This is a genomic window from Flavobacterium sp. EDS, from assembly GCF_020991525.1.
In the GTDB taxonomy this organism is placed as follows: domain Bacteria; phylum Bacteroidota; class Bacteroidia; order Flavobacteriales; family Flavobacteriaceae; genus Flavobacterium.
The window spans coordinates 1-57,671 of the sequence record NZ_JAJMOZ010000018.1 but is presented as its reverse complement, the minus strand read 5'-3'; the positions used below and the strand labels follow the sequence as shown (position 1 = coordinate 57,671).

Genomic DNA, 57,671 nt, shown 5'->3' with positions numbered 1-57,671 from the left:
ACTGTCAATTTCCCATTTGCGCTCGTGAATACCTGGTTGCATTTTGGTCATGTCGTTCTTCCATTCGCTTACCTGATTAAAATCTTTGTAAAAAGCATTTGCATAAGGATCTAATAAAATACATTTTGTTTGGCGGTTGATTACTCCTTTAACCAATTCAGCTAGTTTTTTATCTTCCTTTATAAACGGGATATATGGCCAAATTTGTGCTGTACTATCTCTTAGCCACATCGCATCAATATCTCCTGTAATTACATAAGTATCTGGTTTACCATCGATGATTTCAAAATCAACAGTTGTATCTAATGTATTAGGAAAGCAATTCTCAAATAACCAAGCCAATTCTGGGTTTGCTATTTGTTTTTTGATTCTTACAATTGCTGCCTCAATTGCTTTACTTGTAAATTTTCTTTCGGCTAATGGTGGTCTTTTAGTAATAAAATCTTTTAGTGCAAAATTGAACGCATCCGATTGCATTCCGAAAACATCTGTTTGGAGTGCCAATAATCCTGCTGAAAAAATTCCTGTATTTTTTATAAATTTTCTACGTGATTGCATAGTATTATTTTGAAGTTGAATAAGAATATGGATAGGCACTTGCTGAAGTTCCTCTTTGTAAATTAGGTTTGCTGTTCATATCAAAATTTAATTCGCCACCTTTTAGTACGTCAAAATGATTGATATAATTTTTGGTATGAGTTGCATTATTCCATTTTAAATCCTGAACATATTTATTAGTTTCTGAATTATTTGGAGCGTTTATAATAAGCTGCTTTCCGTTTTCTAACTGTAATGTTACTTTTTTAAATAATGGTGCTCCCAGAACATATTCGTCTGTACCTGGGCAAACTGGATAGAATCCCATCGCAGAAAACACATACCAAGCCGATGTTTGTCCGTTATCCTCATCTCCACAATATCCATCTGGAGTTGGCTTGTACAAACGATTCATTACTTCACGAGACCAATATTGTGTTTTCCAAGGTTCCCCCGCATAATTATACAAATAAATCATGTGCTGAATGGGTTGGTTTCCATGTGCATATTGTCCCATATTCATGATTTGCATTTCGCGGATTTCATGAATAACTGCCCCATAATAACTATCGTCAAAAACTGGTGGAGTGGTGAATACGGCATCTAATTTAGCCGTGAATTTTTTCTCTCCACCCATTAAGTCTATTAAACCATTTATGTCATGAAAAACACTCCAGCTGTAATGCCATGCATTCCCTTCCGTAAATGCATCTCCCCATTTAAACGGATTGAAATTTTTCGGGAAACTTCCATCTTTATTTCTTCCGCTCATTAATCCGATGGATGGGTTATATAGATTCTTATAATTCATCATTCGTTTCTCGAACAAACTGATTTCTTTTTTGGGGCGGTTTAAGGCTTTCGCCAATTTCCAAATGGTAAAATCATCGTAGGCATATTCTAGTGTTCTAGCTGCATTTTCGTTAATCTTAACATCATAAGGTACATAGCCTAAAGTATTGTAATATCCTACTCCTTTTCTTCCTACTGCTTCAATCGGACCTTCGTTATTGGCTCCATGCAGTAAAGCTTCATATAATTTATTGATATCATATCCTCGTAATCCTTTGATATAAGCATCAGACACAACAGATGCCGAATTATTTCCAACCATTACATTTCTGAATCCTGGACTTGACCATTCAGGCAAAAATCCACCTTCTTTGTAATCGTTGATTAACCCCTCTTGCATTTCTTTGTTTATAGAAGGGTAAACTAAATTAAGTAATGGATATAAGGCACGGAATGTATCCCAAAAACCTGTTCCTGCATACATATATCCTGGTAATACTTTACCATTATAAGGGCTATAATGCACAATTTCTCCCTTGCCATCTATCTCGTATTGTTTCTGTGGAAAACAAACAGTACGGTATAAACAAGAATAAAACGTTTTTAACTGTTCGTCGCTACCTCCTTCTACTGTTAGTTTTCCTAAAATTTTGTTCCATTCATGTTTTGATTCGGCTACTGTTTCATCAAAAGTTGCTTTTCCTAACTCGCTCTTCAAATTCAGTTCTGCTTGTTCTATGCTAATAAATGATGATGATACTTTTACATTTACCTTCTCTCCTTTTTTAGTTTTAAAACCAACTATTGCGCCTACATGATTGTCTTTTAATTCTAGTTTGTCTTTTTCCAGAACTTTATCATGCCATGTATAATTTGTAGAAAACGGTTTATCGAATTGCAATACAAAATAGTTCTTAAAATTCTCTGGAACACCACCACTATTACGAGTTGTATAACCTATAATCTTATTCTCTGATGGAATTATTTTAATATAAGATCCTTTATCAAATGCGTCAATTACGATAGAAGATTGTTCATTTTCTGGAAATGTAATCTGAAAATGTGCTGCTCTTTCTGTTGCTGTAATTTCGGTCGTTACATCATAATCGGCTAGATATACACTATAGTAATAGGGCTTTGAAACCTCTGCTTTATGACTAAACCAACTTCCTCTTTCGTCTTCTGTAAAAGTTAGTTCCCCTGTTACTGGCATGATCGAAAATTGTCCATAATCATTCATCCAAGGCGAAGGCTGATGTGTTTGCTTGAATCCTCTTATCTTTTCGGCTGTATAAACATACGCCCATCCGTCACCCATTTTTCCGGTTTGTGGTGTCCAGAAATTCATTCCCCATGGTCGGCAAATTGCAGGATAGGTATTTCCGTTAGAAAGACTATGTAAAGATTGTGTTCCCATTAATGGATTTACATATTCTACTGGATCTAAGGTTTTAACTTGTGCATTTACAAAAATGCAACATTGTAATACTCCTAAAAAAATTAAACTCTTTATTTTCATATGATGTCTTGTTATCCTAACAGGTTTTTAAAACCTGTTAGGTATTTTATTCTTTATAAAATGTAAATCTCGATTGGCTAAGCTATGTCAAAGTTTTAAACCAAGACTGTAAGGAACTTTAGTTTTACGCAAAATAATCCCAAACTTGTCATTTCGACGAAGGAGAAATCTCCGTAAGTAACTCCGCAATGAAAGTCTAATCTTTGTCGAGCTTCTCGCGGAGATTTCTCCTTCGTCGAAATGACAAAAATGAGCAGACCAACTTTGGCAAAACCGCCTTAAACCTAAAATCATACCTAACAGTCCTGAAGCTTCAGGGTTAAAAACCTTTTAGAAAACTGAAAACTGTGACTGAAACCTGAAAACTTGTTAAAGCGGCCTATCTTCTTTTTTCACTCCAAAAGTCGTCGATGGTTTGCTTCCCATATACAGTTTTAATTCTCCTCCTTTTACTATCATATCATGTGTGATGTATGATTTTGTATATAGTTTTCCGTTGTACTCTGCTTTTTGGATATAGATGTTAGTTTTGCTATTATCTATTGCTTTTAATGTAAATGAAATTCCTTCTTTGTGATGAATTGTTGCTGTATTTACTAATGGACTTCCTAGAACATAAATTCCATTTGCTGGATTAACAGAATAAAAACCCATTGATGAAAATACGTACCAAGCCGACATTTGCCCTAAGTCCTCATTTCCGCATAATCCGTCTGGTTTTGTTGAGTAGAATTTATCATCAATTTCACGGATTAGCTTAGCCGTTTTCCATGGTTGCCCTGCGTATGCATACAAATATGGAATATGATGATTTGGCTCATTTCCTTGTGCATATTGTCCAATCAATCCACTAATATCTGGTGATATTTCTTCGCCTTCTACTTTGTCTGTTATCAGGAAAAGCGAATCTAACTTAGCTAAAAATTTATCTTCGCTACCGAATAATTCAATTAAACCATAAGGATCTTGTGGAACTAACCATGTGTATTGCCATGCATTTCCTTCTACGTAATCGTCTTTGCGATGTGCTGATGAAAGCGGATTAAATGGTGTTCTCCAATTTCCATTACTTAATTTTCCTCTCATAAATGTAGTTTCTTTATCGAAATAAAGCCTGTACAAATTGGCTCTTTTAGTGAAATAGTTATAATCATCTGTTTTACCCAATGACTTTGCCATTAGAGCTATACAATAATCATCTATAGCATATTCTAAAGCATTCCCTACTGATTCCAGTAATTTATCCGCAGGAATATATTCTAGTTTTTGAACATAATCCATTCCCTCACGCGTTTGCATCGCTGTTTTTTTGATGGCTTCATAAGCCAATGCCACATCATAGTCTCTATATCCTTTCATATAAGCATCAACAATAACTGCAATCGAGTGATTTCCGTTCATTGTATTAGTTTCATTCCCCATTAAATGCCAAACGGGTAATCTTCCTTGTTGCTCATAGATTGCCAAAAATGATTTAACGATATCATTAATTTTATCTGGATGCGTAATTGTATATAAAGGATGCAAAGCACGATACGTATCCCAAAGTGAGAAGGTAGTATAATTAGTAAAATTTGCTTTTTCGTATACTTTTTTGTCTGTCCCTCTATAATCTCCATTTACATCATTAAAAATTGATGGTGCAAACATGGTATGATACATTGCTGTATAAAAAACTTTCGTTGTTTTATCATCTGCTTTTATCTGTATCTTATTTAATTCCTTGTTCCATTTTGAAGTCGCTTCTTTTACTACTGCATTAAAATCCCAATTTGGAATCTCCGCTTTAATATTCGCGGAAGCGTTTTCATAACTCACTGGAGAAATTCCAACTTTTACTAAAACTTGCTTGTTTTTTAAAGTCTTAAAATCTAAAACAGCTTTCATTCTTACCGCTTCTCCTTCTTTTCCTGCAACAGCAGTTGTGTTGTCGTACAATGCCATATTAGTAATTGGCTCAGAGAATTCAATGGTAAAAAATATACGCTGATCGGTAGCCCAACCTGTAGAATATCTATATCCTACAAGGGTTGTTTCGTTTATCTTTTTTATGAATGTTTTTACTGGTTTATCCCATCCCACACCATCGGCAAGGTCTAATAAAACGTGATTATCTGTAGTGGTATTAAATGTATATTTATGAAAACCTACTCTTTCACTTGCTGTTAACTCTGCTTTAATTTTATATTTATCCAATAAAACACTGTAATACCCAGCTTTGCTTACTTCGTTTTTATGAGAGAAATAAGATCCATAACCAGTTACCATATCTTCTTTTGTTCCTTTGGTAAGAGGAACTTTTCCTGATACTGGCAACAAAAGAATATCGTTTAAATCCCCAATTCCTGTTCCACTTAAATGGGTGTGTGTGAATCCTAATATGGTATTACTTGCATAATTGTATCCACTGCACCAATCCCAACCTTCAAAAACATTTACTGGTCCTAATTGTACTGCTCCAAAAGGAACATTGGCACCCACAAATACATGTCCGTGACCTGCAGATCCTATTAATGGATCTACATATTTAGTGTAATCTATACTGCTTTGTTTTGCTTTCTTTTCCTGTGAAATCGCAGGATTGGCAAAAAATAGATTTAAAGCGATAATACCGCTAAAAGCTATTTTGTTATATTTTTTAAACATCTATTCTATTTTTTTATTTGAATTGTGTGAAATTTAACTGCAAAGTGCACAGTCCCGATAGCTATCGGGATACGCAGAGTTCGCAAAGTTTTTCCATTTGTTTCTTTTTTTACAATAAAATTTAACCGCAAAGTGCACAGTCCCGATAGCTATTGGGATACGCAGAGTTCGCAAAGTTTTTAGCCTTTAACATCTATTGAAGACGTACTGCGGTGCGTCTTTACAGAAAACCTTTGAACCTTTTTTATTCGCAACACAAGAAACCTTTGTCCCTTTGTCCCTCAAAACCTTAGTACCTTTTTTAGTACCTTTTTTAGTACCTTTTAAGAACATCATAAAGAGAATAAACCTTAACCTCTGGTTTTGTTATTTTCCCTTCGAATGTAATTGTTCTTTCTTCTCCTGCTTTTAAGTCTATATAATTATCACTCCATTTGCCTGTGTATCCTTTTATGGAAACATTTACATATTTTGCAAATTTTGAAGCTTTTAAAATCAGTTTATTTCCTTGTACTTTCCATGTGATTTGTGGATCTTCTAACTTTAAATCTATCGGACGTGTTAAATCAATTTCAGGTTTAATATCATCACGATAGGCTTCTTTCATGGCATACCAAGCTGCTTTTGGCTGACGGTCGTAATAATCAGTTACACTCCAACTTGCCACAGGCCAACAATCGTTAAGTTGCCAAACCAATGTTCCCATATTATAAGGTGCTTTAGAACGGTGAATTCCGATAATGTTCTTCAGCGAATAATATTGCAAACATTGTGTGAGGTATGTATAATCTTCGACATTCATTTTCTTTATTTTGGTCGAATCTATAAAATAACGATTTAAATAAGAATCTAATTTCATGAATCCTTTTCCAGCTTTTTGATGCGCTTGCAAAATATCGGAATATAAATATCGGTCTTCTGGCAACGTAAATCTTTCGATTGACGAATAATTTGGCATCGCCTGCATTCCGTATTCACTCACAAAACGTCCTGTTTTTTTCTGTACTGCTTCTACATCTTCTAATCCCCACCAAGTTCCCCAATAATGGCTATCTCCTTCAGTTATGCTTTTTTCTTTTGACCAATGAAATAATGGTGATGAACTAATATATGGTCTTTTATTATCGACTTCTTTTACCCATTTTGGGATACTATCCTGAAACAAGCGAACGTAATCTTTCCATAATCGTGTCGAATCTTGTTTGGACATATTCATACTTTTTTGCCATCCCCAATTTTTGAATGCTTCGTCGGCTTCGTTATTTCCGCACCATAACACAATACTCGGATGATGACGCAAGCGTTTTACCTGATACTGAACTTCTTTCTTTACATTGTCGAAAAAAGCGTCGTCTCCTGGTACCATTGTCCCTGCAAACATAAAATCTTGCCAAACATTAATTCCGTATTTATCACATAAGTCATAAAAATAATCATCTTCATAAACTCCTCCTCCCCAAATACGAAGCATATTCATATTGGCATCCTTTGCCATACCAACTACTTTTTCATATTCCTTTTTGGTCACTCTAGAAAGAAATGCATCCGAAGGAATATAATTAGCTCCTTTCATGTACACTGGCTTTCCATCTATTTTAAAGTAAAATGATTTCCCTAAACTATCTGGTTGTTGTACCAACTCTATCTTTCGATTGAGTACATACGGTTTCTCTGGCGTTTTTTTATCATACGCTTCTAAGCGTGGTGTTTTCACTATTCCGCAAGTAGTAAATTTAGGTCCCCAATCCCATCCAAAATGATATTGCGCTTTACGTACATAGGCACGAGGGTTATCTGGAATTACAAATGGTAAATCTTTTTTTGCAAGTGAATCGACTACATTTTGTGCTGATTTAAATACGATTACCAAGTCATTATTTCCTGGTTTAATTATCTTTTTTACATCAACTTTCCATTGGCGAAACATATTATCTGCCTTTAAAACCAATTGATTATTCAAATAAACTGTTGCATAAGTGTCTAATCCATCAAAAACCAGTTCTGAGTATTTTTTATTATAAGTTGCTGAACTTACCTGAAAAGTCGTTTTATACTCCCAATCTTTTTTTTCTATCCATTCTAGCTTTTTCTCATTGTCCCTATAAAATGGATCTGATATTAATTTGTTATTCAACAAATCAGTATGTATCTCTCCAGGAACTGTTGCTGGATACCACTTTGTAGTTTTGGTTTCGCGGTATTCCCAACCTTCTTTTATATCAATATTTTGAGCACGTACTGCAAATGAAAAATTTGCAAGACATATGCCGACAAACCAATAAAAGCTTTTTTTACATTTCATTTTTACTGTGTAATAAAATTATTATTTAGGTCTAATTTTTTTAGTCTTTTTGTAAAGATCAATAATTGCTAATCGTTGGCAGTAGGAGAAGGTTAATTCATTTAATAATTAATTCCTTCTCTTTTTTAGGTTTTTATATCCCAGAATAAGAGTAACTAACAAAAATATCTAGACATATTTCCTTTTTTACAGCTGCCAAACTTAAACTTGTTAACATCATCTTTACAACATATTGCAAGAGCAGTTTTTAATATTTTAAGAAATCTATTTATCCCATATAAAATCTATAACCAATGTCATTAGATTCTTTAGTTATATTAAAAGTAATTCCATTTTTTTCAGCAAAAGCAATTTCACTGTTTGCGAAAAAAAAGGTACTAAAAAACAATATATTAACCTCTTTATAACAACTGTTTTTTTTATATAATCAAAATAAAATCTTAAAAATAAGCCGGGAGGTACCCTCCTACCCGACTTATTTTAACTAACCTAACCAATATTAATTATTTATCCCACCAAATTCTGGTTGTCATTAAGTCTAACCCTTGGCGTTGTATTGCTTCTTTATAGTTGGCTCCATTTGTTATTAACTCAGTTTGATCGTATATTAATCTTCTTGGAATAATACCATTAGTATCACCTAAAGGATCATTGACTGGTACTAAAACTGGATATCCTGTTCTTCTCCACTCAGAAAAAGCTTCGAAACCATTAAATAATAAAACAATCCATTTTTGAGTTATAATCTGCTCTATTTTTTGAGCCTCTGTTCCTGTGGCTTTAAAAGGATGAGCTGCAATATATGTGTCATACTCTGCTGTTGTAACTGCTGGCACTTTGTCTCCAAAAATGGTTAAACCTTGCATTGCTCCTTTTACTCCATCTTCATAATGTTGTTGTGCTGTTCCTGAAACATTCCAACCTTTTACTGCTGCTTCTGCCAATAAAAATTCTACTTCGGCATAAGACATAATTAAAGTAGGTGCATCTAAACGCAATACGGTAGAAGTATTTGGGTCTGAAAAAAGTTTTTTGTCACCACCTGGGAATTCTTTTGCATCATTTGCAAGTCCTTGTTGATGAGCAGGATTATTATCTCCTGAAGCTTCTAATTTTGCATAAATTCTTAAACGTGGATCGTTTGTATTTTTCAATAAATCTATAAAAGTTTTACTGTATTTAACGTTAGCTTCTCCTCCATTTAGATCATTTCTAACCCAAGATGAAGTAATAGGGTTTGTCCTAACTCCTGCGGGACCTGAATCATGTTTTAGTACTGCACTATCGCTATTTGAATTAAAAACACCTTTAGCTACTGCTTTTTCTACAAATTCTTTTGATTTTGCCGGATCTACTTTAGACAAATGCATTGCCACTCTCAACATCAATGAATTCGCAAATTTTTTCCATTTTGCTACATCACTTTGGTAAAATAAATCAGCATTACCTACAAAAGCTTTATTGGCATCTAATGCAGTACCAGCCTCATCTAACTCTTTTAATAAATCATTGTAGATTGCTTGCTGTGTATCATATTTAGGTGCAAAAATGTTCCCATTATAACCTTTTCCTGCTTCAAAATATGGAATTTCTCCATAAGTATCTGTCAATTTCTGGAACATGAATACTTTCATGATTCTACATGCCTGAATCATATTTGAATTTTCTGGCGTATTTGGTAAAACTGATAACAACTGGAAAATTTGATTCAATCCCTTACCGTATGATTCTCCAAATAAAGAGCCTGAATACTCTGATACATAGATATATTTTGAACCTGGTCCTCCTAATGAGGCAAAGTGTTGCACTATTTGAGCTGCATATCCATTGTTTCCTCTTGTATTCGAATAATCTTGTCCATCGATATATATTTCGGCAAGCGTAAACATAGATTTAGGTGCAGGATCTGTTAAAGCATTTGGATTCTTATTTAATTCCTCGAATCCGTTATCACATGCTGTCAATGTCATTGCACTAACAATTGCGATACAAAATAGTTTTATATATTTATTTTTCATCTTACAATTTTTATTATTAGAATTTGACATTAAGAGTTAGTCCGTAGTTTCTAGTCAAAGGCATAGATGCTCTTTCAAGTCCTTGTGCATTGCTATTAGAATAATTTGATTCTGGGTCAATATTTGGTGTATTACTATAAATTGTCCATAAATTATGAGCAGAGAATGCTAAACTAATAGATTGAAATGGTGAATGTGCAAGATATGCTTTCGGAAAATTATAGCTTAAAGAAACAGCTCTTAGCTTAACAAAATCTGCATTATAAACAAAATTTGATGTTATATCACTATAACTTCTCCAGTAATCATAAGCCGAAACTTGCTGATTAACAGGACCTCCAGCAGGATCCTTACCCGTTACTGCAATTCCTCCCTCACGTCCATCAAGTGTATTATCTGATAATCCATATTCTGTTCCTTTTTGGTTTGTCGCTGAGTAAATATCTCCTCCAAATTTAGCATCTACAAAAACCGAAAGTGTCAAATTTTTATAAGTAAAATCATTTGAAAGTCCCATTGAAGTAGGGGCAACACCTTGTCCAGCTACAATTAAGTCTCCTCTCATGAATTTACCATCCGAACTTAATAGGATTTTTCCATTTTCATCTCTTAAATAATCGTATGCTTTAATTATTCCAAAAGGCTGTCCTTTTTCTAAAACCACAAAAGCGTTTGAATTTCTATCTCTTTCAAGTGTTTTTGTATTGATTTTATCAGATAGATTAAGTACTTCACTTTGATTATAAGCAAAATTATAACCTACATTCCAACTAAAATTTGGTGTTTTTATAGCTTTTACATTTACAGCAAACTCAACCCCTTGGTTTTGTATTTCTCCCACATTAATTTTGGTTGTTCTATAACCCGAAGCTTGAGAAATATCGGCATCAGAGATATCGTTAGTTGTTTTCTTACGGTAAAAAGTCAAATCTGTACTAACTCTATTATTGAAAAATGTATTTTCAAAACCAAATTCGATTGTACTTACATTATATGGTTTTAAATATTTATTTGGAACAGTTTCTCCATTAACTCCTAAAATTGGTTGCCCTTGTGAATCTGTTTGTCCATCTGGCGCAGTATATGTTAAAGCTAAAGCGTATGCGTCTGGTAATGCTCCCCCTACGTTACCCCAACCTGCTCGAATTTTACCGTAGGACATCCACTCAGGAAAATCAATAACTTCTGAATAAACAAAACTCGTACTCACAGACGGATAAAAAGTACTATTATCTTCAGGATTTAAAGTCGAAAACCAATCTTCACGACCAGTTACATTTAAGTATAAGAAATTTTTATAACCTAAATCAGCAGAATAAAAAAGAGAGTTTACTTCACTTTCTGAGTACAATTTCTCTGTTTTGTCTGGCATAGTATTTCCATAAAAATATTTAAACGGTACAATAAAGTTATTCCCTTTCATTTTAATACCGCTAAATCTGTTATGCTGACGGTTTGCCCCAACAAAAGCATCCAATGTAAGGTCTTTTGCTATATCACCTTTATATCCTAAATAACCAGATGCATTAACCTCTGAACGGGTTTCAACTCTGTTTTCATAAGATCCTCCTGGAAGATAGTTAATTCCTGTAGGCTCAATTTCAGTATATTCGTAATTAATATCATCTATACCGATCACCGCTTTAGCGTAAATTTTATCTGTAATATTATAATTTACTTTAGTAGAACCAATAAAACGTTTTCTAAGATCATTATTCAGATCTTCTTGCGTAGCAAAATAAGGATTGGTTTGATAGGTGTTAGCTCCAAAATAATCTGCTTCACCTCCATTTGCATCATATCCATTACTTAACCATCTAATATCTGTTGCTGGTGTTAAAAAAGTAATAGGGTAAGATGCGTTTCTAGGAGAATCATTCAAATAGGGTCTGTTGTGGCTTTTTTCAGCAATGTATTGCGCATTGGCCTCAATACTTATCTTTTCATTTACTCTTGAGTTCAAATTTAAAGCAACATTACTTCTTCTAAAGTTTGTTCCTGGCAAGATTGACTCATCTTTTGTATTTCCAAATGACAATCTGAAATTTGTATTTTCATTCCCTCCAGACACTGCTAAAGTATTGCTAAAAGAATATCCTGTTCTGTAAAAATTATCTGCGTTATCTTTACCGTATGCCTGATATGGTCGAGTTTTTCCATCAAGAGAAAGTGAAGGCGTACCATCATATTTATCTCCCCAAGCGTTATAATACTTATCTCTAAGCTGTTGTAAATTATTATATCTGGTAGGAATACCATTTAAAGGTTCTCCTGTTCCATATTGATCTTGCCATTTTAAAAGATTTACAGGAGTATTAAATGTAGAATTCGTACTAAAATCAACTCCTATTCCTTTACCAGCTTTACCTTTTTTAGTTGTGATCAAGATAACTCCATTTGATCCTCTATATCCATAAAGTGCCGATGCAGCACTCCCTTTTAATACAGACATAGATGCGATATCATCTGGATTGAATGAAGACATACCATCTCCTTTATCTGCTCCCCCCCACATATTAGCATTTCCTTGTTGGCTATTGTCAATAGGAATACCATCTACAACATACAAAGGCTGATTAAGTCCCGAAGCCGAAGTTGCTCCTCTAATTACTACACGACTTGATCCTGATGGTCCCGAAGTAGGTGCTGATACATTTACTCCTGCTATTTTTCCTTGAAGTGCGTTTCCTAGGTTGACTTCCTTAGTTTTTGTTAAATCATCTCCTTTGAGTTCTCCAACAGCATATCCTAAGCTTTTCTTCTGTTTTTTTACTCCAAATGAGGTAATCACAACATCTTTCAGCTCTTCTACACTTGAAGATAGTATTACTGTAATATTTTTTTCGCTTTCACCTACTTCTACTGATTGTGTAATAAATCCAATAGAAGATACTGTTAGACTAACCTTTCCTTCTGGAATAGTCATTGCAAAGCGCCCTTCAGAATCCGTTATAGAGCTAATGGATTTTCCTTTTACCTTAATGGTGGCAGAAACAATTCCTTTGTTATCTGCATCTGCTACTACGCCAGTTAGTGATCGGTTTTGTGCCACAGCCCCTAAACTGCTTAACATTACCATCGCTAACACTGCTAAAATTTGTTTCATAAGCGTTTGTTTTTGGTTTATTTGTTTTGATTTTTGTTTGACTTGTTTGTTTTTAAAATATTAATAAAAAATAGGAACTCAATTTAAATATGTCATCCGTAGTCCCTGAACCGTGAATGTCATTGATTAGCATCAATTTGATACTTATGTTATTTTGCTAAATCGATATAGTAAACAGATCAAAAAAATTTAACAATTCCTCTTTTTTGATAAATCAAAACCTACTAAAACGATTTAGTAAAAAGAGCAAAAAAAAACAAAGTTCCCTTAATTCTTTTTTTTTGAAAACGGTGTCATATTATACCGATTCTCTTATTATTAAATTTCCTTTTTTACGTATTCCTTCAATAACAAAAGGTTTAATCCCTGTCATTTGATCCATCAATAATTTTATTGCATTTTCGGCTATTTCTTTAATTGGCTGTGCAATAACTGATATGGTTGGAGTATGTAATCGAAAACTATCGTGATCATCAAAACTTATAACCGAAACATCTTCTGGAATCCTAAACTTCATACCTCTAAAAGCCTGAAGACCTGCTAATCCCATGTAATTCGCCAAAAATAATACGGCATCTATCTTTGGGTTCTTTGTAAAAAAACTAAATATATCAGCAATTTTATTTTCCTCGCTGCTATTGTAATCCATATGAAGAACAAGAGACTCATTATAAATACCTTCCTCTTTTAAGGCATCCCTATATCCATCTTCTCTCAACTTCATCTGGATCATTCCTGAATTAGTATTAACAACAGCAATATTTTTTCTTCCTTTATTTAATAGATATTTAGTTGCAGAATGAGAACCTTCGTAATTATCCATAACCACATGGCTCACTTTTTGACCTGGAAAATATCTATCGATTAATACTACTGGCTTTTGCAATTTTAAAAGCAGGTCGATACTTTTTTCAAGCTTTTCTGTTGGTGTTATAATAAAACCATCAACATTTGCTTGCAAAAGACTATGTATCAGTTCTTCAGAACGCTCATCATCTCCTCCTGTACTACAATAAAAAACTCTATAATCAATACTTTTAGCTTCATCTTCAATAACTCTGGCTAGATCTGCAAAGAACTGATTCGAAATATCTTCAACAATAAGTCCGATAGATCTAGTCTTTCCTGTTCTAAGACTCGTAGCAATCATACTTGGTCGATAATTAAGCTTATCTGCAACTTCTTGCACTTTCTTAATAACTGCAGGGCTAATACCCATTTTTTCGCCTTTATCATTAATAACAAAAGATACAGTAGATATAGACACTTGCGCCTCTGTGGCAATATCCTTAATTGTAATCTTTTTCATTTAGCGAGTTAATTTATTATTAAGCTGTTATTAATTATATCACAAATATATATAAAAATAGTTACTAAAACGATTTTGTAATTATTTTTTTAAACATATCATTATTTTACACGCACTTATCAGTATTTTAATCAACTATCACAAGCATTTACTGATTAATTAGTATTCAGTTACAGTTACAGTTCACCTCTTTAAAAACAATCTCACTCAGAACCTTAGAATCTTAGCACCTCAGAACCTTTGCCCCTTTGGACCTTTGTCTCTTTGAACCTCTAAATACTCACTTCCAAAATTGATGCTTCTCCATTTAATACATATCCATCTATAGCAGCAGGAATCAAAACCGTATCTCCTTTTTTGTATTGATAAATTACATTTTCATATCTAATTTCGAAAGCTCCTTCAACACACATATAGACTGTAAAAGTATCTTTATTTCTATTCACTTTAACGACTCCGCTTAACGGAATAAAATTTGTTGTAAAATAAGGACAATCTACAACTACATTAGATTCATTTACAATAGTTTCATATTTCTTATATGTATCAACTTTATTATAATTGATAGCATCTAATGCCAAATCAACATGTAGTTCTCTTTTATTTCCTTGAGCATCTACTCTATCAAAATCATATAATCGATAGGTAATATCCGAAGTTTGCTGAATTTCTGCAACAACCAATCCTGCGCCAATAGCATGAACTGTTCCTGTTTCTAAAAAGAACACATCACCTGCTTTAACCTTTACATCATCTAAAATAGATACTAATGTATTGTTCTTTAGATTTTCAACATACTCTTCTTTATTGGAATCTTCTTTAAATCCAACAATAATCCTTGCATCTGGATCTGCTTGCATTACATACCACATTTCGGTTTTACCAAATGAATTATGACGTTCTTTTGCCAACTGATCATTAGGATGTACTTGTATCGATAAATCTTCACGAGCATCTAGATATTTAAAAAGCAATGGGAATTGTTTTCCGAATCGGTTATAAACTCTTGTACCTAAAATTTCGTTTGGTAGTTTCTCTATTAATTCTGCTAATGATTTCCCTTTATGCTCTCCATTTGCAACAACACTTACATCTCCTTCTACAGTAGATAATTCCCAGCTCTCCCCTGTAATATTAGAAACGATAGGTTTGTTAAGAACTGTTTTTAATTTTTCGCCTCCCCAGATTCTCTCTTTCAAGATTGGTTCAAATTGCAAAGGGTACATTTTTATGCTCATTTTTATTTTTTTTAAAAAATTATTGTTTTTTTTGGGATTGTCTAAAAGGCAACGCAGATGGCACGGATTAAAACGGATTTTAAAGCAATACTTTGTTTTATATTTTTTTGTCACTAATTTCATGAATTGTCACGAATTATTTTTCATCTAACTTAAATCTGCTCAATCTGCCACCCGAGCGATAGCTAACAGACGAAGTAAATCTGCGTGATTTTTTTTGCCACAGATTAAAAAGGATTAAAATGATTTTAAAAAATCCGCTCAATCTGCCAAATCTGCGTGAAACTATTTTTCGCCACTAATCTCACAAATTGTCACTAACTAATTTTACATTTAACTTAAATCTGCGTGAAACAAAAATCTTTTTATCCCGATAGCTATCGGGAGTGGTTATACTTTTTCTCTCGCAGATTGAGCTGATTTACTAATCAGTTTTTATCAGCATTCCGCTTCTCTAACTGTGTTTATTTTATAGAAATAGCTACTCCACCACTAGGAGCTAATTTTTGTTTCAATTTAGTTTTGCTATTTACAGTTACTTTACGAATGTTATACGATTGCGGATTGGTTTTGTAATCTGCTGTTTTTCCGTCTTCATAAATCGTTGCTGTGTATGATTTCCCAACTGGCAGAAAACTAAAATCAATCATAGCAGTACGTGGCTTTTCATCAGTAATTCCGCCAACAAACCATTCTTGCTTTCCTTTTGTTTTTCTAGCAATTGTAATATAATCTCCGGGTTCGGCTTCTAGAATATAGGTTTCGTCCCAATCTAGAGCAACATCCTTAATAAACTGAAATGCATCTTTAAAACGCACATAATTTTCAGGTAAATCAGCTGCCATTTGCAACGGACTATACATGGTAACATACAATGCTAATTGTTTTACTAATGTTGTACTTAACTTGTTTTTTTTGGATCCGTACACCGATAAATCTCCTTGAAAAATTCCAGGCGTATAATCCATCGGACCACCCATTAGTCGAGTAAAAGGCAAGATTGTAGTATGATCAGGATGAATTCCTTCCATAGCTTCAAACTCAGTTCCTCGTGCTGATTCTTGTGCAAACCAGTTAGGATAAGTACGATGTAAACCTGTAGGTCGAACTGCCTCATGTGAATTTACCATGATTTTATGCTTTGCGGCTTCTTTAGCAACGTAAGTATAATGATTCACCATTTGTTGCCCATCATGATGTTCTCCTCTCGGAATAATTGGTCCAACATATCCTGTTTTAACCGCATTATAATTGTTATCGACCATAAAGTTTAATGCGTCATTTAATTGTCGTTCATATTCCGCAGTCGAAGAGGTAGTTTCATGATGCATAATAATTTTTACATTCTTTTTATTGGCATAGTTACTCAACTCTTTTACATCAAAATCAGGATATGCTTTTGAAAAACTATAAATGCGCTCTTTCTTAAAAGCAGTATTATCTTCCCAGCCTTCATTCCACCCTTCAACCAAAACGGCATCAAAACCATTTGCAGAAGCAAAATCTATATATTCTTTTACATGTTTTGTATTAGCACCATGCGTAGTATTAGATTTTAATTTAGAAAAATCGGTAGCTCCAATAACCACATCCTGATTATCCGAATATGCCCAAGTAGATCCTCCACCTGTAAAATATTCCCACCAAACTCCAACATATTTTACTGGTTTTATCCAAGAAGTATCTTCAAAATCACATGCTTCATTAAGATTCAATATCATTTTTGAAGCCAAGATATTTTTTGCATCATCACTTACAACAATCGTACGCCAAGGCGTAAAACTCCCTGTTTGTATATATCCTTTATTTCCTAAACCGTCTGGTACAAGATGCGAACTCAGCGAATACGTTTTATCATCGACATTAAGACACATTGCTGGATAATTTTTTAGAGCTGCTTCGTGAATATTAATATAAAGCCCTGCATCGGTCTTTATCATTAAAGGTGTTTGTGTTGCCAAATTCTTAATTGGTGCTTGTGAAGCTAGAGGAACATGTACAGCTTTATACACCAATGATTGCATTTCGGATATTTTAGAAGTCGTATAACTATATTCGTTTGTATCATAATCACCCGGAATCCAGAAAAGTTTATGATCACCTGTTAAATTAAATTCGGTTATTTCTTCCTGAATAATAAAATGACGCAGATTATCTTGTACAGGAAATTCATATCTAAAGCCTAAACCTTCATTAAACAAACGGAAATAAATTGCTATTTTTCTTTTACTTTTCTCTTGAATAAGCTCAGTTTTCAATTCATTATAATGATTATGTATTTCTTTTTGTTCTCCTAAAACTGGTTTCCAAATACTATTTTCAGACTGAAATTTGGTATCTGTAATCTGGAAACCTCTATTCAGCATAATATCCGACTTTATGATAAAACCTAATTTACTTTCCTTGATTACTTCTTTTTTCTTATAACTTAATGAGTAAATTGGCGTTCCTTCAGAATTCAAATGAAACTTTAAAGTCAAATTACCATTTGGCGATTTAAGTTCCTGAGCATTCGTAAATGAAGTTGAAACAAAAATAAAAAAGCAGATAAAAAATATATTTTTCATGATTTTAAGAAAGTTATATGAATTACTAAATCGATTTAGCAAACATAATAAAAAATATCTTACTTGCATACTTAATGCAAAAATTATGATTTATAAGTAGTATTATCCCACAATAAAGGAAGTCTATTCATGATATTAAACAATATTATGTTTTAATTCAATAAAACTTAAAGACAATGGTAAGTAAGAATTTATTACATCCAAAATCGATATAACTACCCGTAGTAGTATCTACCTTGGTAATGTATGTGTTTACCATCTTTGGTTTTAGCTGTTTTTTATTTGGAACTTAATCTGGTTCAAAAAAAGTTTTGTAACAATTACAATTTTCTGTTTTTACTAATTTTCTCTACTTCTTTTAAGGTAAGATTCAAAATAGCAGCTATTTCTTCGACTGTCATATTTTTATCTAATAGATTAGCTACAACTCTATTTTCAGTTTCAATTCTCAACGACTTTTCAGTTTGAGCAGTTTCTTTAAATTTATCAGCTGTTTCTTTAAATTTTTTATTTGTCTCTTTAAGCTTATCTGTTTTTTCCTTTATGGTTTTCTCCATTTCTTTTTTTATTTCCAGCACCTGTTTACGGATTCTTTCTTCAATTTGGTAGGTAGGAACATATTTTACACTTTTCTCTAATTCATCCATTAATCCTGTATCTAGAAAGCTCATATATCGCTCTGAACTAATAATAAGATGATCTAAAAGTTCTATATTCAAAATCTTGCCTACTTGTATCAATCTGTCTGTTACATCTTTATCGGCATCAGATGGTATCATTCTTCCACTCGGGTGGTTATGCACCGCTAGCACACTTGTTGCTCCTTTTAGCACAGCTACTCTATATACATTCATTGGCTCAACCTGTGTAGCTCTTACGCTGCCCATGCTCACTAATTCGATATACAAAATAGTGTTTGCCATATTAAGCCCTATCATCCAGAAATGTTCTTTCTCGCGGTCTATTTCATTTTCACGCAATAAAATACGCTGCATGATTCCATATAAATCACGAGCACCCCCTATTTCAATCTTATCCTTATCTGTTATCTTGACATTCATTTCTTTCACCCTTTTTAATTTAATAAGACATACAAACATAATAAATTTTTATTAGTCAATATCTATGTTTTTTAAATGTTTTGTAGTCTTTTTTTGATGATTATTTCTTTTTTGAATGTGTAACTCTAAATAATTTGCATACTTTTAATGCCATCAAATTCACTAAGTAAGTCAAAAGAATTAACGTTAATTAAATAAACAAAAATAAATATATTATTTCTTCTTTATCTAATCCCGATAGCTATCGTGATAAAATACCATATTATACTTAGGTTATTAATTAATTTTTTGTCACAATGTTATTTTTAAAATTGAGTAAATATATCAGAATAATAGTAATATATTTGAAACTAAGCTGTTTTTCACAAAAAACCTAAATTACTTACAAAAAAGAATAATAACCAATACCATGAAATATGAATAGTAGTCTATTTAAAGAAAAAACTAATTTAGAGTCTTCGGAATATAACAACTTATTTGGAGATCCTTTTTGGGGACAATCAGGTAGCCTAAAAGCAATTAAATTTTATCTTCAATTAAATGAAAGAGAAAAAGCCTTAATGTTAAAAGCCAATTATATAAAAATGATTGAAAAAGCTAGAGAAAGAAATTTTAACAAAGCGGCTGATTGCTTGCAATGGTGGCTAGATGGTACAGGTTCTACAAAAAACATAGATTTTCATTGGCTTAGAAGTAAAAGCGAAGTTATTGTAGCAGAAAACATAAATGTTGAACGTTTTGAAACTGATTATGATACTAAATTTATAAAGTTTCTTAATAAATTAAATATAGGAGATTCTAAACCATATACTAATCATTATGATAAACAGTTTACTGCTGGAATTTTTGGAGAACTATATTATATGTCTGGAACAAGTACAATAACTTCAACATGTAATTTTAATATTACAAAAAATAAAGATTATTTTACCTTATCTGGTACAATAATCCATACATGGTGGGACATATATGATTGGCACAAAGGGGCAGACGCTTATATCCCTGGGTTTGGTTCTATTAAGGATTCAGATGCTTTATTGGTAGAGAAATATTGTGGTGCAAGACCCTTTAGAATGGAAAGCAAATGGCAACAAACATTTAATAAAACCTTTCAATATACCTCTACAGGAAATTTAAATCTTAAATTAAAATAAGAAAAAATAAACACAAATATCATGAAATAAAGCTAGTTTGGGATTACCGAATAAAACAAACAAGCTAGAAAGGTTTAAATCACAAAGAGAAATGAACAGTATTAATGGAGAATATAAAAGAAGAGAAGAATTAGACAATAATATTGATGAGTTAGTAGTAATTTTACTGTATTTAGTAAAGAAATGTTTTAGTTTTATTATTCTTGTCTTTTTTATTTCTTGCGGAAGTCAAACAACTAAAAATGAAATTTTGAATGTTGGAAAAGAATTAACTACGAATGATTTATCAAAAACAGATTCCACTGAAAATATTGTATTTATTGGAAAAGGACTAAAGGGAAAAATAAATGAATTAAAAAAGCAAAACTCTAAATTTAAATTAGAAGTTAAAAATGGGGACTTAAATTATCCTTTTGGAGATTCCAAAGCCGAGAATGTTTTAGTATTAAATAATGGAACCGAAAAAATTAATGTGAGATTAAAATATAATCCAAATAAAAAGAAATTTGATATTTTAGGTTATACTTCTGAATAAAAAAAACTACTGCTACTACAATTGGAGAACCAAATGAAATACCCCCAGATTTTTATAAAAACATAGAAGAAACTTTAAAAGATTGTGGTATAGATTACATATTCAAAAATGGTGTAATATACGCTAAGTATAAGCAAAATAAATTATTATTAACCTAGAAAACAAATATTAAAAAGCTAGAAAAATCAATCCAAATAAAATGTTTATAAAAAAATTAACAACTACGATAGTCAAGAAAAAGTATCTTTGCTCTCGACTATGACAAAAAAGTTCTACATATTGCTACTCGTAACGCTTGGTTTCCTAATGGGACCAACGCTTACTTATGCGCATGGAACAAAAAAAGAAATGTCATGTTGTAAAAAAGAATCTACAACAAAAGACTGTTGTAAGAAAAAGCATTCCAATAAAAAACAACACAATTGCGAGAACAGCTGTTCAGGAAATTCTTGTGGCTCTACAACTGCTAACTGTGGTTTTTCACCAATGGCACTTTTTCAAACAGAAAACAATTCACTTTTTAGTTTTTCTGAAAGAAAACAAAATTACTATTATTCTGAAATCTTTATTTCTTCAGATTTCCGTTCTATCTGGCTTCCACCTAAAATAAGCTAGATTTATTTCCTGACAGCCATAAGTCTGTCTTATTCAAAAGTCTTTTTTAAGGCTTTAATCAAAAACATTTTTAATCCTATTCTATTTGCAGAAATAGCTGTATTTGCTATGTTTTCTGTTCTATTTTAGGGTTACTTCATCCAAAAAAAATACATACAATGAACTCAATAAAAAATTTATTGATGGTAATGACTCTATTACTATCAGTTACTTTCGCCAGCGCGCAAATAAAAAATAAGTCAACCGAAACTGTAAAAATTAGTGGTAACTGCAGCATGTGTAAAAAAGTTATCGAAACTGCAGCAAACGTTAATAAAGAAGCCAAAGTAAACTGGAATGAAAATACTAAAATGGCAACCATTACTTACGATAACAAGAAAACTAATCTTGATGCAATACTAAAACGTGTTGCTGATGCTGGATATGATAATGAAAAATTTACAGCTCCTAATTCTGTTTATGATGAACTACACGGATGTTGCCAATATGATAGAGAAGCAAGCCCTAAAAAAGCGCAATAGTCTTAATCAAAATCATTTAAACAAAATATCATGTTCAAAATAAAAAATATAATCACATTATTTGTCCTTGTTGCAACTGTTTCAGTAGCAAGTGCACAAATAAAAATAGGAGATTCTTTTCCAGATGTTCAGCTTCAAAACAATAAGAATGCTACCGTAAAATTAAATTCTTTTAAAGGAAAAACAGTTTTGGTAGACTTTTGGGCTTCATGGTGTGCTCCTTGTAGAGTGGCTAATAAAAAATTGGTAAAACTATATGACCAATACAAAGGTCAGAACTTTGAAATTGTTGGAATATCAATAGATATCGACAAAACAAAATGGTTAAAAGCCATCGAAAAAGATAAACTGAAGCACCAGCAATTAATAGACCCTAAAGGTTTTGATGCTAAAACGGCTGTAACTTTTGGAGTTGATGCCTTGCCATCTGCCTATCTTTTTGATGCATCAGGAAAACTGATTGCTATAAACCCAACTGAAGCGCAAATAATTGCACAAATCAAAAAAAACAAAAAATAAAATGAAAACCATAAATATAAAATTCATAGCTGTTACACTAGTACTATTATTAACTGGTGTAAAATCATATTCTCAAATCTCTAAAGCCGAAATAATGGCAACTGGATTAACTTGTTCTATGTGCTCTAATGCCATAAATAAACAATTAAAATCCTTTGCCGAAGTAGATAGCATTGCTACTGATTTGAATACAAATACATTTACTGTTTACTTCAAAAAAGACAATTCATTACAGCCTAAAGTACTAAGAAAAGCCGTTGAAAAAGCAGGTTTCTTTGTAGGTTCTCTAGTTTTAACAGCTAAGTTTCATACTGATAAAATCGAGGATAATACAACTCTAAAAGTTGATGATGCTACCTATAATTTTATCGACATTAAAAACCCTGTAGCTCATACTGAAGCAAAATACAGAGTTTTAGATAAAGGTTTTGTTACTCAAAAAGAATACAAAAAACTAGTTAAATCATATTCTAAGTATCCTGGTTACGCTACAGAAAATGAGGATGATTATTACTTAAAAGCACTATAAAAAATGAAATATCTATCAATAGTTTTCTTATTCCTTGTTTCATACAATATAGATGCACAAGAATTATTTGTAGTAACCGAACCTGCTAGTAACGCTCCTGCGGGTTCTATCGGGGTTCGTGTTGGACAATCTCTTATGGATAACAAACACGAAAGCGGTTCTATGTACAATTTAACGCCTGAAGTTACTTGGGGAATAAATAAAAATTTAATGGTTCGTACCTCTGCATTTCTTAGCAACCAAGAAAACGGATTGGGAGTTAAAGGTGGTGGATTTTACGCCAAATACCGATTCTTTTCTGTAGATGATTTACAGAGTCATTTTAGAATGGCTGCCTTTGGACGATACAGTTATAATAACTCATTCTTCAATCAGGAAGCTATAGACTTAGCCAATGGAAATTCTGGTTACGAAGCAGGTTTAGTCGCAACGCAGTTAATTCATAAAGTGGCATTAAGTTCCTCTGTAAGTTATGTGCGTGCGCTTAACAATCCTGATTATAGTTTTCCGGATGCCTTGGGTAAAAATGCTGTAAACTATACCTTTTCGGTAGGGAAATTAATGCATCCAAAAAAATATACAAGTTATAAGCAAACGAATATTAATGCTATGCTTGAATTTACAGGACAAACAATTACCGAAAACGGAAAATCATATCTAGATGTTGTTCCTTCTATTCAGTTCATTATTAATAGTCAGGCAAGAATTGACCTTGCTTACAAAAAAGAATTGTATAGCTCAATGCAACGTGCAGCATCTGATGGTGTTTTCTTAAAACTGGAGTACACTTTTTTTAATGTAACGAAATAGTTTAAGCTGTAGATAATTTTTTTTTCACGCAGATTAAAAAAGATCTAAGCTGATACAGGTAGACTTATTTATAATCTAAATTAAATCTATAAGATCTGCGTGAAACAAAAAAAAGTATTAGAAAAAGAATAAAATAGAGATCTCTTTATAGTTGTGTAAAAGGTCGTTTTACTCATAAAAATCAGATCTCATTCCAAGCCTAACAGGTTTCTAAAACTTGTTAGGTTTATTTCTATAAAAGTCTAATTACCATCAGAACAAAACCTTCTGATTAAACGTATCACATTTACATCAAAATTAACATCCATCTGATAATTAAATTTTATTTTCGTACTTCTTATGACAAAAAAATTCTACATACTATTAATTATAACGTTTGGTTTCTTTATGGGACCTACGCTTAATTTTGCCAGTGGGATTAAAATAGAAAAGATATGTTTTAAAAATAAAACATACTTAAAAGCCTCTTGTCAAGAAACAGATGTTAAAGCGAAAGAACAAAGATGTCCTAATGGTTGTATAGAAAGTGCTGCCGATTGTCCTGTAGTTTATTGTAGTTATTATTCACCAATGATTTCTTTTCAAATAGATAATCATTCTTTTTTTAATTTTTCAGAAAGAAAGCAAAACTATTATTATTCAGAAATCTTTATTTCTTCAGATTTCCGTTCCATTTGGCTTCCGCCAAAAATAAGCTAGATTCCTTTTGCGACAGCCATAAATGCGTTTTATCCAAAACCATTTTTAAAGCTGTAAATCATTAAAAAAACCAATTCTATTCAGGATATAGCAGTATTTGTTATGTTGACTGTTATGTCTTGGAATTAACTCTTTCAAAATTACAAAAACAATGAATTCAATAAAAATTGTATTGATAGCAATAACCGTATTATTATCTATCACTTCTATTAATGCACAAATTAAAAAAGGTGATGCTTTCCCGAATATCCAATTACAGAATGATACGAATAAAACTGTCAAACTAAATTCTTATACGGGAAAAACAGTTTTAGTTGATTTTTGGGCATCTTGGTGTCCGTATTGTCGGATAGCCAACAAAAATTTAGTGAAACTATATGATAAGTACAAAGGGCAAAATTTTGAGATTGTTGGGATATCGGTAGATATTAGTAAAGCAAAATGGTTACAAGCGATTAAAGAAGATAAACTAAAAAGTCCACAATTGATTGATCCAAAAGGCTTTGATGCCAAATCGGCGGCAATCTTTGGAGTAAAAGGAATACCTAGCACTTACCTTTTTAATACTTCGGGAAAATTAATTGCCATCAACCCAACAGAAGCACAAATAATTGCTCAAATCAAAAAGAAATAAGTGTTTTACTAAAAGACACGATCTAAAATCAAATCATCACCAGAACAAACCGTTCTGATTAAACTTATAAAATGAAGAAAATCTTTTATTTATTATTACTGGTTTTTGCTTTTGCAAAAGTTCAGGCACAGATTATAAATCCTGTAAAATGGGAAGCTTCAATTGAGAAAAAATCCGACTCTGAATACTTGCTTTCTTTTAAAGGGGCTATCGAATCAGGCTGGCATGTATATTCTCAATTTACTCCCGAAGATGGTCCGCTACCTGCCGAATTCCTTTTTCATGATAACAAAAACAATTATGAACTTATTGGAAAAGCAACCGAAAGCGAAACGAAACGAGCCTTTAATGAAATTTTTGGTGTTGACGAAATCTTCTTTTCAGATAAAGTAGTTTTTACTCAATTAATCAAACAAATTAATCCCGATAAAGAAACGATACAAGTAGAACTTTCCTATCAAGTTTGTAAAGAAAATTGTATTAGCGAAACAAAATATTTTGAGTTTAATCTTAAAACACTTGTTGCAAAAGAAATCCAAGCCGCCGATATTGTAAACGAAAAAACAACTAAAACAGCTGTTGCCACTACGGTAGAAAAACAACCAGAATCAAAAGAATCTGATTCTAGTCTATATATGATTTTCTTTATTGCATTCTTATCTGGATTTGCAGCATTGCTAACACCTTGCGTATTCCCAATGATTCCAATGACGGTAAGTTTCTTTACAAAACAAAGTAAAACCAAAGCCAAAGGAATCAAAAATGCAATTATATATGGTGTTTCTATCATCTTGATTTATGTCTTCCTTGGAAGCGTAATTACCTTACTATTTGGCGCCGATGCTCTAAATGCATTATCTACCAATGTATGGTTTAATATTATTTTCTTTGTCTTACTAGTTGTATTTGCAGTATCTTTTTTAGGTGCTTTCGAAATTATGCTTCCAAATTCATGGGCAAATAAAGTTGACCGTCAAGCGGATAAAGGAGGAATATTAGGAATTGTATTCATGGCTTTAGCTCTTGCAATTGTTTCCTTTTCTTGTACAGGACCAATCATAGGAACTTTACTAGTCGAGGCAGCTTCTAAGGGCGGAATTGCTCCAATTGTAGGAATGCTTGGTTTTTCATCTGCTTTGGCATTACCATTTATGTTATTTGCTATGTTCCCGGGATGGTTAAATACATTACCAAAATCTGGTGGATGGTTAAATACTGTAAAAGTATTTTTGGGTTTTCTAGAACTAGCTTTAGCTTTTAAATTCTTATCTAATGCCGATTTAGTATTGCAATTACATTGGTTTGAAAGAGAAATATTCTTAGCTATTTGGATCGCAATATTTGGTACTTTGGCATTCTACTTATTCGGAAAAATAACCTTGCCACATGACTCTCCTACGACTTCAATTTCTGTAGGTAGATTGTCTATGGGATTAGTGGTATTGGTATTTACAATATATCTTATTCCAGGTTTATGGGGTGCACCTTTAAAACTAATAAGTGGTTTCCCGCCACCAATGACTTATAGCGAATCCCCTTATGGTGTAGGAGGCTCAAACAAAAGTGCTGCTACTGCAATTGCTTTACCAGATGGTGCTCATAAAGGTCCGCATGATATTATAGCTTTTACTGATTATGAAAAAGGATTGGCTTACGCCAAAAGTGTAAACAAACCTATTCTTTTAGATTTTACAGGATTTGCTTGTGTTAATTGTAGAAAAATGGAAGATTATGTATGGTCCGATCCACGTATTTTATCAATATTAAATAATGAAGTCGTATTAATTTCTTTATATGTTGATGATAAAAGAGAATTACCTATCGAAGAACAATATACTTCTAAGGAAACTGGAAAAAAGATAAAATCAATAGGAAATAAATGGAGTGACTTTCAGATTACCCGTTATAAAGCAAATGCACAACCCTATTATATTGTATTAGATACCAATGAGCAAAGTTTAAATAAACCTGCAGGATATACACCAGACATTGTTGAATACGAGCAATGGTTGAAATCTGGAATCGAGGGATTTAAAAAGTAGTTTCTAGGAAATATTAACCGCAAAGTCCGCAAAGTTTTAAAATCTGTGACTAAAAAAAGGAACGCGGATTAGACGGATTCGCTATCGCGAAAACACGGATAAAAACGGATTTTTAAACCTTTAATTTTTTTAATCTGTGGCAGAAAAAGTGCTCAGTACTAATATTCAGTCACAGAACCTTTGATCCTTTGTACCTCAGTACCTTTGCAACTTAAAAAAGAGGCTGTTCAAATTATTTTGGGCAGCTTTTTTATGATCCATTCAATCTTAAAATTACAAAACATTAAAATTATCCTTATTTTATGCATTTGGAGGTTAATCTAGAAATGAAATAGTAACTTTAGGGCGATGAAAATTTTAATAATAGAAGACGACCAAAGAGTAGCCGAATTAATACAAAGAGGGTTAGATGAGCATGGTTTTACACCTACGCTCGCTTACGATGGAATCTCTGGAAAAAAATTAGCCCTTAATAATCAGTATGATTTGATTATTACTGACATTGTTTTACCCAAACTTGACGGTTTGGATTTATGCAGAGAAATACGCCAGATAAAGCCCGATTTGCCAATTATAATGCTAACCGCATTGGGTACAACAGATGATAAAGTAGAAGGTTTTGATGCTGGAGCCGATGATTATCTGACAAAGCCATTTGAAATGAGAGAACTTTTGGTTCGTATAAGAGCTTTATTAAAAAGAAGTAATGGGACGATAAATAATACAGGATTCATTTTAAAATATGATAATCTTGAAATGAATTTGCAGACAAAAAATGTGAAGAGAAATGACATCGAAATAAATCTTACTCCCAAAGAATTCAAACTCTTAGAGTATATGATCCAAAATTCAGAACGTGTTTTATCTCGAACAGAAATTGCCGAAAAAGTATGGGATACTCATTTTGATACTGGAACAAACTTTATCGATGTATATATTAATTACCTGAGGAAAAAAGTTGATAAAGATTTTGATAAAAAGCTTATTCATACCCGATCTGGAATGGGATTTATTTTGAAAGTAGAATGAAAATAAGAACTCGATTAACCCTATTATTTACATTTACAACAGCTACTGTTTTATTAGTATTTGCCATTATCATCTTGATTTCTGCAAAGGAAAATAGAGAAAAAGAATTTTATGCATTACTAAAAAAAGAAGCAATTACTAAAGCCAATTTATTTTTTAATGCCAAAGTAGATAGCAAGACATTACAAAACATTTACAGAAACAATCGAACGACACTAAATGAAGTCGAGGTTGCTATTTATACAACTTCTTTTCAATTGTTATATCATGATGCTGTTGATATAGACGTTGTTAAAGAAACAAAACCAATGATTGAAAAAATTGTTCAAAAAGACGAAATACAATTTTATCAAAATGATTGGCAGGTAATAGGAATGAAATACAAATTTCAGGGCAAAGAATACATCATTACTGCAGCTGCATATGATGAATTTGGATATATAAAATTACAAAACTTACTCGAAACTTGTATTATTGTTTTTATCGTATCTATTTTACTCCTTTATATTGCAGGGCGTTTTTTTTCTAAGAAAGCATTCGAACCTATTGTTGAAATGACAGATAAAGCAAAAACTATTTCTGCTACAAATCTCCATTTACGATTATATACTAACGAAAGTAAAGATGAAGTTTCTGAGTTAGCAACTACTTTTAATAAAATGCTAAATCGTTTAGAAAATTCCTTTGATTCTCAAAAACAATTTGTTTCTAATATTTCTCACGAATTAAGAACACCGCTTTCAGCTATTATTACTGAGTTAGAACTCTCAACCAACAGAGAACGTAATAATGACGAATATAGAATTGTTATTCTTAATACGTTGCAAGACGCTAAAAAACTAGCAAAACTATCTAATAGTTTACTTGATTTTGCCAAAGCCAATTATGATCCTTCAGAAATTGCTTTCAAACAAGTTCGTATTGATGAGATTTTATTAGATGCGAGACAACAGGTACAAAAATCAAATCCAAATTATAGTGTTGCGATACATTTCGAAAATGATTTTGAGGATGATGAACAAATAACTGTTAATGGGAATGAGTATTTATTAAAAGTCTCTTTTGTAAATCTACTTGAAAATGGATGTAAGTTCTCAGAAAACAATCAAAGTAAAGTTATCATATCACTAAAAAAGGAAAAGATTATTTTACAATTTACCGATAATGGTATTGGTATTCTAGAAGAGGATTTAAAACATATTTTTAAACCATTCTATCGAGGATTAAATAAAATATATGCTGATGGAAATGGTATAGGATTATCTCTAACTCAAAAAATTATTGTACTTCACAAAGGGACTATTTCTGTTACATCTGATAAAAATTCGGGTACAATATTTACTGTAGAACTTTATCACGGTATAAAAAATACTGTCGATTAATTAATTTTATTTTTATAAAAAAGGTGTTAAGAAAACTAAAATCTAACTTCTAGTTTTCTTAACACCTAAATAATTTTATTTCGAATAAGAAACTAATATGACATTTCTTCTTCTACTATTTTAGGGGCGTTTACTGCCTTTGTAGCTACTTTGGGCTTAGTAGCTCCTTTTTTACTAAACTTTTGTTTTCCCCACCAAATTAAAAATCCTGTAATAGGCAAACTTGCAGAAATTAGACTCGCAAAAAAAGCTAAAATTTTCCCTGTAATCCCTAACACTGCTCCTACGTGAATATCATAATTCATTCGGCGAATTTTATCAGGAACACTTGCCTCTTCGTACTTTCCTGAAAATGGGGTTTTGATTGTGATGTCTTTGAGTGATTGTTGATCGAAACTATAACGGTCCATATTATAGAAAGTATGGCTTTTTTTATAAACAAAAGCTCCAATAGGATCTGATGGTTTTTCGGGTATTGATATTAAAATACCAGCTGCTTGAGGGCTTTCTTTTGCTAATTTCAGCATTACTTTATCTACTGTAGAAACATTAAATGCTTTAATGTTTGTTGTATCTGATTTAGGTGATTCTCTATTTTCAACTAACGGCTTCCCTCCTGAAGTTACCCAATATAATGATTTACTAAACCATCCAAAACTCCAAACCAAACCTGTTAGTGAAATGATCAGTAAAAAAATCATGCTATAAAAACCAAGTACATTATGCATGTCATAATTTACACGTTTAAAACTAGCCGACCATTTAATTTTAAAACTCTTATCTCGAATTGATTTAATCCATTTGGTTGGCCACCATAAAACCATTCCTGTAATTAATATCACTACAAATATTAAAATAGCAACTCCTATAATAGGACGGCCGATGTCATATGGCAACCATAAAGCACGGTGTCCGTTAAGCATAAATCTAAAAAAGTCGGGGTCTTCTCTAGAAATAGCTTTAACATTAAGAACTTGCCCTGTATAAGGATTCATATATACATTGAAGGTGGTACCGCTTCGTCTTTTTTTACGCTTTGGTTCTTTTTCTTTAGGCTTGTCATTTGAAGCTAAATTACTCGAATTTGCTTGTTTTTTCTCTTTTTTAGCTTCTTCTTCCTTGTCTTTATTGTCTTCTTTATTTTCTTTTTTAGGAATAAAATATCCAACAATTGCTGCTTCATCTTTATCTCCAAAAGTAACACTTGTGGCTTTTTTGCCTTTCATTTCTTTATCAGCAATACTTATAAGTTGCGATGGCAATAAATACGCTTTATCCTGAGGAGTAACAAAACGCCAATCCTCCATAAAATCTTTTATTTCATGCTCAAAAACATACATACAGCCAGTAAGACTTACAATAACGACAATGATACCAGATCCTAATCCTAACCATAAATGCAGCCATGCCGCGGCGCGTTTGAAAAATGATTTTTTACTTTTTTTCTTTTTTTGAGTAGAAGTTGACATATTTTTAAAATCTATAAAAATTAAGTAGCAAGAACCATAAAGGCTCTAAAAGTAAGGGCAACAAAAAATAATGTCCTAAAATGCAAATCTATAAATTTACTTTTATTTAATAAGACTAATTATAAATAAGTTTTTTTATGCTAGAACAGCATCACCTAAATTTATATTAAAAGACCATTTCAATTTGAAATGGCCTTTTAAATCAATTTAATATTTTAATTTAGCGATAGCAGTAATATCTCCACCTTCTACTTTCATTCCTCTAGTAGCCACTCCGGTAGCCCCATTGATTGTATAAATCCAATTGCCATCAGGCGTATTGATTCCTAGTATAATAGAATTATTATCTTCTGTAGTAATATTATAACTAGTCGTAGTCGAATTAATTTTAGCAGGTGCACTAGTTACCCAAGTAAAAGTTTGATTGTATACATCTGCAACAGCCAATTTAGGTACTCCGCTATCTTTACCAATATCTCCATACATTTGTAACAATACTTTTCCATTACCGATATAACTGCTTGAAGATATTTTATGTCCACCAGATTTTTCCTGTACATTAAAGAAATATGACTGATCAAATTCTGTAGTTCCTTTTTTAATTTTTAAAACCGCAGATGGCTTAGTAGAAGTTATAACACTATTACTTGTTGCTGCTGCACTCGAAAAGCCATATGCATCTCCTTTTTCGTCCTGAATTAATCCATTTGAAAAATAACTTCCTAAATAACTTGTACGATTGTCTTTGATAACTTTTTCTAATTTTAATTCCGGATAGTTATATACAGCAACCCATGTACTATCAGGGTATTTAGTTCCAAAAGTGTCTACTCCATCTCCTTTAATACTCATATAAGGCATATATACCTTATCGCCTACCTGTGTTGCCCATGTATAATGTGCTCTTTCTCCGTTTTTAGCAACTTTTTTGATATCTTGCTGTGCTCCGCCCACTATAAGCGAAGATGTTGCATCAATTCTATACATAGATGCAATAGATGACGCACCACTTCTTGGTATTTTTATCGTTAAAATTTCTTTGTTTACTGCTGCAAAAACCTGTACTGTTTCTGCTTGAAAGTTAGAAGTTTTAGCCAATTTACCCTCAGCAGTCAATGCATAAGTAGTAACAGCTCCAGGATTTCCCTGTCCATAAAGTAAGCTGAAAAATTTATTCTGATTGGTAATATAAAAACGATACGAACCATCTTGCTCTAATCCATTACCTTGAGTTGTAATCGATCCTTTAGTTACATCATCAGTAGTTAGTAAATAGTCTGCCACTCCAGAAGCTCCTGTAGTAACGGTAACAATATATTTTGTTTTATCTGTCCCTACACTTGGTGTCCCCCCATCTGGTGAGTCAGAATCACTGCTACAAGAGAATGATGTAAAAGCTATTAGAGCTGCAAATATTGCTAATGTGCTACTTTTTTTCATGATAATTATTGTTTGATTTATTAAATTATTTATTTGATTTGGTAAAGAAATACCTGAATTTTATATTGAAAGATCGACTTGGTTTCTGCAATGAAAAGTTGTCATAGAGCTTATTGTCTAATGCATTTTTGCATTCTAAAGCAATATTATATTTCCCGTCAGCAAAAGTGTAAACTGCATTTAAATCATGATTAAACTGTGCGGGAATATCGAATTTACCCACTTTTCCACCACTACTCGGCCAGTACAAATAATAATCGTGTACATATAATAAATTGTAACCAACAGATAGATTATTGCCCTTTTTTATGAAGTCATTAAAGAATACTGTAGCATCTGCATTCCCAAAAAGAAAAGGAATATTAGGAACTCTGTCTTTATAATTTAAAGAGACTATTTCCTTACCTGGCTCATATTTTATATTGTTACGAAGATTTTGATATGTCATGTTTACACCAGCAGTAAATCTATTCTTATAAGAATATCTTATCTCTGTATCAATTCCATAATTTGAAACTCCTTTTTGATTAACATTAGTTATCATAGTTTGATTTAAATTCAGCTCAGGTCGAATAAAATCGGCAGCTTCACGATACATAAGATTTACATCAAATGTTATCGCATTTGCTTTCTTAAAGCTAGTTTGATAACTAAGCCCTAGATTAAAATTTTCACTCTGTTCTGGTTTTAAACCAATGTTTCCATATAAATTATCATTTACGCTCCCAAAAATTTCCTCTGGGGCTGGTAGTCTATAACTTTTTTCAAAAGAAGCTTTTATTTGTAAATTATGTTTTAAGTAATAGCTACTCGCTGCACCATATCCCCAATAACTTTTATTATCAACATGTTGTATATAAGCAATATCACCCCAATTCCCAGAAGGGTTATAACTCTCTGAATAGGTATTTCTCAAAGAATAATTTTTAATAAATACCGAAGTGCTCCATTTTTCGTTATAATCAAATTTATAACCTGCTCCTAAAATATTTTTTTGAGATTTTTTAGGCTGTTTATATAGTAATGATTCTGGAACTAATTCATCACTTTCTTTACGATCAAAAGTATTAAACGTATTATTCAACATAAACGAATGTCTTTCGCCTAAACTATAAGTAACATTAGCTGTAGCAATTCCATTATTATTTTTGAACTTACGTAATGTTCGGCTACGCTCTCCTCCTAAACCTTCTAATTCTATATAATCTCCAAACCAATTGTATCTTCTATAAACCGTATCAACATTTTGTTCTTCTCCAAAATTATAATTACCAGTCACACTAAAATCCAATCCTTTTGTAAAGAAATCTTTCACCTGATATTTTACTGTTGGCATCAAGATATTTCCTTTTCTATAAACCTGACCAAATACACTAACCATACGGGCTCCTGTCTGTATGTCCGCTTTATTTTCTCCTGCTGTAAAACCAAATAATAATTTATCAGCATACTTTTTACCTGTCACACCAATATTAAAAATTACAGTTTCATTACGATATTTATCATGAAATCTTCTTACACGCTGATTTGGATAATACTGTCCCGTTTTTAAATCTGCTACATCTACATTTACCCAATAGTTGTTATCTGAGTAATTTTGGAAAGCATTAATTTCAGTAGTAAAACCACTCTTGGCAGTATAGCCTGCATTTATAGTGGAACGGTGTGTATTAAATGAACCAAAAGAATAAGAAGCATCAAGATAGGTACGAGGTTTAGAATTTGTAACAATATTAATTGCTCCACCAAGTGCATCTCCTCCTAACCAAATAGGCACTACACCTTTGTAAACCTCAATTCTATCTGCAAGATTTACGGGAATATTATTCAATTGAAACGATGAACCAAAATTATCCATCGGTACTCCATCAATAAAGAGTTTTATCTGGTTGCCTGAAAACCCATTAATAGAAAGCTCAGACTTAGAACCTACTCCACCTGATTCACGAACACGAACACCAGAAACTCTATCTAATGCATGCGATAAATCTAGTGTAGAATTATGGAGCTTTTTAGCATCAATGGCAGTTACACTATACGATTGCTTATTTACTTTTTCGGTTTGGGTACGTCCCATCACCGTTATATTCTCTAATTCGTTTAATTCGCTTTGTAAACGAACTGAGAAAATTATTTCGTTTATCCCCTTAACTTCTATATGTTTTTTTGAAGTTGTAAAGCCAATTGCAGAAACTTTTAAAATGTAATTTCCTGCTTTAACATTCTTAAAATTATATTTTCCGTTTTCATCGGACATAATTATAAAATCTGTTTTTTCAAGACTTACTGTTGCGAACGGAATACTTTGTCCTGAATCCTCCGTAACCTGACCTGATACTACTATCCCTTTATTTTGTTGGGCTGACAAAAAAGATGATATTAAAAAAAATACACTGAAAAATGAAATTTTATGAGTTGACATATTTTTATTTAGACTAATTATAAATAACTTTGTCGCAAAAGTACCAACACTCATCCTATTAATTATAGGGAAAAACGGATTATTATTTTGTAAAAAAGGATTATTATTTTGAAAATTAAATCGAAACTTATAAATCAAGACCAATCAATAGTTTCTATTGTGACTCGCGATGGCTATGACCCAAAAAGTCACCTGATACAAGAAAAAATATGTCGTAAAAATGAACTCAAAGAGGAAATAAAAAGCTTTCATTTAATAACGGACGGACTTGTAATTCTAGACACTCAAATGTATTTCTCTGAACCTCAAACAATTTTATTTGAGATTAGTTGTGAATCGATTATAATGAATTTTATATATTGTAACAATGTCGAAACCCATATTGATCAGCTAGAAACCGAAAAATTTACACTAGAAAACACGCACAATATCTTTTATACATCAAATTATAAAGCCACTTTTAAAATTCTTCCATTTGAGCAGATGAATTACTTTTCTATCATTTTGTCAAAAGATTTCTATTACAATATTATCAATGAAGATTGGGAACTTCATCAAAAATTCTCGAAAAACATACTCTTAAAAAAATCCAGCTATTTAACTTCTAGCTACATTCCCTTTACACAATCAATATTATGGGTAATTCATGAAATTAAAAGTTGTAATCGTCAGGGCATCTTAAAAAGAATGTATATTGAAACAAAAATTAAAGAACTTTTAATTTTACAGTTAGAAACTCTAATTGAGAAAACAGCCCCAAAAGATTTCATAAACGAAGATGATTATAACAAACTTCAGCGGGCTAAATTAATTTTGGATAAGGATTATGTACATGCTCCTACTCTTTCCGAGCTATCAAGGATGATTTCACTAAACGAATTCAAACTCAAAAAGGGATTCAAAGCTTGTTTTGGGACAACTGTGAGAAGTTATATTATTGAACTTCGGATGAAACATGCCAAAGAATTATTTCAATCTAAATCCATAAGTGTAACTGAAGTAGCCTATAAATGTGGTTACAAAGATGTTTCGCATTTCTCTGCTGCATTTAAAGCTTTTTATGGTTTTCCTCCACAAAAATTTAAAATCAATTGGAACAGCGTTAACACCTGGATAACTAGCTTTTTGTTCCTTGGTTAGTACAAATAAAAAAGGCTATCTGATGAGATAGCCTTACAAGATAGAATCTTAAATTACTTATTTTGAGATATGATTCTTTTAGCACAATCCGACGCACATAGCAAACCACCTGCCATCATTATAACATCTTTAATAACCAATCGTCCAGCTCCAGATAAATAAGGAAAACCATGCGTAGAACTGCCCAAATCTGGTACCCACGTTTCTGGCGTAGTAATTAAAAAAGTAAGTGTTACTAGAGCCATACCTGCAGTAAGTACTCCACCTATAAGACCTATTTTGGCATTAAAAATTCCAAATAAGGTAAGTAATCCAATAATTATAATTGCTCCACCTAGTGCGTAAGAAAAGATATAAGTTCCATTCTCCATATGCCATTTGATATTGTCTTCGACTACTTCTCCTTCTTTATTTTTATGATCTTTGTATTCACTTGGATTATTATAAAAGAAACTCATTAAGGGACTATTTGCAACAAATGGTACAATACCATCTGCTTCATATTGAAAAGCTTTAAGTCCTCCAATCCATACCATTACTATAAAAATGGCTATGCGCATTAAATTAAAAAACTGGTTTTGCAATTCTGATAAGGCTACTATTATTTTCATAATTTTATTTTTTTAAGGTAATAAATATAAAAATCAAAATTACAAACGCTAGGCTCTTCTCACAATGGACAGATAGGGATATTACCTAGACAAATCTGCTACGATAGATATACCAACATTCTCTCTGAATGCAGTTGGTGTAATGCCAGTATGCTTTTTAAAATAACGACTGAAGTAATTTTCATCATCAAAATTAAGTTCAGCTGCGATTTGCTTCATACTTTTATAACTAAGGTGAATGAGTTTTTTTGCCTCAAGAATCACCCTTTCGTGGATGAGTGTAGATGGTGTTTTCAAAAAATACTGTTTGCATAATTTCGAAAAGCTATTAGACGAGATATTCATTTGAGTAGCATAAAAAGAAGGTTGTCTTTCTTTGCGAAAATTATTTTCTAATAATTCTTTAAACTGAATCAACGGGTGATGTATGTTCCTTTCTTCATGAACAAGATTGTCTTCTGATTTTATTTTGCTACATAGTGCCAGTATCAATTGTAAATAAGAACGTACTACTGCCATAGCATAACTAGTTCTATTTTCTAACTCTCTAATTAGTTTTCCTAAAATATAATCTAATTCCGTAAAGTCTTTTTCTTTAAGATTTACATAGGGTTGCTGGTATATATTATTAAATAAAAGACCATTACAAGCAACTTCTTTTTTATGATATTCTATGCAATAAAAATCTCCATGAAACTGTAATCGCTTAGCTATAAGTGGCTTTTCAACATCAAAATGAATAATTTGATAGGGACTTGTAAATAATATAATTTTACCTTCAAAAGTATATTCTACTAAATCTACACTAACCTTTCCTGTTCCTTCCAAAAGAAAAATACTATACAGTGGAGAACTCCCATGCAAATTGATATAATTTGTATCGCAATCCTGAACCATACAATCTTTATAATCTATTCCATTTTCCTTCATTAAATTTTTCGTTTTTATTTACTGTGCCATTTTATCTCAGAATAATTTTCAATAACACTTTGTTCTAGCAAGTTACTTTTTCTAAGCGTCGCTCCTACCGCAACTTGTTTCCAAAAAGAAATTGAATCTTGAGGGTATTGAATTTTAATAAAATCTGTTTTTAATGGTAATTCTGATTTACAAATACTTGCATTAACATAATCTAAAACATGAAATACATTAAAATGTTGCCTAAACTCTGGTCGAACTTCATCGTTATTTGCGAAACATACACTACCGTCAAGATACAATTCTGCTATAAAAGGAATCCCAATTATTTTTTCGATTGTAACCAAAACTTCTTTATCAAAGGTAGGCATCATAGAGTTTGATATAATTAAATATTCTCTAATATATGATTAATTAATATCATTCTTAAAGGGCAAAAAAAAACCAGTATTAAATACTGGCTTTGATTAATCATTAACATGGAGGAAATATACTATCTTTACCTGGTTCTGCACAAACTCTAGGACGTTCACCAATAGGCTCGCCTATTGTATGCGCACATGGGTAATTAGGATGAGTTACACTGGTAGCTCCTGGAGGTGCCCAATCACCAGCAGCACATGCTGGTTGAATGACTGGTCCATTTTGCCCATTACCAATAATGTTTTTTTGTTGATTTTTACTTAGTAATTCTACTCCATTTAAATTCAAAATTGATTTTAACATAATAAATTAAATAATTAGATTTTAAAATTCATCAATCCTTTTAAGTCCATTGATTTTTAGACTTTTAATTGTTAAATATAAGAAAATACTTTTAAAAAAGAAACAATTGTTTTTAAATAAAATAGTAGAAATTAAAGTTTTATTTTGTAGAAAAGATCAATAAGACATAAAAGCCGTCTAGTTAGACGGCTTCCCTTAAAAAAATACAAACTAAATTATAAAACTGCTTTAAACAAAAGCCATTAAAAATATTAGTTTAATCATAAAAACAATATTTTTTATTACTCAAACATTCAAGTTATAAAACTAATTACAGAACTTGGATAAAAATAAACAGGCTAATTTAAATTAGCCTGCCGAACTATTTTCTCAATTATAGTGAAAAACACAGCTATTCTACATCTTTTATTCAAAAATTTACTGCTCTAAACGAACTACAAATTTTATTCAAAATTAAGTATTAAAGCAACCAAGTAGTCATTCTAAATGAACTTACACTACTAGTAAAAGTATAAACACTATTTGCATAAGTAAGCCTAAAGTTTTCTTTTTTTACATAAACTCCACTAGCATTCACTAAATTTTTATCAAAACTAGCAAGAAAACTTGGTGCAGCTGAAGTTGTGTTACCATTCCATGATTTATGTTTAAAAATAATTTTTTTACCAACAGCATCTTCTTCTACATCTATATAATGAAAAACAGCTGATCTTCCATTAAAAGTATAGTAAATAAAATTACCCAGAGAATGATTAAGATAAAGTTGAACAGATCCCAAAGTTATACCATCTGGCAAACTAGCATTAATTTTAGCTAATTCATCAATAAAAAATTGTGAATTTGTAGAAGCACCAGCTGTTAAATCATCTGGAAAATATCCAAATCTTGCTCCTACTTTACCTGGAAGTAACACCTTATAATCATCTGTTAACGTAGGGGGAGTGTTAGTATATTTTATAGTTGCACTTACTCCATCACTACCTGTGGCAACAAAAGAATTATTTACGCTATCAAAAATAAAATTTGCTAATTTTTGCCCTTTAACAACTACTGCAGGTTTTGCTATTGCTCCAGTTGGTGTATAAGAAAAACCAAAATTGTAGCTTTCATCATATGTAGGATCCAAAGAAGTCGCTTCCCCAAAACGAGCATTTGTATTAAAATCAAAATCAAAATTATGTGTTGCAGTCCCATCATTAGTTACCAATAGTCTAAATAATGGACTTGTAGCAGTTCCATTAATGTTATTAAGAGTAATAGCATTTTTATTTAAATCTGACCAATCTTCTGCCGTAGCTTTTACAAATCGTAATTCCTGAACTGTTCTATTTGTTCTAAAAATAATATCTTCTTTATCTTGTCCATAATATAGAAACTGAAAATCCCCGAGATACCCCTTTCCGCGAAGAGCTGCTGTAGGAAAGTTATTAGAATCCGATAAAAGGTGTATTCTACTAGCAGTCGTAAAAACAACACTTACAGTGCTTCCTAGCTGAATTTCATACTGACTATTGTACATTTTTGTGTCAGTATTAAAATCTGAAGCCATGTTTACTTTTCCGTTAGGCAAAAATTTAAAAAGGTGTGTAAAACCTCCTAATTGTGTGCTATCTGTAAAATAAATTGCTTTCCAACCATACTCAGAGGATAACAATAAATCATTGAGTTCTTTTTTCTGAGCATTAGTTCGCTCAGTTGGTGTCTGATCAAATTTTTGTTCAGTATCTGTATTAGTACAAGCAACTAATTGTAATGCGAAAATTGCTACAATTAGATAACTAAATATATTTTTTATTTTCATAATATGTTTTTTTATAATTATGTATATGTATTATTGAATGCTATTAATTATTAATTACAGCATCTGTATTTTTTTGTGCTTCATCTCTTAAATCATAAAAATCTATGTTAAATGCATCTTTATAATACTTAACTACAAGTGCTTCTTTTTTCTGAATAGCATCCTTACCTGTAGTACTAGTTATTCCTGCTAGAATAGCAGCATATTCTGCTTCTGAACTAAGCAAAATTATTGCTGCAGTTTCTGCAAAATCTTCAAATATATTTAATCTTGCATAACTAGTTATAAACCCTAACTCTCTTGAATCTTCAACTGTTTCAACATACCAACTTGAAGTATATCCAGATGGAGTTAACTTTGCCCATGCCTGCTGATCAAAAGGTTTTGTTTGATTTAAGATATGTACATATTCATGCTGAATGGTATGAATAAATTCAGAAACATCTGGACGGCTTTTCTTATCAATATTATCCACTTGAAAAAGCGAGATTCTTTGTCCACCTTCAGCTAATCCCAATGTAATTGTACCTGTTGAATTCAAATTTACACCACCTACTAAAACAAATTCTCTTGGTGCTATTTTCTTAACAAAATCAGCTCCAGCAACGGTCGAATAACTATCAAGCCATATCTTTTTTACAATTTCTAGGGCTGGTTTAACTTTATCTACAGTTGGAGGAAATAAATATCTAGTATTGTCTACTGTATTTTGATTCCATTGGTATCTCACATCAATATTATATGGATTGGTATAATTTGTAATAATCCAGTTATCCAAGTCTGTTCTTACAGGTTGTATATAATTTAGCTGGCTCTCTTTAGGTTGATCTTCATGAGTACAAGAAGCTGATATTAACACTACTATACTCAACACTAATGTTTTATATTTATTTAATAATTTCATAATACTAAATTTTATCTAGGATTTTTTTCAATTCCGTTATTTGATGCGCTAAGTGGTATCTGTAGAGCTCTACGTTTGTCATCTTTAATCAAGATGTTTTTCTTACTAACTTTTCCTGCAGTATATGTATCATGCTGTACTACAAGATTAAAGCGTTTGATATCAAACCATCTGATTCCCTCGTGTATAAAATCTCTTCTTCTCGCCTCTGCTATTGCTTTAATATAAGATGCTTGTATTGGAGTTAAAGCATAAAAAGGAGTATACTCGTTATTAATTACTGGATACATTTCCATTACACTTGTTTGAGTTAATTTATCAGTAGTTGCATTATACCCTGATGTTCTTGTTGAAAAGAAATATTCCAACTCACTATTGGCAAGATCAATCTGATTTGTCATTACATGCGCTTCAATACGGTTCAGGAATAACTCATCATTACTAAAGAGTACAGTACCTGTATAAGGTTCTCCAATTTGAGCAGTTACATTGGTATATTTAAAATACTCATAAAATTTATTAACAAAAACATTAATTCCTCCTAGATAAATCCCTGAAGTACTAGTTAACCAAGGCTTACCAAAAATATTAGTTTCTTTTCCTAGTATCAAATCCTGTTTATTGCCTGTAAGATAAAATCTATTAGAATAAGCTCTCCTCCAAATAGAATAAGGATAGGATACCAATAAATTAGTTGTTTTATCTTCTTTTGAATACTCTATAGGCATTTGTGCAAATGCAAATGCATTAAAAGTACTATAGTCTCTAAGCTTACCAAACGGTGTAACTCCTAGATCTTTAGACAATTCAATTACTTTATTCCAATCTCCTTTGACTAAATAAAAACGACATGCAAAAGCTTTTGCTGCTTCTTTATTAAAATGGAATTTAGGTTCCTTATAATCATTTGTTACATATTTAAGTCCCTCTTCTAAATCTTTTTGAATCATATCAAAAACTTCCGCAACAGAATTTCTAGCATATTGCTTAATCAAAGCTGTTTCTGGTTCTATTATATAAGGAATTCCTAAATCAGATTTTGCAGTTGAAGGATTATAACGATTAGACCATAATGTAACAAGCATAAAATGCGAATAAGCTCTAGCCAGTAAAGCCTCTCCTTTTTTAGGGTTAAGATCTGGTGTATCTCCGAGTTGTTTTATAGCTACCAAAGCTTGATTAGCAGATGCTATTGCTTTATAAGACTCATTCCAAAATCTTGCTTGAGTGTCTACATTAGTTTCTGTTTGCATCTCCCAATTGTAATTTTGCTCATTTTTTAAAGATATCTTAGATATCTCACTATCAAAAACATTATCCGACATGGTTTCTGCTATATCCATATAAGTTGCATTTGGGTAAGCAGTAACCAATAACTCCGAAATTTTTTCTGGAGTATCTATTTGAGTTCTATTATCTGGCGTTTCCGAAAGGAATTCATCACAGCTAGTAATACTTACAAGTACTAATAGGGACATAATTATTTTTATATTTTTCATATTCTTAATATTACAATGAAAGATTTATAGTAAAAGTGTATTGACTAGTAACTGGTAGAGCTACTCCACCCGTATTACGGAATTCAGGATCCTGACCGTTTAATCTTTTATCTGAATAAATTAACCAAGGGTTCACTGCAGACCCTCTTAAGGTAAATGTATTCACACCCAACTTTCTCTTAAACTCTTTAGGAAACTCCCAACTTAATGAAACATTTTTTAGTCTTACAAAATCTCCATCAGCTATACGAACATCTGAATAATTATAAGTATTATATGCTCGCGCTAATGTACTTGCCCCTCCATTATTTTCATTTAATCTCTTATCTGCTATAACTGGAACATTTGTAACATTCTCATCACCAGGGTTTATCCAACGGTTAGTAAAATCTTTTGTGAATACTGTTAAATCATCGTATTCACTATCATAAATAGGGTTTAAACGTACCTTGTTCCCCCCAGATCCTACGAAGAACACATATAATGACCAATTTTTATAAGTGAAAGTATTGGCTAGACCAATTGATTTATTTGGCTCTATAGATCCTTCATATTTTAAATAATTTGTAACATTATCAATGTCTTGAAAATTGGCCCCAGTAATATTATTTACGGCACCATCTTGCATAACAAATGTTGGTAACCCTTGGTTATTTAAACCTGTAAATTGATATGAATAAATTGAATTTCTTGGTCTCCCTAAAGCATTTCCTCCATTAGAATCAATTAAATCAAAAGCAGAAGGCTGATTTGCTAATTTTGTAATTTTTTGATCATATATAGAAAAATTAAGAGTCGTTGACCAATTAAAATCTTTAGTAACAATATTTTTTGTTGTAAAACCTAACTCAAGACCTTTGGTCTCCATATCAGCATTATTACCCTGTTTAATATCTTGACCACCAACTCCTGAAGTAAGTACATAATCTACTAAATCAAAGGCTTTACGGCTGTAAATATCAGTAGTAAGTTGTATACGATTGTTAAACATCCCTAGATCTAAACCGATATTAGTTTCAAATTGTTTTTCCCATGTTAAATCACCGTTTTGCAAGTCGTCAATTCTAATTGCCGCTTCTCTATCAGAAACATTAAAACGGTTGGTGATGAAACTTTTATAAATAGCCAAAGAATTTGTAGCTGGTCCAGCTGTTGCTGTAAGCCCATAAGAAGCTCTTAATGCTAAATTGTTTACCGCTTTTAAATTTTGCATGAATTTCTCTTCAGCAATATTCCACTTACCACTTATCGTATATGTAGGCAACCATCTAGAAGAATTACTATTACCTTGTCTGTTGGATCCATCATAACGTCCTGTCAAAGACGCAGTATAACGACGATCATAGGTATAACCTACTTTTCCAAAGAAACCAACTGTTCTTTCTCTTTCTTCATTTAAACCGTAATATGAACCTCCATCGTTAATGATTTTTTCAAGAAACTTAGGATCAGTAAAAGGGGTAAGACCTCTACTAAATTGAACTCCAGCTGCTGTAAAATTATCACTACTTCTATCTACAGATCGTAATTCAGTTCCAAACAAACCTTCTAATTCATGCTTATCATGTAACGTATTTCTGTAACTAACACTATTTCTGATGTTGTATGAAGTCAAATCATTAGAAAATTTTCTCAAAAAACCTCCACTTGGTAATACCGAAACTTTTGGTGCTGTTTGATCATTTGGATCTTGATACAAATAGATATTTTCGTCTTGAACAATTGTATTTAAATCATTACCAACTCCCGCATTATAAGCACTTACAACATTAGAACCTTCTAATATTTTGTGCTCTCTTGTAGTATTAGCATAACGAGCTGATCCCGTAAGATTATACGTTAAATGTGGATTTATTTTATAATCTAAATCCAATTGAAAACGAATATCTTTAACTTCAATTTCCATGAAATTATTAGCCAACTCATTAATAATATTCATTGGAGCCCAGTTATTTCTATAATATTCTAGATTCCCTTTCTCATCATAAGGCCTTAACGTTCTATTTGTATTTAACACATAGGCAAAGGGATTTATATCAAAATCACGAGTTACTTTTCCAAAAACTTCATCTTTTTGACTTTCATAACTTCCTGGAGCTCCTTGATCTCTTACAGAAGCTAAAGTAGATAAAGTAATGTTTAATTTATCATTTACAAAAAAGGTTCCTTTTATGTTCGATGAAAGTTGTTTTACATTATCAGCTATAGTCCATCCTGGATCTGAATAATAACCTAAAGAAGCATAAAATGTATTGTTTTTCCCTCCTCCAGAAAAACTCAACGAGTGACTTTGTGTTATAGATGGTCTAAACACAACTTTAAACCAATCAGTATTGGCTAACTCGTATTTTTTTAAAAAATTATTACGACTTACAGGATCATTGTTTACCAAATAGCTATCATTTTCAGGAACATAGGTATTTATAGCTTTACCTAAAATATTATATACACCACCGTATCTACCGTTTACTGTTGATGGCAAATCAAGATACCCTTTAGCTTCCATTTCCTTATAAATACTCATCGACTCCTGAGAATTCAAAATATCATATTGACTATAATTAGGAACCGCCCTAACAGATTGTTCTAACGAATAAGATATTTTTAGAGGTGTATCTCTACGCCCTTGTTTTGTAGTTACAACCACTACCCCATTTAAAGATCTTGATCCATAAATAGAAGTTGCCGAAGCATCTTTTAATATTTCAATACTTTGGATATCATTAGAGTTTAAACCTGCAACTGATGAACTTAATAAAGTTTCTGAGTTACCTGAAGCCAAATCTGCAAAAGATAAATTAATGATATCTTCTTGTACAACACCATCAATTACCCATAACGGTTTGGTATCTCCAAAAATTGATGATGATCCACGCACGGTAATTTTAGGTGCAGTACCAAATGTACCCGTTACGTTTTGAACAGTAACACCCGCAGCTTTTCCTTCAATCATTCTACTTACATCTACAACACCATCCATTTTTAACTCCGCTCCCGAAATTTTACTAATCGCTCCTGTAAAAGTTCTTTTTGAAGTTTTTTCATAACCCGTTGTGATCACAACTTCTTTTAAATTCTGTCCTTGTTCATTTAAAACAACAGTAAGAGGCGATTTATCAATGCTAACTTCTTGTGTTTCCATACCCACATAAGAGACTATTAATCTTGTAGTATTGGTTGGCATATCAATTGTAAAATTACCATCAAAATCAGTAAGCACTGCAACCTTGCTCCCTTTTGCAAGTACAGTAGCCCCAGGTAAAGGACTGCCGTTTTGATCAATTACTTTTCCTTTTACAACAGGAATAAATAAACTTTCAAACAATGAACTTGATACATTTACATCTTCAAAATTAGCAGCTTGTGAGCTGTCCTTTTGCAATATAATTTGATTACTTACCTCTGAGTAAGTAATACTGAACGGTTTAAGTACACGATTTAGAATACTTGATAAAGTTTCATCGTTGGCTTCGATACTCACTTTTTGATTCAATTGAGTCATTCTTGAGTTATACGAAAACTTAACTTTAGCTGATTTTTCAAGCTTAGATAATGCGTTATCCAAACTTAAGTTAACAACGTCAATAGTTACTTTCGTGTCCAATTTCCTTTGTCCTTTCACACTATTTGCCATAGTGACACTTGAAAAGACAAACGCCAAGACAAACTGAAATAATGTTATTTTCATGATTCGAAAGAGTAATCGTTGTTTAACAACAGGTTTTTTCATAATTTTGGTTTGTTTAATTAATACTATTTACTGGGTATTGAGGAACAACACAAACTGCACTTTACAGAGTGCAATTTGATTTCATTTAAGCGTCGAGAATGTTACAGCATTTTCGGCGCTTTTTTTATATCATTTTTACATAAGCATTAGCTATTATTCACATCCGTTGGATGTAATGATGATTTGATTTCCATTCATCTCATAACTTGTATTGTTACCAAGACTTTTACAAATAATTTTGAGTTTCTCTGGTAGTGGTTGGTCACTTAACGAAGTCGTAAGGTGGCAATCTTTAAGTTTTGAATGGGGATAATCAATCTTTACCAAATACGCTTGTTCAATGGTCTTGAGTATCTGTGTAACTGGAATATCAGTAAACTCGAAGCTTAGCTGTTCAATATTACCTACTGAGTGGGCTAAAGACTCATCTAGTGTAATATCAGTAATTTTATTAAAAGTAAATCCTTGTCGCACAAAACGTAAGGCTTGATTAGGTAATAAAACAACTTCTTTCTTTTTTGAATTTGTAAGTAATTCATTTGACTTAACAGTAACTTTTCCTGTTCGAACAAGCACCTCAACATTAGGCTGATCAGAATATGCCTTAATCCTAAAACTTGTTCCCACTACTCTGGTAACTATCTCATTGGCGAAGACAAAAAATGGTTTATTGGGATTCTTACTAATTTCAAAAAAAGCTTCGCCAGATAGATAAACTTTTCTCTCGTTCCCTATAAATATTTTAGGGTAACTTAGCTTACTGTTTGGCTTTAACAAAACAGAACTACCATCAGATAAAGTTATAATTTGTGATTTATTAGAGTGATTGGTTTGCTCTACAAGACCTTCGTAGTTTTCACTTACAAGTTCTTTATAAGTAACAATTGTATTGTCAGAATTTATATTATTCTTATATAACCAACTAATTGCAAGCCCTAAAACTAAAGCTGCAGCAACTCCGCGAAGCCAATAATTACTCCAAAGTTTGAATACAGAGAAATTTATTCCTTTTTGAGTAATTTCTTTTCTTTCAATCTTGTTCCAAGTAGCCTCTAATGCTAATTGAATATCCGTTTGAGACAAAGTACTCTCAGGCACATTCATTGCCAACAACCATAAACGAGCTTCTTCTACTAATTTGGCACGTTTAGGATTCTCAAGAGTCCATTCTTCCCAGCGATCCAAATCTTCTTCAGATTGAACCCATGTTCGGAATGATTTGTCAGCTAAAAAATCTTCTACTTCTTTATAATTGTTACGTTCTTGCATCTTATAATAAGGGTTACAAAAACATAGAGGACAGATTTTATTTTATATACTCACTTATTTATGATTTTTTTTACATTTAATTAAAAAAAACTAAAAAAGGCCTGGTGATAAAAGCAATAAAAGGGAGATATTACCTTTCCATTCTTTACGAAGATTTAATAAAGCACGGTGTAACAAGTTATTAGCCGATTGGTAATTAACATTAAGCATTTCTGCAATTTGCTCCACACTAAGTCCTTCATTATATCTTAAATATAAAGCTTCTTTTTGCCTTGCTGGCAAACTATTTAATAATTTATTAAGATGTGAAACTTTAACTAGAGTTTCTTCGTCAGCGATAAGTTGATGCTCAACAGAGAAATCAAATAAAAATTCAATCGAATCTATAGAAGTTGTCTTGCGAAAAATATGATCACGCTCATGAAGTCGGGCAATTCTCTTACGTACGCTAGATAACAAATAGGCTTTTACAACAACTGAATCATCTAATGTTTCTCTATATACCCAAATATCTGTGAATACATCCTGCACACAATCTTGCACTTTTTCTGCAAAAGCAGAAAGCGAATTTCCATAACGAACTAAATGCGCATAATGCTTTTCAAAAAGTAATGAAAAGGCCTTTTCATCACCAGCCTTCAGATTATTCCAGAGTATAGAATCATCAAGGACATCTACCTTCGTTATTGTTTGGACTTTCATAATTTGGTTTTGGTTAATTAACAATCTTTAATTCAAACATACTGATAGATAGGACAGTTAGAATTATCATTGAAGTTTTTTGGTTTAAAATTTTCATTGCTAACAAATAAAAACCTACATTTTATTTTCTTGATAAATTGAAGTTCTACTGTATTTTCAAATTTATAAGTAGCAATCAATTTAACAAATGATTTTATTTTTATTAACATTTCAATGAATTTCAATCGTGATTGTATTGCGACAATTCTAATAAATACGCTTGTTTACAAAACTTAAAAGCCCTCGCTATCAGGTAACAGTTTAGCAATAGGTTTCTATTTATTAAACAAAACATCTAAAAAAGAAAAAGTTAAATTTAACCTTATATTTAATGTTTTATTAACAAACATAAACAATTATGAATAGAAAAGTAATTTATAATCATAAATTTTTAAAGAAATATAACAATCAAAATGAAAATGCATTTTTTTATAGAAATTTACTTTTTTTGAGCATATAAATTAAAAATTCAATAACTTTAGGTTAACTTATTTTTATAATAATAAAAACACATAGACGATACCGTTTATCAGCTAAGAAGTAAATGATCTAACAATAATTTTTATCCCATAATCCACACCAAAAAACACAATCTTCATACAAACTATAGACATATCATTACGCTAAACAAGAAAAATGATTTAATTTTATGTAGAAATTTTCCTAGAATATGTAACTTTATTGTTTTCTAACAATTTTAAAATTTTAATTATGGCATTTAAATATATAGAGATTGAAAGAGTAGAGAAACTTACAAAAAAAGAATTCATAGAAAACTATTATAAGCCACAAAAACCTGTAGTCATAACTAATCAAATAGAAGATTGGCCTGCCTTTACAAAATGGAATTTTGACTTTTTAAGAGAAGTAGCAGGGGATAAAACGGTTCCTTTATACGACAATCGTAAAACGGATCATACCAAAAAAGTCAATGAGCCCGATTTTACAATGACTATGTCTGAATATGTTGATATACTCGAAAAAGGACCTACTCATTTACGTATATTTCTATATAATTTAATGAAAGATGTGCCTTCTATGAGAGCCGATATGAGATGGCCCAAACTTGGTCTTCGACTAATAAAAAGCTTACCATTGGTCTTTTTTGGAGGTCAAAATGCTAAAGTATTTATGCATTATGATATTGATTTCCCCAACATATTTCATATCCATTTTCAAGGAAAAAAACAATGCGTTCTTGTAGATCCCAAAGAAACAAAATACATGTATCGCCTTCCCTATTCCTGGATTTGTAATGAAGATATCGATTTTGATAATCCCGATTACGACAAGTTTCCTGCTCTTAAATACGTAAAACCATATATTGCCAATTTGCAACATGGCGAAATGCTCTATATGCCTGAGGGCTGGTGGCATTATATGAAATATACTACTCCGGGATTTTCATTAAGCCTACGTTCCTTATCTGGCAGACCAACTAATGTAATCAAAGCATTACTTAATGTAACAGTCATACGCCATTATGATAACTGGATGCGAAAACGCAAAGGACAAGCTTGGCTAGATTATAAAGACGAAGAATCCATTCGTAGAACAAATGCTTTGTTGGAAAAACAATGATTAATCTTAAAAAAAGTCTGCCACGATTTACACGATTTTTTTACCATTAAGAGATTAAGAAAAATTAAGTCTTGTTCTTTTCTTAATGAAACTTTATTTCTTAATGATTCAATTTTTATTTTGCAGAAGCTTTAAAACGTTACACTCTTTGCGTATCCTGGTAGCTATCGGAACTGTGCACTTTGAGGTTAATTTTTCTCTTCACAGATTTAAAAGATTAAAAGGTTTAGGCTTTGCTGTTATTTTTCGCTAAAAATTTCCACAAAATTGTCATCCCGACGCAGGAAGGGGCTCCGCAAGTAGCTCGACAAAGATTGTGTGAGTTTAATGCGATTCTTCGACTCCGCTCAGAATGACAAAATTGAAGAAAAACTTGGGTTATTTTCTACAACAAATTACACTAATAAGCGCAATTTTTTTTGCCATTAAGAAATCAATAAAAATTAAACCTTGTTCTTAGTGAAACTTTATTTCTTAATGGTTCAATTTTCATTTTGTAGAAGCTTTAAAACGTTACACTTTTTGCGTATCCCGGTAGCTATCGGAACTGTGCACTTTGCGGTTAATTTTTTCTTCACAGACTAAAAAATTATAACTTCCTGTCTACAATCCTAAAAGTAAGATTAATTCTTGGTAAAATATCTTTTGTGCTTTTAGGAACCTGATGTTGCCAAAAACTTTGTGTTGTTCCTCCCATTAATAAATAAGACCCGTGATATAACGGAATTTCTAATTGTGGAATTTCTTTTTTAAATTTATGTCTTAACTTAAACATTCGAGTCTCTCCAAAACTTACAGAAGCAATAATAGCATCTTTTCCAAAATTTTGCTCTCGGTCACTATGCCAGTTTACTCCATCTTTTCCGTTTCGATACAAATTGAGCAACACACTATTGAATTTAACTCCTGTCTCTGTCTCTACTCGTTCTTTTATCTGCAATAATTCGGGCGTCCAATCTGGAGAATCTAGTGCAACACCAATATTACTTTTGTCTTCATACCAAGAAATCATACGTGGAACTTTAAGCGTTTTATCATACATTTCCATTTCATATTCACGCCATGCAGTATTGTTTAGCAACACATTATAATAATGATCAGCTTCCTCTTTAGTAAAAAGAGAATCAGACAATATCAATTCTGTATCCGGGAGGTCAAAAACCTTTTTTTCTCTATTACCACTTGTAAAAATTTCGGTATCATTAAAAAGTAACATGCTAATTGAATTAAGTGAAATGAACCAGTAATTGGTATCTATTTTATATTTAAAACAAAATTAGTATATATCGTCACAAATTTAATATATTTACTGTGATAAATTATCCCATTAACATATGTCGTTATTTTCTGAAAATATTAAGCACCTTAGAGCCCGAAAAGAGATTTCACAACGTGAAGTAGCCGAAGGTTTACATATATCTCGTGATCGTTATGCCAAATACGAAGATGGAAAGAACTCTCCTCCACCAGAAATATTAGTAGCTATATCACGCTTTTTTCATATTAGCATAGATATTTTACTTTCTGTAGAAATGAAAAAAATTCCTCTAGGTGAGTTGCTAAAATTGGGCGATAACCGAATATTACTACCAATTACGGTAGATAGAAATGGTGACAATTTAATCGAAATTATTCCACATAAAGCAAAAGCAGGCTATCTTTCTGGCTATGCTGATCCTGAGTTTATCGAAAACTTACAACACATCTCACTCCCGTTCTTAGGTCACGGAAAACACAGAGCATTTCCTGTAGAAGGCGATTCGATGCCTCCTCACGAAAACGGCTCTTTTATTGTTGGCAGGTATGTAGAGAATTTAGGCGAAGTTCTAGATGGCAAAACCTACATTCTTATTACAAAAACTGATGGTATCGTGTATAAGCGTCTCAACAAAAATGGGAAAAATGATTTAATGGCACATTCTGATAATACATTCTATCCTCCTTATCTTGTAAAGGCTTCAAATATTCTCGAAATCTGGGAATATGTATGTAATATTGGTAGAAATGATAAAGAACAAAAAACATCCGAAATAGATACTATTAAAACCATGTTCTTAGAATTAAAAAACGAAATTAAAACGCTTAAAGACAAATAGTTTTAATATTTATAATCACTTATTCTTGCTGTCATTTTCTTTATTATCAAAACGCTCCAAGTACCTGCTACAAAAGGAAAAGTAAGTGGAGTCATTTGATAAACGCTCATAATAAAACTGACAACTAATGAGAGAATAATTGCAATTATTACCCAAATTCCATCTTTTATTTTATCTCCCGAAAAAACTATAGCACATAATACTGCATTATAACTAAGCAATCCAGTCATAACTAATTCTATCGGAGCATCATATAATCTAGACATAAAACCAGCAATTACAGCTCCAAAAAAACCATAAAGTGCCTGCAATGGAGAATTAACAAATACGCCAATAAAAAATAGCAGCCCAGCTAGCGTACTTCCTTGAAATATAACCTGACCATACCCACGAAATCCAAAGGCAAAATCCTGATTAATTTCTGCTGGAATATCCAAAAACGCAGATGGTCCAACTGAGAAAACATCCTTTAGCAAATACATTATTCCCCATGTAACCAGAATAAATGGGAATGTAAATACTGGAATCTTTTTATCACTAAACCAATGTTGTATAACTGTAGCTAATACTGCTCCAATTACAACAGCTATCCAAACAATTAATGTTGCTTCAAAATAAAAAGTAAGTGCTACACCTACCAAAGTAGCACTGAAGCCGTAAATTCCATTTGTAATTTGATCTTTATCATATTGTAATAAATATGCTGTGATTGTACCAACAGAAACTGCTAATAAGGCTCCTACTCCCATAGTGATAGATCCATAAAATATTCCTATCAAAAAAAACAAACCTGTGTAAGCAGATTGTTGTAGCATAATTTGACCTACTCCTTTTAGTAAAATTACTAGCCAAGAAAAATGTTTTTCGATTCTATCTAATCGCACCATATTCTAAATTTATTTCTCAAATATTTTATTGCACTTTTTTCTTTAGCTTTGGATATAACACATCTCCAAACTCCTCAATATCTATAGGTTTACTTAGGAAATCTGTTACATAGCGATTATTTTTAATCCGCTTTATTTCTTCCTTCACTAATGAAGACGAAAGAACAAATATTTGAGTTTCATGCCTTAAATCATCTGAAAGTTTATCATACTCTATAAGAAATTCAAATCCAGTCATTATTGGCATTTGTATATCAAGAAGAATAACTAGAGATTGAGTAAAACTCTTTCGGTTATCTATAATCCATTCGATTCCCTCTTTACCATTATTAACAGCATTTACATGTGTTACTTCAAGTACCTTTTTAAGCAGTTGTTTTATAACCAGCTTATCGATATCGCTATCTTCTATCAGCAAAAATACATATTTAGATTCCATGGTGTCGATACTATTTTTGGGGAATATGGTATTAACATTTATTTTAATCTCTTAAATATTTAAATCATATGCTTTATTATAATCTAGGTATTGTTACTACAAACTTACTTCCAACAGTAAACTCAGATTCTACTTCAATACTTCCATTAAGGCTCTTCACAGCTTCTTTCAATATATAAAGACCTAATCCCGAACCTTTATTACTATCAATAACATAGAACATTTCGAATATATGCTCCTTAAATTCTGGTTTAATTCCAATTCCATTATCAATTACTTCGATTTTATAAAAATTCCCTTCGATGTAAGTCTTAATAAAAATACGCATTTCTTGTTTGTTTTCATCAGCATATTTTATAGCATTAGAGAGTAAGTTATTTATAATAATTTTTAATCTAAGACTATCACTTTTAATTACATCAACCAAAATTTCAATATCTACTACAATGCGATCTGCATTTTTTATATGTGTATGTTGTATTATCGCTCCTTCAAACAAACTTATTAAGCTTATCGATTCTAAAACGACTCCTTTTCTTTTATTTTTAGAATAATCTATAATATCACTTATAAATTGATCTTGTTTAATTAAGCTTAATTTCATCAAATTGAGATATTCTCTTATTTGATCTAAATCGTCTTCCATTTGTGCAATCTCTATCAGCCCTTTGAGAGAAGTAATTGGAGATCTTAAGTCATGTGAAGCGCTATAAACAAATCTATCTAGTTCTTTATTTGCAAGAATTAAATTTTCATTCTTCGCTTCTACTTCTTTTTTTGATATTATAATCTTTTTTACCATTATCGAATAATAGATACAAACGCTACTAACAATTATTAAAATAAAAATAATATTCGTAAATATCAATTGATCTTTAATTGCACGTGTTCCTTCTCCTAACGTATCCGAAAATTTGCGTTCATTTATTGTTAATTTTTCACTTATTACACTAATTAAATTAAGAGTTTTTTTTTGATACTCCTCATTTAAACTAGCCGCTTTTATTTTCTCATCAATACTTTTCCCAATCTCAGCTAATTGATTAACTAAATTATCTGCCTGTTCCCACTCATTAATGGCTTTCGCTAAAAAAGAAACAGATTTAAAGTTTCTAAATAGCCAAATCATATCGTCTAAATCCTTTTCATGATTGCGACCATCTCTTAATGCTTTTTTAATACTATCGACATCTCCATTACTTAAGAGTAAAATTCGGGCAATCCCATCACCTTGAGGTACTTTTAATTCTTCCTGATATAATTTCCACTGTTCTTCATCTTCTGTGTACAAATATGTTATAAGATGTCTTACTGCATCTTTCTGTCCTTTTGAATAGTGTGATTCTCCATTTACATACGCTCTGTTTGCAGATAAAATCTTAATTGTATAAAAATTAATAAAAATTAATAATGCACATGAAAAAAATACTATTAGTAAAAGAATATAGACATTTGGAAGTTTAAGGTTTTCTATAATTTTAGTTTTCGGCATATTATAAATAATGATTATGGGGCATATTTATATCAAGTATTTTTAAATTGATTTAAATTTAAGCATTTATTAGATAATTCTAACAAAAAAACAAAATCTTATGCAATATTTTAACAAGTTTAACTTTATTTATAATGCATAATTAGCTTTTAAATCAGAAAAATTAAACACTGTAAATCAGTACTTCAAGCAAATTTTATTTTAAAAATTAACATTTTATTATTATTCTACTTAACCTATAGATTTTATTATATCAAATTCTGAGTTACCTTTGCACAATAATTTAAAAGACTAAAGTAAAAAAGCACATTTAGTTGGCTTTAATTCTTCAAAAATTAAATGTTCACTTTATCTTATTAATGATTACAAATAGTTAGATATGATAGAATTAAAAAATATAACCAAGAAGTTTTACAAGACTGGAAGGGAAATTACAGCCCTTAATAATGTCTCCCTTCATGTACCAGAAGGGAAAATTTTTGGTGTAATTGGTACTTCAGGAGCAGGAAAGAGTACACTTATACGCTGTATTAACTTATTAGAAAAACCAACATCTGGTGATGTAATCATTGGCGGAAAGTCGTTATTATATCGTTCAAATTCTGAATTAGCACAAGAAAGAAGACAAATCGGAATGATTTTTCAACATTTTAATTTACTTTCGTCCAGAACTGTTTTTGGTAATGTGGCTTTTCCATTAGAACTAGCTGGAGTTTCTAAAGACGAAATAAAAAACAGAGTTAAAGAATTACTAGAGCTTGTAGGTCTTGAAGAAAAAATAAATGATTACCCTGCTAGTCTTTCTGGCGGTCAAAAACAACGTGTTGCTATTGCAAGAACTTTGGCTAATAATCCTAAAGTATTACTGTGTGATGAAGCGACAAGTGCTTTGGATCCAGGAACTACAAGGTCTATTCTAAATTTACTAAAAGACATAAACAAACGATTAAATATTACCATATTACTTATCACCCATCAAATGGAAGTTGTAAAAGCCATTTGTGATGAAGTTGCCGTAATTAGCAATGGTGAATTAATAGAACAAGGAACTATTGGGGAGATATTTGCCAATCCAAAACATCCTTTAACAAGCGAATTTATTGCTTCTTCGTTACATATCGAAATTCCTGAAATATATCAAGAACGCCTCTCTATAGTTTACAAAGATGGACTAAATCCATTATTGCGATTAGAGTTAAATGGCAAGTCGGTAAATGAGCCTATCCTTACCCAAGCAGCAAGAAAATTTAATGTTAATGCTAATATTATAACTGCACAAACCGCATTTGCTGGCGATGCTAATTTTGGAATCCTTATTGTAGAACTTTCTGGTGATGAAAGTGAGCAAAATCAAGCAATCAACTTTTTTAAAGAAAAACATATTAAAACTGAAATATTAGGCTATGTCTGAATCTATTATACTATTATTATTAAAAGGTACATTAGAAACTATTATAATGACCTTACTTTCTGGATTCTTCGGTTTCTTATTGGGACTTCCAGCAGGTATTTTTCTATTCCTAACCCGCAAGGGACAAATTATGGAGCATGTTGTATTTAACCGAATTTTATCGGTTGTAGTAAACATTTTCAGATCTATTCCTTTCATTATTTTAATTGTTTGGATGATTCCTTTTACAAGAGCATTAGTAGGAACTTCTATTGGAGTTAGTGCTGCATTAGTTCCTCTTAGTATAGGAGCTGCTCCATTTATTGCACGCTTGGTTGAGAATAGTCTTTTAGGATTGCCTTCAGGATTAATAGAGGCTGCAAGAGCACTCGGAGCAACACCTTTTCAGATTGTTTATAAGGTTTTATTACCAGAAGCACTTCCTTCTATCATCAATGCCGCATCAATTACACTAATCACACTTGTAGGTTATTCAGCAATGGGTGGTGCTGTAGGTGCTGGTGGTTTAGGACAAATTGGATACCAATACGGATATATTGGTTATGACGCTACAATCATGAATATAGTATTGATTCTTCTTGTTGCGCTAGTATTTATTATACAATTTATTGGAGATGCACTCTCAAAACGTTTTGATCACAGATAAAAAAAAAAAAATTTTAAAACCATGAATACAAAAAATAAATTTTCAATACTTACAGGAATACTACTACTTACATTAGTATTTGCTAACTGCGGAAAAGACAAAAAAAACGACCCTAACCATATTAAAGTTGGTGTTGCTGCCGGACCTGAATTTGTAGTTGCACAAGCTGCTCAAAAAGTTGCTAAAGAAAAATACGGCCTTGATGTAGAGTTAATAACCTTTAATGATTATGTAGTTCCTAACGAAGCATTAAACCAAGGAGATATCGATGCAAATGCATTCCAACACAAACCATATCTTGACGAGCAATCTAAACAGAGAGGATACAAACTGGCAATTATCGGGAAAACCTTTGTTTATCCTATAGCTGGTTATTCTAAAAAAATAAAATCACTTAGCGAGTTACAACCAGAAAGCACTATTATTATTCCTAATGATCCAACCAATGGTGGCCGTTCGTTATTATTATTACAAAAAAACGGACTTATAAAACTTAAAGATGGTGTTGGACTTTTGCCAAAAGTAACTGATATAGCCGAAAATCCAAAAAACCTAAAAATTCTGGAATTAGAAGCACCACAAATAGCAAGAGCATTAGATGATGCAAATGTAACCATTGCCATTATTAATAATACATTCTCATCACAAGCAGGTCTTGTACCATCTAGAGACGCCTTGTTTGTAGAAGATAAAGATTCTCCTTACGTAAACTTAATTGTTTCTAGAGAAGATAATAAAAACGAAGAAAAGGTTCAAAAATTCCTTAAAGCATTCCAATCTGAAGAAGTAGCAAAAGCTGCTGAAAAAGAATTTAAAGGAGGCGCTGTTAAGGGCTGGTAGTTTTTAGCATTCAGTTGTAGTTATAAAAAAAGAGTTTTGCAATGC

At 31.8% G+C, this 57,671-nt stretch carries 45 protein-coding genes (1 of these 45 running past the window's edge); 18 read left to right on the top strand and 27 right to left on the bottom strand.

The window, feature by feature from the left end:
- The 10 genes from LPB87_RS18615 to LPB87_RS18570 form a co-directional block, all read right to left on the bottom strand.
- On the bottom strand, positions 1-558 hold the beginning of the coding sequence (locus LPB87_RS18615; RefSeq protein ID WP_129538874.1) for a glycoside hydrolase family 125 protein. It extends 903 nt beyond the left edge of the window; the window shows 558 of its 1,461 coding nt (coding positions 1-558); the start codon lies at positions 556-558; the stop codon falls past the left edge of the window.
- 4 nt (positions 559-562) lie between these two features.
- Positions 563-2,848 carry a GH92 family glycosyl hydrolase gene (locus LPB87_RS18610; RefSeq protein ID WP_230728882.1) on the bottom strand — a complete coding sequence of 762 codons (2,286 nt, stop codon included), beginning with the start codon at positions 2,846-2,848 and terminating at the stop codon, positions 563-565.
- A 369-nt stretch (positions 2,849-3,217) separates the two neighbouring features.
- Positions 3,218-5,494: a GH92 family glycosyl hydrolase gene (locus LPB87_RS18605; RefSeq protein WP_230728881.1), complete on the bottom strand. Its 2,277-nt coding sequence runs from the start codon at positions 5,492-5,494 to the stop codon at positions 3,218-3,220.
- Positions 5,495-5,807: 313 nt separating this feature from the next.
- The gene (locus LPB87_RS18600; protein ID WP_230728880.1) at positions 5,808-7,796 is read right to left on the bottom strand and encodes a glycoside hydrolase family 2 protein; all 1,989 of its coding nucleotides are present in this window, start codon (positions 7,794-7,796) and stop codon (positions 5,808-5,810) included.
- 503 nt (positions 7,797-8,299) lie between these two features.
- Positions 8,300-9,814, bottom strand: a complete 1,515-nt coding sequence (locus LPB87_RS18595; RefSeq protein WP_230728879.1) for a SusD/RagB family nutrient-binding outer membrane lipoprotein — start codon at positions 9,812-9,814, stop codon at positions 8,300-8,302.
- A 16-nt stretch (positions 9,815-9,830) separates the two neighbouring features.
- Entirely contained in the window at positions 9,831-12,920 is a 3,090-nt protein-coding gene (locus tag LPB87_RS18590; protein ID WP_230728878.1) for a SusC/RagA family TonB-linked outer membrane protein, read from the bottom strand.
- A gap of 298 nt (positions 12,921-13,218) precedes the next feature.
- A complete protein-coding gene (locus LPB87_RS18585; protein ID WP_129538879.1) occupies positions 13,219-14,229 on the bottom strand; it encodes a LacI family DNA-binding transcriptional regulator in 1,011 nt (336 codons plus the stop codon).
- 272 nt (positions 14,230-14,501) lie between these two features.
- Positions 14,502-15,467, bottom strand: a complete 966-nt coding sequence (locus LPB87_RS18580; protein ID WP_230728877.1) for a type I phosphomannose isomerase catalytic subunit — start codon at positions 15,465-15,467, stop codon at positions 14,502-14,504.
- Positions 15,468-15,931: 464 nt separating this feature from the next.
- Positions 15,932-18,034 carry a glycoside hydrolase family 97 protein gene (locus LPB87_RS18575; protein WP_230728876.1) on the bottom strand — a complete coding sequence of 701 codons (2,103 nt, stop codon included), beginning with the start codon at positions 18,032-18,034 and terminating at the stop codon, positions 15,932-15,934.
- A 320-nt stretch (positions 18,035-18,354) separates the two neighbouring features.
- A complete protein-coding gene (locus LPB87_RS18570) occupies positions 18,355-19,095 on the bottom strand; it encodes a JAB domain-containing protein (RefSeq protein WP_230728875.1) in 741 nt (246 codons plus the stop codon).
- A 416-nt stretch (positions 19,096-19,511) separates the two neighbouring features.
- Between LPB87_RS18570 and LPB87_RS18565 the strand changes: the two genes are divergently transcribed.
- The 12 genes from LPB87_RS18565 to LPB87_RS18510 all read left to right on the top strand — a co-directional run bounded on the left by LPB87_RS18565 (position 19,512) and on the right by LPB87_RS18510 (position 29,564).
- Positions 19,512-20,249: a hypothetical protein gene (locus tag LPB87_RS18565; RefSeq protein ID WP_230728874.1), complete on the top strand. Its 738-nt coding sequence runs from the start codon at positions 19,512-19,514 to the stop codon at positions 20,247-20,249.
- A gap of 91 nt (positions 20,250-20,340) precedes the next feature.
- Positions 20,341-20,784 carry a hypothetical protein gene (locus LPB87_RS18560; RefSeq protein WP_230728873.1) on the top strand — a complete coding sequence of 148 codons (444 nt, stop codon included), beginning with the start codon at positions 20,341-20,343 and terminating at the stop codon, positions 20,782-20,784.
- Between the two features lie 258 nt (positions 20,785-21,042).
- Positions 21,043-21,399, top strand: coding sequence for a hypothetical protein (locus LPB87_RS18555; protein ID WP_230728872.1), 357 nt, complete (start codon positions 21,043-21,045; stop codon positions 21,397-21,399).
- Between the two features lie 158 nt (positions 21,400-21,557).
- Entirely contained in the window at positions 21,558-21,920 is a 363-nt protein-coding gene (locus LPB87_RS18550; RefSeq protein ID WP_230728871.1) for a copper chaperone, read from the top strand.
- 30 nt (positions 21,921-21,950) lie between these two features.
- On the top strand, positions 21,951-22,439 hold the full coding sequence (locus LPB87_RS18545) for a TlpA disulfide reductase family protein (protein WP_129538886.1): 489 nt from the start codon (positions 21,951-21,953) through the stop codon (positions 22,437-22,439).
- Between the two features lies 1 nt (position 22,440).
- The gene (locus LPB87_RS18540; protein WP_230728870.1) at positions 22,441-22,968 is read left to right on the top strand and encodes a heavy metal-associated domain-containing protein; all 528 of its coding nucleotides are present in this window, start codon (positions 22,441-22,443) and stop codon (positions 22,966-22,968) included.
- Between the two features lie 3 nt (positions 22,969-22,971).
- The gene (locus tag LPB87_RS18535; RefSeq protein ID WP_230728869.1) at positions 22,972-23,778 is read left to right on the top strand and encodes a hypothetical protein; all 807 of its coding nucleotides are present in this window, start codon (positions 22,972-22,974) and stop codon (positions 23,776-23,778) included.
- A gap of 339 nt (positions 23,779-24,117) precedes the next feature.
- Positions 24,118-24,477 carry a hypothetical protein gene (locus tag LPB87_RS18530; RefSeq protein ID WP_230728868.1) on the top strand — a complete coding sequence of 120 codons (360 nt, stop codon included), beginning with the start codon at positions 24,118-24,120 and terminating at the stop codon, positions 24,475-24,477.
- Positions 24,478-24,628: 151 nt separating this feature from the next.
- A complete protein-coding gene (locus LPB87_RS18525) occupies positions 24,629-25,111 on the top strand; it encodes a TlpA disulfide reductase family protein (RefSeq protein ID WP_230728867.1) in 483 nt (160 codons plus the stop codon).
- 71 nt (positions 25,112-25,182) lie between these two features.
- On the top strand, positions 25,183-27,153 hold the full coding sequence (locus LPB87_RS18520) for a thioredoxin family protein (RefSeq protein WP_230728866.1): 1,971 nt from the start codon (positions 25,183-25,185) through the stop codon (positions 27,151-27,153).
- Between the two features lie 348 nt (positions 27,154-27,501).
- Entirely contained in the window at positions 27,502-28,182 is a 681-nt protein-coding gene (locus LPB87_RS18515; RefSeq protein WP_129538892.1) for a response regulator transcription factor, read from the top strand.
- On the top strand, positions 28,179-29,564 hold the full coding sequence (locus tag LPB87_RS18510) for a HAMP domain-containing sensor histidine kinase (protein ID WP_230728865.1): 1,386 nt from the start codon (positions 28,179-28,181) through the stop codon (positions 29,562-29,564). The genes LPB87_RS18515 and LPB87_RS18510 overlap by 4 nt, the downstream gene beginning before the upstream one ends.
- A gap of 92 nt (positions 29,565-29,656) precedes the next feature.
- Here LPB87_RS18510 and LPB87_RS18505 read toward each other — a convergent pair whose 3' ends face one another.
- The 3 genes from LPB87_RS18505 to LPB87_RS18495 form a co-directional block, all read right to left on the bottom strand.
- Complete coding sequence (locus LPB87_RS18505) at positions 29,657-31,033, bottom strand: PepSY-associated TM helix domain-containing protein (protein WP_230728864.1); 1,377 nt, start codon at positions 31,031-31,033, stop codon at positions 29,657-29,659.
- 207 nt (positions 31,034-31,240) lie between these two features.
- Entirely contained in the window at positions 31,241-32,473 is a 1,233-nt protein-coding gene (locus LPB87_RS18500; RefSeq protein ID WP_230728863.1) for a DUF4374 domain-containing protein, read from the bottom strand.
- Between the two features lie 25 nt (positions 32,474-32,498).
- On the bottom strand, positions 32,499-34,841 hold the full coding sequence (locus LPB87_RS18495; protein WP_230728862.1) for a TonB-dependent receptor: 2,343 nt from the start codon (positions 34,839-34,841) through the stop codon (positions 32,499-32,501).
- A 162-nt stretch (positions 34,842-35,003) separates the two neighbouring features.
- On the opposite strand from LPB87_RS18495, the gene LPB87_RS18490 reads away from it, so the two are divergent.
- Positions 35,004-36,035: an AraC family transcriptional regulator gene (locus LPB87_RS18490; RefSeq protein ID WP_230728861.1), complete on the top strand. Its 1,032-nt coding sequence runs from the start codon at positions 35,004-35,006 to the stop codon at positions 36,033-36,035.
- 53 nt (positions 36,036-36,088) lie between these two features.
- Here LPB87_RS18490 and rclC read toward each other — a convergent pair whose 3' ends face one another.
- The 10 genes from rclC to LPB87_RS18440 form a co-directional block, all read right to left on the bottom strand.
- Positions 36,089-36,649, bottom strand: a complete 561-nt coding sequence (gene rclC, locus LPB87_RS18485) for a reactive chlorine resistance membrane protein RclC (protein ID WP_347349804.1) — start codon at positions 36,647-36,649, stop codon at positions 36,089-36,091.
- 78 nt (positions 36,650-36,727) lie between these two features.
- A complete protein-coding gene (locus tag LPB87_RS18480; protein WP_230728859.1) occupies positions 36,728-37,576 on the bottom strand; it encodes a helix-turn-helix domain-containing protein in 849 nt (282 codons plus the stop codon).
- Positions 37,577-37,590: 14 nt separating this feature from the next.
- Entirely contained in the window at positions 37,591-37,938 is a 348-nt protein-coding gene (locus LPB87_RS18475; RefSeq protein WP_230728858.1) for a hypothetical protein, read from the bottom strand.
- Positions 37,939-38,038: 100 nt separating this feature from the next.
- Positions 38,039-38,290, bottom strand: coding sequence for a hypothetical protein (locus LPB87_RS18470; RefSeq protein ID WP_230728857.1), 252 nt, complete (start codon positions 38,288-38,290; stop codon positions 38,039-38,041).
- Between the two features lie 460 nt (positions 38,291-38,750).
- Positions 38,751-40,091: a DUF4302 domain-containing protein gene (locus LPB87_RS18465; RefSeq protein WP_230728856.1), complete on the bottom strand. Its 1,341-nt coding sequence runs from the start codon at positions 40,089-40,091 to the stop codon at positions 38,751-38,753.
- 43 nt (positions 40,092-40,134) lie between these two features.
- On the bottom strand, positions 40,135-40,995 hold the full coding sequence (locus tag LPB87_RS18460; RefSeq protein ID WP_129538900.1) for a putative zinc-binding metallopeptidase: 861 nt from the start codon (positions 40,993-40,995) through the stop codon (positions 40,135-40,137).
- Between the two features lie 11 nt (positions 40,996-41,006).
- Positions 41,007-42,494 (bottom strand): RagB/SusD family nutrient uptake outer membrane protein, encoded by a 1,488-nt coding sequence (locus LPB87_RS18455; protein WP_207209631.1) that lies wholly within the window; start codon positions 42,492-42,494, stop codon positions 41,007-41,009.
- 10 nt (positions 42,495-42,504) lie between these two features.
- Positions 42,505-46,224, bottom strand: coding sequence for a SusC/RagA family TonB-linked outer membrane protein (locus LPB87_RS18450; protein WP_129538902.1), 3,720 nt, complete (start codon positions 46,222-46,224; stop codon positions 42,505-42,507).
- Between the two features lie 153 nt (positions 46,225-46,377).
- The gene (locus LPB87_RS18445) at positions 46,378-47,493 is read right to left on the bottom strand and encodes a FecR family protein (RefSeq protein ID WP_230728855.1); all 1,116 of its coding nucleotides are present in this window, start codon (positions 47,491-47,493) and stop codon (positions 46,378-46,380) included.
- 90 nt (positions 47,494-47,583) lie between these two features.
- Complete coding sequence (locus LPB87_RS18440; protein ID WP_129538904.1) at positions 47,584-48,195, bottom strand: sigma-70 family RNA polymerase sigma factor; 612 nt, start codon at positions 48,193-48,195, stop codon at positions 47,584-47,586.
- A 750-nt stretch (positions 48,196-48,945) separates the two neighbouring features.
- On the opposite strand from LPB87_RS18440, the gene LPB87_RS18435 reads away from it, so the two are divergent.
- Positions 48,946-49,815 (top strand): cupin-like domain-containing protein, encoded by an 870-nt coding sequence (locus LPB87_RS18435; RefSeq protein ID WP_129538905.1) that lies wholly within the window; start codon positions 48,946-48,948, stop codon positions 49,813-49,815.
- A 589-nt stretch (positions 49,816-50,404) separates the two neighbouring features.
- Here LPB87_RS18435 and LPB87_RS18430 read toward each other — a convergent pair.
- Entirely contained in the window at positions 50,405-51,031 is a 627-nt protein-coding gene (locus tag LPB87_RS18430; RefSeq protein WP_129538906.1) for an alpha-ketoglutarate-dependent dioxygenase AlkB, read from the bottom strand.
- A 118-nt stretch (positions 51,032-51,149) separates the two neighbouring features.
- Here LPB87_RS18430 and LPB87_RS18425 point away from each other — a divergent pair, with 118 nt between their 5' ends.
- Positions 51,150-51,911: a LexA family transcriptional regulator gene (locus LPB87_RS18425; RefSeq protein ID WP_129538907.1), complete on the top strand. Its 762-nt coding sequence runs from the start codon at positions 51,150-51,152 to the stop codon at positions 51,909-51,911.
- Positions 51,912-51,913: 2 nt separating this feature from the next.
- Here the strand turns inward: LPB87_RS18425 and LPB87_RS18420 are convergent, their stop codons facing one another.
- The 3 genes from LPB87_RS18420 to LPB87_RS18410 all read right to left on the bottom strand — a co-directional run bounded on the left by LPB87_RS18420 (position 51,914) and on the right by LPB87_RS18410 (position 54,729).
- Positions 51,914-52,798, bottom strand: a complete 885-nt coding sequence (locus tag LPB87_RS18420; protein ID WP_230728854.1) for an urea transporter — start codon at positions 52,796-52,798, stop codon at positions 51,914-51,916.
- Between the two features lie 25 nt (positions 52,799-52,823).
- On the bottom strand, positions 52,824-53,237 hold the full coding sequence (locus LPB87_RS18415) for a response regulator (protein ID WP_129538909.1): 414 nt from the start codon (positions 53,235-53,237) through the stop codon (positions 52,824-52,826).
- Between the two features lie 76 nt (positions 53,238-53,313).
- Positions 53,314-54,729, bottom strand: a complete 1,416-nt coding sequence (locus LPB87_RS18410; protein ID WP_230728853.1) for a HAMP domain-containing sensor histidine kinase — start codon at positions 54,727-54,729, stop codon at positions 53,314-53,316.
- A gap of 379 nt (positions 54,730-55,108) precedes the next feature.
- On the opposite strand from LPB87_RS18410, the gene metN reads away from it, so the two are divergent.
- From metN to metQ, 3 genes are read left to right on the top strand one after another with little or no spacing between them, the layout of a single operon-like run.
- Complete coding sequence (gene metN, locus LPB87_RS18405; protein WP_230728852.1) at positions 55,109-56,140, top strand: methionine ABC transporter ATP-binding protein MetN; 1,032 nt, start codon at positions 55,109-55,111, stop codon at positions 56,138-56,140.
- A complete protein-coding gene (gene metI, locus LPB87_RS18400) occupies positions 56,133-56,786 on the top strand; it encodes a methionine ABC transporter permease MetI (RefSeq protein ID WP_230728851.1) in 654 nt (217 codons plus the stop codon). Before metN ends, metI begins: the two co-directional genes overlap by 8 nt.
- A 21-nt stretch (positions 56,787-56,807) precedes the next feature.
- Positions 56,808-57,626, top strand: a complete 819-nt coding sequence (gene metQ / locus LPB87_RS18395) for a methionine ABC transporter substrate-binding lipoprotein MetQ (RefSeq protein ID WP_230728850.1) — start codon at positions 56,808-56,810, stop codon at positions 57,624-57,626.
- The last annotated feature ends 45 nt before the right edge of the window (positions 57,627-57,671 follow it).

What these genes read in the sequence shown, in the direction of transcription:
- LPB87_RS18430 (WP_129538906.1), bottom strand. Translation starts at nt 51,031, where the DNA reads ATGTTACTTTTTAATGATACCGAAATTTTTACAAGTGGTAATAGAGAA.
- LPB87_RS18595 (WP_230728879.1), bottom strand. Translation starts at nt 9,814, where the DNA reads ATGAAAAATAAATATATAAAACTATTTTGTATCGCAATTGTTAGTGCA.
- LPB87_RS18415 (WP_129538909.1), bottom strand. Translation starts at nt 53,237, where the DNA reads ATGGAATCTAAATATGTATTTTTGCTGATAGAAGATAGCGATATCGAT.
- LPB87_RS18535 (WP_230728869.1), top strand. Translation starts at nt 22,972, where the DNA reads ATGAAATATCTATCAATAGTTTTCTTATTCCTTGTTTCATACAATATA.
- LPB87_RS18435 (WP_129538905.1), top strand. Translation starts at nt 48,946, where the DNA reads ATGGCATTTAAATATATAGAGATTGAAAGAGTAGAGAAACTTACAAAA.
- LPB87_RS18460 (WP_129538900.1), bottom strand. Translation starts at nt 40,995, where the DNA reads ATGAAATTATTAAATAAATATAAAACATTAGTGTTGAGTATAGTAGTG.
- LPB87_RS18410 (WP_230728853.1), bottom strand. Translation starts at nt 54,729, where the DNA reads ATGCCGAAAACTAAAATTATAGAAAACCTTAAACTTCCAAATGTCTAT.
- LPB87_RS18605 (WP_230728881.1), bottom strand. Translation starts at nt 5,494, where the DNA reads ATGTTTAAAAAATATAACAAAATAGCTTTTAGCGGTATTATCGCTTTA.
- LPB87_RS18425 (WP_129538907.1), top strand. Translation starts at nt 51,150, where the DNA reads ATGTCGTTATTTTCTGAAAATATTAAGCACCTTAGAGCCCGAAAAGAG.
- LPB87_RS18550 (WP_230728871.1), top strand. Translation starts at nt 21,558, where the DNA reads ATGAACTCAATAAAAAATTTATTGATGGTAATGACTCTATTACTATCA.
- LPB87_RS18455 (WP_207209631.1), bottom strand. Translation starts at nt 42,494, where the DNA reads ATGAAAAATATAAAAATAATTATGTCCCTATTAGTACTTGTAAGTATT.
- LPB87_RS18555 (WP_230728872.1), top strand. Translation starts at nt 21,043, where the DNA reads ATGACAAAAAAGTTCTACATATTGCTACTCGTAACGCTTGGTTTCCTA.
- LPB87_RS18525 (WP_230728867.1), top strand. Translation starts at nt 24,629, where the DNA reads ATGAATTCAATAAAAATTGTATTGATAGCAATAACCGTATTATTATCT.
- LPB87_RS18510 (WP_230728865.1), top strand. Translation starts at nt 28,179, where the DNA reads ATGAAAATAAGAACTCGATTAACCCTATTATTTACATTTACAACAGCT.
- LPB87_RS18580 (WP_230728877.1), bottom strand. Translation starts at nt 15,467, where the DNA reads ATGAGCATAAAAATGTACCCTTTGCAATTTGAACCAATCTTGAAAGAG.
- LPB87_RS18610 (WP_230728882.1), bottom strand. Translation starts at nt 2,848, where the DNA reads ATGAAAATAAAGAGTTTAATTTTTTTAGGAGTATTACAATGTTGCATT.
- LPB87_RS18505 (WP_230728864.1), bottom strand. Translation starts at nt 31,033, where the DNA reads ATGTCAACTTCTACTCAAAAAAAGAAAAAAAGTAAAAAATCATTTTTC.
- LPB87_RS18450 (WP_129538902.1), bottom strand. Translation starts at nt 46,224, where the DNA reads ATGAAAAAACCTGTTGTTAAACAACGATTACTCTTTCGAATCATGAAA.
- LPB87_RS18500 (WP_230728863.1), bottom strand. Translation starts at nt 32,473, where the DNA reads ATGAAAAAAAGTAGCACATTAGCAATATTTGCAGCTCTAATAGCTTTT.
- LPB87_RS18560 (WP_230728873.1), top strand. Translation starts at nt 20,341, where the DNA reads ATGAACAGTATTAATGGAGAATATAAAAGAAGAGAAGAATTAGACAAT.
- LPB87_RS18420 (WP_230728854.1), bottom strand. Translation starts at nt 52,798, where the DNA reads ATGGTGCGATTAGATAGAATCGAAAAACATTTTTCTTGGCTAGTAATT.
- metQ (WP_230728850.1), top strand. Translation starts at nt 56,808, where the DNA reads ATGAATACAAAAAATAAATTTTCAATACTTACAGGAATACTACTACTT.
- LPB87_RS18465 (WP_230728856.1), bottom strand. Translation starts at nt 40,091, where the DNA reads ATGAAAATAAAAAATATATTTAGTTATCTAATTGTAGCAATTTTCGCA.
- LPB87_RS18520 (WP_230728866.1), top strand. Translation starts at nt 25,183, where the DNA reads ATGAAGAAAATCTTTTATTTATTATTACTGGTTTTTGCTTTTGCAAAA.
- LPB87_RS18600 (WP_230728880.1), bottom strand. Translation starts at nt 7,796, where the DNA reads ATGAAATGTAAAAAAAGCTTTTATTGGTTTGTCGGCATATGTCTTGCA.
- LPB87_RS18540 (WP_230728870.1), top strand. Translation starts at nt 22,441, where the DNA reads ATGAAAACCATAAATATAAAATTCATAGCTGTTACACTAGTACTATTA.
- LPB87_RS18445 (WP_230728855.1), bottom strand. Translation starts at nt 47,493, where the DNA reads ATGCAAGAACGTAACAATTATAAAGAAGTAGAAGATTTTTTAGCTGAC.
- LPB87_RS18545 (WP_129538886.1), top strand. Translation starts at nt 21,951, where the DNA reads ATGTTCAAAATAAAAAATATAATCACATTATTTGTCCTTGTTGCAACT.
- LPB87_RS18590 (WP_230728878.1), bottom strand. Translation starts at nt 12,920, where the DNA reads ATGAAACAAATTTTAGCAGTGTTAGCGATGGTAATGTTAAGCAGTTTA.
- LPB87_RS18470 (WP_230728857.1), bottom strand. Translation starts at nt 38,290, where the DNA reads ATGTTAAAATCAATTTTGAATTTAAATGGAGTAGAATTACTAAGTAAA.
- LPB87_RS18530 (WP_230728868.1), top strand. Translation starts at nt 24,118, where the DNA reads ATGACAAAAAAATTCTACATACTATTAATTATAACGTTTGGTTTCTTT.
- metN (WP_230728852.1), top strand. Translation starts at nt 55,109, where the DNA reads ATGATAGAATTAAAAAATATAACCAAGAAGTTTTACAAGACTGGAAGG.
- LPB87_RS18515 (WP_129538892.1), top strand. Translation starts at nt 27,502, where the DNA reads ATGAAAATTTTAATAATAGAAGACGACCAAAGAGTAGCCGAATTAATA.
- metI (WP_230728851.1), top strand. Translation starts at nt 56,133, where the DNA reads ATGTCTGAATCTATTATACTATTATTATTAAAAGGTACATTAGAAACT.
- LPB87_RS18570 (WP_230728875.1), bottom strand. Translation starts at nt 19,095, where the DNA reads ATGAATGTCAAGATAACAGATAAGGATAAGATTGAAATAGGGGGTGCT.
- LPB87_RS18585 (WP_129538879.1), bottom strand. Translation starts at nt 14,229, where the DNA reads ATGAAAAAGATTACAATTAAGGATATTGCCACAGAGGCGCAAGTGTCT.
- LPB87_RS18440 (WP_129538904.1), bottom strand. Translation starts at nt 48,195, where the DNA reads ATGAAAGTCCAAACAATAACGAAGGTAGATGTCCTTGATGATTCTATA.
- LPB87_RS18475 (WP_230728858.1), bottom strand. Translation starts at nt 37,938, where the DNA reads ATGATGCCTACCTTTGATAAAGAAGTTTTGGTTACAATCGAAAAAATA.
- LPB87_RS18575 (WP_230728876.1), bottom strand. Translation starts at nt 18,034, where the DNA reads ATGAAAAATATATTTTTTATCTGCTTTTTTATTTTTGTTTCAACTTCA.
- LPB87_RS18565 (WP_230728874.1), top strand. Translation starts at nt 19,512, where the DNA reads ATGAATAGTAGTCTATTTAAAGAAAAAACTAATTTAGAGTCTTCGGAA.
- LPB87_RS18480 (WP_230728859.1), bottom strand. Translation starts at nt 37,576, where the DNA reads ATGAAGGAAAATGGAATAGATTATAAAGATTGTATGGTTCAGGATTGC.